At 69.6% G+C, this 46,925-nt stretch carries 42 protein-coding genes; 25 read left to right on the forward strand and 17 right to left on the reverse strand.

Annotated features, from left to right (window positions below; genetic code table 11):
* The 3 genes from ACYVL2_RS18050 to ACYVL2_RS18060 form a co-directional block, all read left to right on the forward strand.
* A partial coding sequence (locus tag ACYVL2_RS18050) for an RNA-guided endonuclease InsQ/TnpB family protein (protein WP_460545904.1) occupies positions 1-356 on the forward strand: 356 nt, incomplete at its 5' end.
* Positions 357-514: 158 nt separating this feature from the next.
* Positions 515-589 (forward strand): 50S ribosomal protein bL37, encoded by a 75-nt coding sequence (locus ACYVL2_RS18055; protein ID WP_372451643.1) that lies wholly within the window; start codon positions 515-517, stop codon positions 587-589.
* 73 nt (positions 590-662) lie between these two features.
* Positions 663-1,268 (forward strand): TetR/AcrR family transcriptional regulator, encoded by a 606-nt coding sequence (locus ACYVL2_RS18060; protein WP_460545907.1) that lies wholly within the window; start codon positions 663-665, stop codon positions 1,266-1,268.
* A gap of 15 nt (positions 1,269-1,283) precedes the next feature.
* Here the strand turns inward: ACYVL2_RS18060 and rsrA are convergent, their stop codons facing one another.
* The 4 genes from rsrA to ACYVL2_RS18080 form a co-directional block, all read right to left on the reverse strand.
* Entirely contained in the window at positions 1,284-1,583 is a 300-nt protein-coding gene (gene rsrA, locus ACYVL2_RS18065) for an anti-sigma factor RshA (RefSeq protein ID WP_460545909.1), read from the reverse strand.
* On the reverse strand, positions 1,580-2,386 hold the full coding sequence (locus ACYVL2_RS18070) for a sigma-70 family RNA polymerase sigma factor (RefSeq protein ID WP_460545912.1): 807 nt from the start codon (positions 2,384-2,386) through the stop codon (positions 1,580-1,582). The genes rsrA and ACYVL2_RS18070 overlap by 4 nt, the downstream gene beginning before the upstream one ends.
* Positions 2,387-2,760: 374 nt before the next feature.
* A complete protein-coding gene (locus ACYVL2_RS18075) occupies positions 2,761-3,111 on the reverse strand; it encodes a WhiB family transcriptional regulator (protein WP_460545915.1) in 351 nt (116 codons plus the stop codon).
* A gap of 145 nt (positions 3,112-3,256) precedes the next feature.
* The gene (locus tag ACYVL2_RS18080) at positions 3,257-3,964 is read right to left on the reverse strand and encodes an SOS response-associated peptidase (protein WP_460545918.1); all 708 of its coding nucleotides are present in this window, start codon (positions 3,962-3,964) and stop codon (positions 3,257-3,259) included.
* A gap of 65 nt (positions 3,965-4,029) precedes the next feature.
* Between ACYVL2_RS18080 and aroA the strand changes: the two genes are divergently transcribed.
* From aroA to hisN, 3 genes are read left to right on the forward strand one after another with little or no spacing between them, the layout of a single operon-like run.
* A complete protein-coding gene (gene aroA, locus ACYVL2_RS18085; RefSeq protein WP_460545921.1) occupies positions 4,030-5,337 on the forward strand; it encodes a 3-phosphoshikimate 1-carboxyvinyltransferase in 1,308 nt (435 codons plus the stop codon).
* A gap of 43 nt (positions 5,338-5,380) precedes the next feature.
* Complete coding sequence (gene rsgA / locus ACYVL2_RS18090) at positions 5,381-6,373, forward strand: ribosome small subunit-dependent GTPase A (protein WP_460545924.1); 993 nt, start codon at positions 5,381-5,383, stop codon at positions 6,371-6,373.
* Positions 6,374-6,387: 14 nt separating this feature from the next.
* Positions 6,388-7,188 (forward strand): FIG domain-containing protein, encoded by an 801-nt coding sequence (hisN, locus tag ACYVL2_RS18095; RefSeq protein WP_460545927.1) that lies wholly within the window; start codon positions 6,388-6,390, stop codon positions 7,186-7,188.
* Between the two features lie 5 nt (positions 7,189-7,193).
* Here hisN and ACYVL2_RS18100 read toward each other — a convergent pair whose 3' ends face one another.
* A complete protein-coding gene (locus tag ACYVL2_RS18100; protein ID WP_460545930.1) occupies positions 7,194-8,159 on the reverse strand; it encodes an acetylxylan esterase in 966 nt (321 codons plus the stop codon).
* 380 nt (positions 8,160-8,539) lie between these two features.
* Between ACYVL2_RS18100 and ACYVL2_RS18105 the strand changes: the two genes are divergently transcribed.
* Entirely contained in the window at positions 8,540-9,955 is a 1,416-nt protein-coding gene (locus ACYVL2_RS18105) for an RICIN domain-containing protein (protein ID WP_460545933.1), read from the forward strand.
* 51 nt (positions 9,956-10,006) lie between these two features.
* Here ACYVL2_RS18105 and ACYVL2_RS18110 read toward each other — a convergent pair whose 3' ends face one another.
* The 6 genes from ACYVL2_RS18110 to gcvT all read right to left on the reverse strand — a co-directional run bounded on the left by ACYVL2_RS18110 (position 10,007) and on the right by gcvT (position 17,701).
* Positions 10,007-11,122, reverse strand: coding sequence for a Gfo/Idh/MocA family protein (locus ACYVL2_RS18110; protein ID WP_460545936.1), 1,116 nt, complete (start codon positions 11,120-11,122; stop codon positions 10,007-10,009).
* Positions 11,122-12,495, reverse strand: coding sequence for a mannitol dehydrogenase family protein (locus ACYVL2_RS18115; RefSeq protein ID WP_460545939.1), 1,374 nt, complete (start codon positions 12,493-12,495; stop codon positions 11,122-11,124). Before ACYVL2_RS18115 ends, ACYVL2_RS18110 begins: the two co-directional genes overlap by 1 nt.
* Positions 12,480-13,778, reverse strand: a complete 1,299-nt coding sequence (locus ACYVL2_RS18120) for an enolase-like domain-containing protein (RefSeq protein ID WP_460545942.1) — start codon at positions 13,776-13,778, stop codon at positions 12,480-12,482. Before ACYVL2_RS18120 ends, ACYVL2_RS18115 begins: the two co-directional genes overlap by 16 nt.
* Positions 13,779-15,212 carry a glucuronate isomerase gene (gene uxaC, locus ACYVL2_RS18125; RefSeq protein WP_460545945.1) on the reverse strand — a complete coding sequence of 478 codons (1,434 nt, stop codon included), beginning with the start codon at positions 15,210-15,212 and terminating at the stop codon, positions 13,779-13,781. It lies immediately after the preceding gene.
* 8 nt (positions 15,213-15,220) lie between these two features.
* Positions 15,221-16,531 carry a Gfo/Idh/MocA family oxidoreductase gene (locus ACYVL2_RS18130; protein ID WP_460545948.1) on the reverse strand — a complete coding sequence of 437 codons (1,311 nt, stop codon included), beginning with the start codon at positions 16,529-16,531 and terminating at the stop codon, positions 15,221-15,223.
* A gap of 78 nt (positions 16,532-16,609) precedes the next feature.
* Positions 16,610-17,701 (reverse strand): glycine cleavage system aminomethyltransferase GcvT, encoded by a 1,092-nt coding sequence (gcvT, locus tag ACYVL2_RS18135; protein ID WP_460545951.1) that lies wholly within the window; start codon positions 17,699-17,701, stop codon positions 16,610-16,612.
* Positions 17,702-17,775: 74 nt separating this feature from the next.
* On the opposite strand from gcvT, the gene ACYVL2_RS18140 reads away from it, so the two are divergent.
* Complete coding sequence (locus tag ACYVL2_RS18140) at positions 17,776-19,230, forward strand: leucyl aminopeptidase family protein (RefSeq protein WP_460545953.1); 1,455 nt, start codon at positions 17,776-17,778, stop codon at positions 19,228-19,230.
* Between the two features lie 75 nt (positions 19,231-19,305).
* Here ACYVL2_RS18140 and ACYVL2_RS18145 read toward each other — a convergent pair whose 3' ends face one another.
* Positions 19,306-19,638 (reverse strand): oxidoreductase, encoded by a 333-nt coding sequence (locus ACYVL2_RS18145; RefSeq protein ID WP_460545955.1) that lies wholly within the window; start codon positions 19,636-19,638, stop codon positions 19,306-19,308.
* A 221-nt stretch (positions 19,639-19,859) separates the two neighbouring features.
* Between ACYVL2_RS18145 and lpdA the strand changes: the two genes are divergently transcribed.
* From lpdA to ACYVL2_RS18195, 10 genes are all read left to right on the forward strand, one after another.
* The gene (gene lpdA / locus ACYVL2_RS18150; protein WP_460545958.1) at positions 19,860-21,248 is read left to right on the forward strand and encodes a dihydrolipoyl dehydrogenase; all 1,389 of its coding nucleotides are present in this window, start codon (positions 19,860-19,862) and stop codon (positions 21,246-21,248) included.
* Between the two features lie 36 nt (positions 21,249-21,284).
* Entirely contained in the window at positions 21,285-23,030 is a 1,746-nt protein-coding gene (gene sucB, locus ACYVL2_RS18155; protein ID WP_460545960.1) for a 2-oxo acid dehydrogenase subunit E2, read from the forward strand.
* 170 nt (positions 23,031-23,200) lie between these two features.
* On the forward strand, positions 23,201-23,632 hold the full coding sequence (locus ACYVL2_RS18160; RefSeq protein ID WP_460545962.1) for a hypothetical protein: 432 nt from the start codon (positions 23,201-23,203) through the stop codon (positions 23,630-23,632).
* Positions 23,633-23,726: 94 nt separating this feature from the next.
* Positions 23,727-24,701 carry a phosphotransferase gene (locus tag ACYVL2_RS18165; RefSeq protein ID WP_460545964.1) on the forward strand — a complete coding sequence of 325 codons (975 nt, stop codon included), beginning with the start codon at positions 23,727-23,729 and terminating at the stop codon, positions 24,699-24,701.
* Positions 24,702-24,745: 44 nt separating this feature from the next.
* Positions 24,746-25,561 carry a methyltransferase domain-containing protein gene (locus ACYVL2_RS18170; RefSeq protein ID WP_460545966.1) on the forward strand — a complete coding sequence of 272 codons (816 nt, stop codon included), beginning with the start codon at positions 24,746-24,748 and terminating at the stop codon, positions 25,559-25,561.
* 63 nt (positions 25,562-25,624) lie between these two features.
* Positions 25,625-25,864 carry a hypothetical protein gene (locus ACYVL2_RS18175; RefSeq protein ID WP_460545968.1) on the forward strand — a complete coding sequence of 80 codons (240 nt, stop codon included), beginning with the start codon at positions 25,625-25,627 and terminating at the stop codon, positions 25,862-25,864.
* 306 nt (positions 25,865-26,170) lie between these two features.
* Positions 26,171-26,890, forward strand: a complete 720-nt coding sequence (locus ACYVL2_RS18180) for a hypothetical protein (protein ID WP_460545970.1) — start codon at positions 26,171-26,173, stop codon at positions 26,888-26,890.
* A 113-nt stretch (positions 26,891-27,003) separates the two neighbouring features.
* Positions 27,004-27,375, forward strand: a complete 372-nt coding sequence (locus ACYVL2_RS18185; RefSeq protein ID WP_460545972.1) for a nuclear transport factor 2 family protein — start codon at positions 27,004-27,006, stop codon at positions 27,373-27,375.
* A 98-nt stretch (positions 27,376-27,473) separates the two neighbouring features.
* A complete protein-coding gene (locus ACYVL2_RS18190) occupies positions 27,474-29,120 on the forward strand; it encodes an FAD-binding dehydrogenase (protein WP_460545974.1) in 1,647 nt (548 codons plus the stop codon).
* Positions 29,121-29,370: 250 nt separating this feature from the next.
* Positions 29,371-32,010, forward strand: a complete 2,640-nt coding sequence (locus ACYVL2_RS18195; RefSeq protein ID WP_460545976.1) for a transglycosylase domain-containing protein — start codon at positions 29,371-29,373, stop codon at positions 32,008-32,010.
* Positions 32,011-32,016: 6 nt separating this feature from the next.
* Here the strand turns inward: ACYVL2_RS18195 and ACYVL2_RS18200 are convergent, their stop codons facing one another.
* Complete coding sequence (locus ACYVL2_RS18200; protein WP_460545978.1) at positions 32,017-33,219, reverse strand: amino acid deaminase/aldolase; 1,203 nt, start codon at positions 33,217-33,219, stop codon at positions 32,017-32,019.
* Positions 33,220-33,293: 74 nt separating this feature from the next.
* Here ACYVL2_RS18200 and ACYVL2_RS18205 point away from each other — a divergent pair, with 74 nt between their 5' ends.
* The gene (locus tag ACYVL2_RS18205; protein ID WP_460545980.1) at positions 33,294-34,601 is read left to right on the forward strand and encodes an FAD-binding oxidoreductase; all 1,308 of its coding nucleotides are present in this window, start codon (positions 33,294-33,296) and stop codon (positions 34,599-34,601) included.
* 10 nt (positions 34,602-34,611) lie between these two features.
* Here the strand turns inward: ACYVL2_RS18205 and ACYVL2_RS18210 are convergent, their stop codons facing one another.
* Complete coding sequence (locus ACYVL2_RS18210) at positions 34,612-35,763, reverse strand: MalY/PatB family protein (RefSeq protein WP_460545982.1); 1,152 nt, start codon at positions 35,761-35,763, stop codon at positions 34,612-34,614.
* A gap of 115 nt (positions 35,764-35,878) precedes the next feature.
* Between ACYVL2_RS18210 and ACYVL2_RS18215 the strand changes: the two genes are divergently transcribed.
* The 6 genes from ACYVL2_RS18215 to ACYVL2_RS18240 all read left to right on the forward strand — a co-directional run bounded on the left by ACYVL2_RS18215 (position 35,879) and on the right by ACYVL2_RS18240 (position 44,165).
* Complete coding sequence (locus ACYVL2_RS18215; protein ID WP_460545984.1) at positions 35,879-36,619, forward strand: pyrimidine reductase family protein; 741 nt, start codon at positions 35,879-35,881, stop codon at positions 36,617-36,619.
* The gene (locus ACYVL2_RS18220; RefSeq protein ID WP_460545986.1) at positions 36,616-38,325 is read left to right on the forward strand and encodes an ATP-binding protein; all 1,710 of its coding nucleotides are present in this window, start codon (positions 36,616-36,618) and stop codon (positions 38,323-38,325) included. Before ACYVL2_RS18215 ends, ACYVL2_RS18220 begins: the two co-directional genes overlap by 4 nt.
* A 9-nt stretch (positions 38,326-38,334) precedes the next feature.
* Positions 38,335-39,492, forward strand: a complete 1,158-nt coding sequence (locus ACYVL2_RS18225; protein ID WP_460545988.1) for an exonuclease SbcCD subunit D — start codon at positions 38,335-38,337, stop codon at positions 39,490-39,492.
* A complete protein-coding gene (locus ACYVL2_RS18230) occupies positions 39,492-41,930 on the forward strand; it encodes a sbcc family protein (protein ID WP_460545990.1) in 2,439 nt (812 codons plus the stop codon). Before ACYVL2_RS18225 ends, ACYVL2_RS18230 begins: the two co-directional genes overlap by 1 nt.
* A gap of 55 nt (positions 41,931-41,985) precedes the next feature.
* Positions 41,986-42,912, forward strand: a complete 927-nt coding sequence (locus tag ACYVL2_RS18235) for a hypothetical protein (protein WP_460545992.1) — start codon at positions 41,986-41,988, stop codon at positions 42,910-42,912.
* A 173-nt stretch (positions 42,913-43,085) separates the two neighbouring features.
* Positions 43,086-44,165: a GH12 family glycosyl hydrolase domain-containing protein gene (locus ACYVL2_RS18240; RefSeq protein ID WP_460545994.1), complete on the forward strand. Its 1,080-nt coding sequence runs from the start codon at positions 43,086-43,088 to the stop codon at positions 44,163-44,165.
* A 72-nt stretch (positions 44,166-44,237) separates the two neighbouring features.
* Here ACYVL2_RS18240 and ACYVL2_RS18245 read toward each other — a convergent pair whose 3' ends face one another.
* The 3 genes from ACYVL2_RS18245 to ACYVL2_RS18255 all read right to left on the reverse strand — a co-directional run bounded on the left by ACYVL2_RS18245 (position 44,238) and on the right by ACYVL2_RS18255 (position 46,632).
* Positions 44,238-44,972 (reverse strand): aggregation-promoting factor C-terminal-like domain-containing protein, encoded by a 735-nt coding sequence (locus tag ACYVL2_RS18245; RefSeq protein WP_460545996.1) that lies wholly within the window; start codon positions 44,970-44,972, stop codon positions 44,238-44,240.
* A 305-nt stretch (positions 44,973-45,277) separates the two neighbouring features.
* Positions 45,278-46,285 (reverse strand): DUF1700 domain-containing protein, encoded by a 1,008-nt coding sequence (locus tag ACYVL2_RS18250; protein WP_460545999.1) that lies wholly within the window; start codon positions 46,283-46,285, stop codon positions 45,278-45,280.
* A complete protein-coding gene (locus tag ACYVL2_RS18255; protein WP_460546000.1) occupies positions 46,282-46,632 on the reverse strand; it encodes a PadR family transcriptional regulator in 351 nt (116 codons plus the stop codon). The genes ACYVL2_RS18250 and ACYVL2_RS18255 overlap by 4 nt, the downstream gene beginning before the upstream one ends.
* Between the last annotated feature and the right edge of the window lie 293 nt (positions 46,633-46,925).

The following is a 46,925-nucleotide window of genomic DNA, read 5'->3' on the forward strand; positions in this document are numbered from 1 at the left end:
CCCGGCTGGTCAACGAGAACCAAGTGATCGCCGTGGAGGACCTGCACGTGCGCGGGATGCTCGCAGGTCACCGCCTGTCCCGCGCGATCGCGGACGCGGCCTGGACCGAGTTCCGCCGCATGCTCCAATACAAAGCCGAATGGGCAGGCCGGAGCGTGGTCGCGGTCGACCGGTTCCTGCCATCGTCCAAGACCTGCTCGGCGTGCGGGGCCATGAAAGACACGATGCCGCTGTCGCAGCGGGTCTTCGAGTGCGCCGCGTGCGGGCACACCGAGGACCGCGATGTGAACGCGGCCAAGAACATTCTGGCGGCCGGGCTGGCCGTCGCAGCCTGCCGAGACGGTGTAAGACACTGACACCCCCGGGTGTTGGCGCGACTGTCGACGAAACAGGAAACCCAGTCGGTGACGACTGGAATCCCCTCCCTTCAGGGAGGGGACGAAGTCAAAGTGACTCCCACGATGCGGGTACGGGTATGGTGGGTCCCTGCAAACCGACCGACCAAGGAGAAGCCATGGCCAAAGCCGCTCGCAAGCGCAAGGCGCGCAAAAAGAAGTCCGCGAACCACGGGAAGCGCCCGAACAGCTAGCGTCTTGCGGGGCGGGAACCGCCGCCCCGCGAACGCCGCTGGCCGGACCAGGTTGCGAACGAGACTTGCCCCTATGACCGAAGTGCCGCGCGAGTCGCGCGACAAGAACCAGCCGAGCACCCGCGAGCGGATCCAGCAGACCGCGATCGCACTGTTCAGCGAGCTCGGATACGAGCGCACGTCCCTGAGGGAGATCGCCGAGCGGCTCGGCGTCACCAAGGCCGCTCTCTACTACCACTTCAAGACCAAGGAAGACATCGCGGCCAGCTTCTTCGATTCGTACGCCGACGACGTCGACCGCATCTGCGAGTGGGGCGAGGCCCAGCCCCGGGGGATCGAGACCCGCCGCGAGCTCCTGCGCCGCTACGCCGAGGTGATCCGCGCCCATGTCCCGGTGCTGCGGTTCCAGCAGTACAACCAGGCCGCGCTGACGCGCCTGGACCGCGGCTCGATCTTCCGCCAGCGGCTCCTGCGGCTGCACGCGCTGCTGGCCGACGACGAGGACGAGCTGCTCCACCGGATGAGGGCCTGGGACGCGATCACCACGCTCTACAGCAACTGGATCACGTTCCCGAGAACCGTCGATTCGGACCAGGAGCTGCGGGACGCGTCGCTGACGATCTCGATCCGGCTCCTGGAGGCCAACGAGCGGGAGAAGAGCGAGCGGGCCGGCGGCTGAGGATCGCGGGCGCGCTCAGCGCTCGCGCTCGGCCACCTCGGTGAAGACGTCGCGGACCTGCTCGATGGCGCTCAGCTTGGCGCGCAGGCGCTCTTTGACCTCGTCCGGGGCCTTCTCCCGGCTGCAGCAGCGGTGGACGATGGTCCGCACCTCCTGCTCGATGCCGTACTCGGCCAGGCACGGCGAGCACTCGTCGAGGTGGCTCTTGATCACCGACCGGCGCACCTCGGAGCACTCGTTGTCGATGTAGAGGTACACCTCTTCGAGGACCTCGCGACAGTCGAGGTCCGGCTTGTCGAATTCCGAGCTGGTCACCGCTGTCCCTCCCGTGCGGTCGAAAGGCCACGGTCGGCCGCGTAGGCGCTGAGCATCTCGCGCAGCTGGCGGCGCCCCCGGTGGAGCCGCGACATGACCGTTCCGATCGGGGTCCCCATGATGTCGGCGATCTCCTTGTAGGAGAAGCCCTCGACGTCGGCGAGGTAGACCGTGAGCCGGAAGTCCTCGCCGAGGCTCTGGAGGGCCTCCTTGATGTCGGAGTCCGGCAGGCGGTCGAGCGCTTCCGCCTCGGCCGAGCGCAGCCCGGTCGGGCTGTGGGATTCGGCGTCGGCCAGCTGCCAGTCGGTGATCTCGTCGGTCGGCGAGGTCTGCGGCTGGCGCTTCTTCTTGCGGTAGGAGTTGATGTACGTGTTGGTGAGGATCCGGTACAGCCAGGCCTTGAGGTTGGTGCCCTCGCGGAACTGGTGGAACTTCGAGTAGGCCTTGAGGTAGGTCTCCTGGACCAGGTCCTCGGCGTCGGCCGAGTTGCGCGTCATGCGCAGGGCGGCGCCGTAGAGCTGGTCGAGCAGCGGCATCGCGTCGCGCTCGAAGCGCGCGCGCCGCTCATGGGTGGTCTCCTCGCCTGGCTCGGTCACCGTCTCCCTCTCGTCGAGAATCGCCTCCGAGCCTACGACAGCGGCTCCGGGTCCGACGGGGGAAATACGTCCGGCAGTGACGTGCTCGTCCTCGTTCTCAGGGGTCCATTCGGGTCCGCGCAGCAAAGCGGCCACGCGCTCGTCCTCGCCGGCGGCGTCGCCGGCCCGGGAGCTTCGCCGAGGGTCGGTCCGAACAGTCATCATCATGCGGATGCTCTCCTTCCGGGAGACTCGAACGGCACAACGCCGCCGGGCCCCGGTTCATTCCACGATCCCCGAGGAGTGGCCGTAGCGCCCGACACACCGGACTCCACGCACCCGGTGCGGGCGAAGCCCGTTCCCAACCGTGACCTTGTGGAGTGAATCCATAACTTTCGGTCGCGACGGTCGTTATGGTGGAGGGGCCCGCGAGGGTCCTTGATCGCGACGCATAGTCGGCGCGTGAACTCCCAGTACCTGCCCCGGGCCGGCGGAACTGACACCGCCGCCGGCTCGGGGAGGTTTCCCCGACCGGACGAAGAAGGCCGCGACTCCGGCATCCGGGCATCGCGGCCTCCGTATTCCGGTTTCCTTTCGACGGTTCAAGCCCCTATGGCCAGGGGATTGATGTCCTTCCATGCCTCGATCATCGCCCGGCGCTCCCGGGGCGCGGTGGCGCCCCAGATGCCGTGGCGGTCGCGTGCCTCCAGCGCCCGCACCAGGCAGGGCGTCCTGACGGGGCACGAAGCGCAGATCGCGAGCGCCTCGTCTACGGGCTCTCGAGGCTCGGGGAACATCACGTCCGGATCAGCGTCGGCGCAGTTGCCCTGGCGCAGCCAGTGGGCCGCGCTCATCCGGTATTCACCTTTGATCTCGTTGCGGTACTCGGCGGCGTCGAGCAGCCGGGGGTCCCTCCGGGCTCGAGCTACCTCGTCGTGGCGGATCCGCCGCATATCTGCCTCCCTTTGCCGTCCGCCGTCATGCCCCTCACACGGGCGTCGGACACGCTCGGAGGGGTCCTTGCGCACTCGACGGCGGCTTGTACACGAAAGAACGACGCTCCGGGGTACAGATACCGTTCGGCTGGAGTGATTGGTATCACAATCCAGGCAGGGCAGACGGACCTTCGGCGACATCGACCGGACGCACCAGCTCCGGCCCGTCGTTGCCGGTCCGCCCCACCGATCGACCGACCTTCCGGATCTCCAACTCCTCGATCAATCCGGCGTGCGGGCCGGCCAGCAGCTCGGCCTCGTCGGCGTCCTCTTCCCCCAGCCAGGCCGCGTACCGCTCCGGCGGCAGCACGTACGGCATCCGGTCGTGGACCTCGCCGATCGCCGCGCTCGCGGCCGGACAGGTGAGCACCGTGAAGCTCAACAGGCGCTCCTCACCCTGCCGCCGGCTCTCCCAGAGCCCCGCGAACACCACTCCGCCCGGGCGAGTGAAGTAATACGGCTGCTTGCCACCGCCGGGAAGCTTGCGCCACTCGTACCAGCCGTCTGCCGGAACCAGTGCCCGCCGCGCCGCGAACGGACGTCGGTAGGCCCGAGAAGTGGACACCGTCTCGATACGGGCGTTGAACATCCGCGCCCCGATCGACGGATCCGAGGCCCATGGCGGCACCAGCCCCCACCGGGCCGGCTCCGCCACGCGGTCGTCCCGGCTCGCAGAGCGCCGCACCATCGGGGCCGACGCCGTCGGCGCGATGTTCCAACTCGGCGTCCAAGCACCCGCGATGAGGTCGTCGGCGTCGAACAAGGCGGCCATATCGCCGCCGGACTTGCTGTTGGCGTACCTTCCGCACATGACTTCACGCTAGCGCCCGGCACCGACAGCCCGGACCGGAGCGAACGGAGCACTAGAATGGCGGCGTGACTGGAACCGCCGCACCGAAGCAACGCCGATGGACACCGCCTTACGCCGAGGCCGAACTCGACGCCGTGGTCCGCGTGCCCGGCTCGAAGTCGATGACCGCCCGGGCGCTGGTCCTCGCGAGCCTCGCCGGCGGGCCCTCCACGATCCGGCGTCCCCTCCGCTCGCGCGACACCCTCCTCATGGTCGACGCCCTGCGCTCACTCGGAGCCCGGATCGACACCGACGACCCCGAACGCTGGACCGTCGAACCCGGCCGGCCGCGCGGCGGCGCCGAGATCGACTGCGGCCTCGCCGGCACCGTCATGCGGTTCCTGCCGCCCGTCGCGGCGCTCGCCGACGGCCCGGTCGCCTTCGACGGCGACCCGCACGCCCGCAAACGCCCCAACGACGGCGTCATCAAAGCCCTGCGCGACCTCGGCGTCGAAGTCGACGACGGCGGTCGCGCCGCCCTGCCGTTCACCGTCGCCGCAGGCGGCCGCGTCGAAGGCGGCGAACTGACCGTCGACGCCTCCAAGACCTCACAGCTCGTCAGCGCCCTGCTCATGGCCGCGCCCCGGTTCGAGAACGGCCTGGACCTGCGCCACGTCGGCGACCGCCCCGTCCCCAGCCGCCCCTACCTCGACATGGTCGTCCAGATGCTCCGCCAGGCCGGCGCCGAGGTCGACGACTCCGAGGAGAACCGCTGGCGCGTCGCCCCCGGCGAACTGGCCGGTCGCGAATGGGACATCGAACCCGACCTGCAGAACGCCGCGCCGTTCCTGTGCGCCGCGGTCGCCGTCGGCGGCCGCGTCACCGTCCTCGACTGGCCGCACGAGACCACCCAGGCCGGCGACCGCATCCGGGACATCCTCGTCGAGCTCGGCTCCCGAGTCGAATGGACCCGCGGCGGCCTCACCGTCATCGGCGCCCCCTCCACTTTGACGGTCGACCTCGACCTGTCCGACGCCTCCGAGCTCACCCCCGCGCTGGCGGCCCTGTTCGGCATCAACCGCGGGCCCTCCTCGATCCGCGGCGTCGCCCACATCAGAGGCCACGAGACCGACCGCATCGCCGCGCTGGCGAAGGAGCTGACCAAACTCGGCGCCGAAGTGGTCGAATACGAGGACGGCCTGCGGATCTCCGGGCACGACACCCGCCCGATGACGTGGGAGACCTACGCCGACCACCGGATGGCCCACGCCGGCGCCCTCGTCGGCCTGGTGACCCCCGACTTCGAGCTCTCCGACGTCGCCTGCACCTCGAAGACCTGGCCCGAGTTCGCCACCGTGTGGGAGCGGGCGATCCGCGGCGGTGCGGCGTCGTGACCGGCGAGCGGGGCGCGCTCCCGCCCGAGGAGGCGAACGGCTGATGCCGTCCCGGGAGTACGACGAAGACGACGTGCGGGTGCGAGCCTCCCGTCGGTCCCGGCCCCGGACCAAGATCCGCCCCAAGCACGAGAACGCCACCGAAGGCATCGTCACCGCCGTCGACCGCGGCCGCTACACCTGCCGAGTGGAGGACACCTACGTCACCGCCATGAAGGCGCGCGAGCTCGGCCGCCAGTCGATCGTGGTCGGCGACCGCGCCGCCCTGGTCGGCGACCTCTCCGGCCGGCCCGGCACCCTCGCCCGCATCGTCCGCCTCGCCCCCCGCCACGGCGAACTGCGCCGCTCGGCCGACGACGAGAGCGCGACCGAGCGGGTCGTGGTCGCCAACGTCGACCAGCTCCTCATCGTCGGCAGCCTCGTCGACCCGCCACTGCGCTACGGCTTCGTCGACCGCTGCCTCGTGGCCGCCTACGACGCCGGCGTCAAGCCGGTGCTGTGCCTGACCAAGACCGACCTGGCCCCGGGGATGGTCGCCGAAGTCGAGTCGTACTACTCCCAGCTCGAACTGACCACCGTCACCACCGAGCCCGACGAACCGCTCGACCACCTGCTGGAACTCCTGGCCGGCAAGGAGAACGTCTTCTTCGGCCACTCCGGGGTCGGCAAGTCGACGCTGATCAACCGGCTCGTGCCCGGCGCCGGGCGCGCGGTCGGCGAGGTGCGTTCCATCGGCAAGGGCAGCCACACCTCCACCAGCACCGTCGCATTCGAACTGCCCGGCGGCGGCTGGGTCATCGACACCCCCGGGGTGCGCTCGTTCGGCCTGGCCCACGTCACCGCCGACTCGATCCTCAAGGCCTTCCCCGAACTCGAGGCCATCGCCGCCGACTGCCCGCGCGGCTGCACCCACACTCCCGAGATCGGCGACTGCGCCCTCGACGCCGAGATCGGCGAGGACGACCCCAGGGCCGGTCGCCTCGCCTCCTTCCGCCGCGTGCTCGCCTCGCTCTCGGAGTCCGACGGCAAGTACTGAGTAGGATGAGGCACATGTCCTCCTCTTCCGGTTACAACGACGACCTGGGCCTGGCGCACCTCCTCGCCGACAGCGCCTCCGGGATCGCCGTCGAGCGCTACCGCGCCGCGGACCTGCGCGTCTCCACCAAACCCGACATGACCGAGGTCTCCGACGCCGACACCACCATCGAGGAGGTCATCCGCTCGACCCTCTCCCGCGCCCGTCCTCGCGACGGCGTCTACGGCGAGGAGTTCGGCGACAATCCCGGCGCCTCGGGCCGCAAGTGGGTCATCGACCCGATCGACGCCACCCGCAACTTCGTCCGCGGAGTACCGATCTGGGCCACGCTCATCGCCCTGTTCGACCGCGGCGAACCGGTCGTCGGCGTCGTCAGCGCCCCGTCGCTCGGCAGGCGCTGGTGGGCCATGAAGGACGCCGGGGCCTTCGCCGGGCGCGACCAGCGCTCGGGAAAGAAGATCCACGTCTCGCAGGTCCCCAAGCTCGCCGACGCCTCGGTGAGCATCTCCTCGATCACCGGCTGGACCAAGGTCGACCGCCAGGGCGCGATGCTCGGCCTGCTCCACGAGGTCTGGCGCGAACGCGGCTTCGGCGACTTCTACTCCTACTGCCTGCTCGCCGAGGGCGCGGTCGACATCGCCGCCGAGCCCGAGGTCGCCCTGTGGGACCTGGCCCCGCTGGCGCTCATCGTCGAAGAGGCCGGCGGGACCTTCACCGACTTGAAAGGCCGCCCCGGGCCGGACGGCGGCTCCGCGCTGGCGACGAACGGCCTGCTCCACGAGGAGGCGCTCGAACGTCTCCGGATCCGCTCCTGAGCGGCTTACTTGTCGGCGAGGAACTTCAGGTGCTCGCCGCGCTGGTGTACGCCGCCGCCTTCGTGCTTGTTCCAACGCCACACGGTGATGCGCTTCTCGCCCTGCCGGCGGTTGTAGGCGGCGAAGACGGTCGAGGGCGGGCAGATGTCGTCCATGAGCCCGACCGAGTAGAGCGCCGGCGAGGCGCCGCGCGCGGCGAAGTGGACGCCGTCGAAGTACGACAGGGTCTTGAAGACCTCCTCTTCCCGCATGCGCTGGCCGGCGAGGAACTCGACCAGCTCCTGGTACGGGAAGCCGTCGGTTATCTCGACGGCGCGGCGGAAGTGCGTCAGGAACGGCACGTCGACGATCGCGCCGGCCAGGTCGTCGCGCAGGCCGCCGACGGCCTGGGAGATGCCGCCGCCCTGACTGCCGCCGGCGACGACGACGCGGTCGGCGTCGATCGCCTCGTGGCCCTTGGCGACGTCGACGGCGCGGTAGGCGTCGGTGAAGACCCGCCGGTAGTAGTAGTGCTCGGGCGACTCGACGCCCTGGGTCATCCAGCCTCCGCGGGTCGGGCCGGTGCCGCCGTACGGGTCGCCGGTGTCGCCGGGCTGCCAGTTGCCGTAGCCCTGGCCGCGCGTGTCCATCACCAGGTGCGCCCAGCCGGCGGCCGGGTACATGGTGTGGGCCCACGGCACTGAGCGGCCGCCGGAGTAGCCGATGTACTCGACCACGCACGGCAGCGGCCGGGCGACGCCCTTCGGCAGGACCAGCCAGCCCTTGATGGGGTGTCCGGCGAAACCGGCGAAGGCGAGGTCGAAGACCTCCACCGTCGTCAGACCCGCGTCCACCGGCTCGAGCCGGACGTCGAGGTCGTGGGCGGCCGCTTCGCTGAGGGTCTGCTTCCAGAACTGGTCGAAGTCGGCCGGTTCGGGGACCTCGGGCCGGTACTCGCGGAGCTGTTCAAGGGGAAGGTCGAAAAGTGCCATAGCGTGTTTTTAGCACGGCTGTCATCAGAAAGCCACATCCGTAAACACTGGCAAGTGATTGCCATCGTACTGTCGTACGCATTCAGGCGCCTCGCCGCAAGGCCGGTCCCAGGAGCATGTCGCTGCCCCGCCAGTCTCGTTGCTTCATCGGTGCCACAGATTTCGGGCGAAAGGTTGCAAACGCTATCTTGTTAGCGCTACCATATTTCCTATATCGAGGTCTCTAAATATATTGATGACTTCGGTCCCCGTCCGACACGGACGGGACGCGGAAGGAGCCGACTCCGGCCCCGGCACCCCGGGAGGAATGCGCCTTTCGCTCGAAAACGGCAATCGATGCAAGCGATTGCACTCCCTCTCACCGAAAGGATCGCGACCACATGGAGAACCTCTTCAGTGGCAAGTACTCACGGCGCCGCTTCTGGAAGGTCGCCGGACTCACCGCGGCCGTACCGGCGGCGGCCTCGGCCGGCCTGCTCGTCTCCAGTCCGGCCCGGGCCTTCGAGGTCGGCACCTGGTACCTCCTCGAGTCCCGCCACTCCGGCCTGGTGCTCGACATCCTCGACCAGTCCACCGAACCCGGCGCCGAACTCGTCCAGTACAACAACGTCGGCACCCAGAACCAGCAGTTCCGCTTCGTCGACGCCGGCGGCGGCTACTACCGGGTCCAGGCCCGCCACTCCGGGCACGTCCTCGACGTCTACGACTGGAACGCCGACAACGGCGCGACCATCGCGCAGTGGAACGATCTCAACGGCACCAACCAGCAGTGGTCGATCAGCCAGGACGGCGACTACGTCTCGTTCGTCAACCGCTTCTCCGGCAAAGCCCTCGACGTCTGGGAATGGTCGACCGAACCGGCCAGCCGCATCTCGCAGTACGACCCGACCGGAGCCGTCAACCAGCAGTGGCGCCTGATCCCGGCCGGATCCGGCGACGACAACCCCGGCACCCCCGGCGGCCTGGTCGGCTGGGCGACGCAGAACGGCGGCACCACCGGCGGCGGCAACGCCTCGCCGGTCACCGTCTCCTCGGCCTCGGCCCTGGTCTCGGCGATCAGCGGCGACTCCCCCAAGGTCGTGCGGGTCAGCGGCTCGATCAACCTCTCGGGCATGAACGACGTCGGCTCCAACACCACGATCATCGGCAACTCCGGCGCCAGGATCACCGGCGGCGGCTTCGACGTCGACGGCGTGCACAACGTCATCATCCAGAACCTCACGTTCGACGACTGGGACGACGACGCCATCAACGTCCAGCAGGGCTCGACCAACGTCTGGATCGACCACAACACCTTCGGCGTCGGCTACGACGGCTCGTGCGACATCAAACGCGAGTCGGACTTCGTGACCGTCTCGTGGAACCGGTTCAACGGCAGCCAGAAGAACATGCTGCTGGGGCACTCCGACGGCCACACCGCCGACCGGGGCCACCTGCGCGTGAGCTACCACCACAACTACTTCAACGGCACCAACTCGCGCAACCCGCGGGTCCGCTTCGGCGAGCCGGTCCACGTGTTCAACAACTACTACCGGAACGTCGGATCCTACGGCGTCGCCACCACGATGGACGCCGGAGTGATCTTCGAGGGCAACTACATCGAGAACACCGACACCCCGGTGGAGATCGGCTACGGGTCCTCGGACCCCGGCCGCATCGTCTCTCGGAACAACCACCTGGTGAACTCGCCGACGCCGCCGTCGAGCGGCTCGGTCCAGGGAGTGCCCTACAGCTACTCCCTCGACACCCCGTCGCAGATCAACTCCATTGTGAGCAACGGCGCGGGCGCGAGCTAGTCGCCTCGATCGGAGACCGGGGCCGCCGGGACCACCGGCGGCCCCGGTTCCCTAAGCCCAGTCCAGGTCCAGCTCGCTGAAGAGCCGACCCTGCCTGCCGGCCGCCTCGACCGCGTCGTCGGCGCCTTCCAGAATCGTCACCGGGTCGTCCCCGACGCGCCGCAAGTGGACGTCGTCGACCAGAGGCGGCACCGGATCGTTCAAGACCCGCTCCAGCACGCCGGTGAAGGTCTTGGCGCGACGCAGCCCGCTGATGAGCCCGACGCCCCGCTGGCGGTGCAGCATCAGGTTGTCCAGCAGGCCGGTGCGACCGTACTGCTTCGGCTCGTCGTCACCGGGCAGCCTGAGCCGGTCGGTCGTGTACTCCAGCCACGCCTCGCCCTCGGTGCCCCGGACGTAGATGTCGCCTTCGAGCTTCCGCTCGCCGCACAGCGTCACCGCCACGGTGACGCTCACCCCGCCCTTGTTGGTGCCACGCCACACGGCGGTGTCGTCGACCTCGATCCCCTCGCGGCAGCGCAGCCGCTCCAGCTCGATCTCGCCATCCAGCGGCCAGTCCCCCGCGATCGCCAGCGCCTGCTGCGTGGCGTGCGCGAACGGGTTGGCCAGGGCGCCGTCGGCGACGAGGTTGCCGTTCATCTCGCGCTTGCCGGCCCAGGGCGAGCGCCGGTAGTAGGAGTCGGGCCGCTGCCAGGAGCCGGCGACGCCGACGGACTGGAGCCGCCCGAGCCGTCCGGACTCCATGGCGTCGCGCAGGGCGTTGAACGCGTGGGAGCCGAGGGCTTGAAAGCCGACTTGGACGGCTCGGCCGGTCTCGGTCATGACCTCGTAGAGGGCCCGGTACTCCTCGAGGGAGGCGACCGGGGGTTTCTCGAGGTAGACGTCGCAGCCGTGGCGCATGGCGTCGGAGGCGAACGGGAGGTGGGTCGGCGGCGGGGTGGCGATGATGACGATGTGCGGGTCGGTCGCTTCGAGCATCTGCCGGTAGTCGTCGAAGACCGGGACGTCGCCGATGGGCGCCTCGGGCAGGTCGGCGATCGTGGCGGTGTCGCAGAGTCCGACCAGTTCCACCTTGCCTTCCCTGCGCCGCGGTTCGAGGTTGCGTCGGTGGTGGATGCCGTAGCCGTTCGCGCCGATGAGGGCGATGCGCGGGATGCGAAGGTCCATTAGAGGTTCTCCAGGGTCGGGGCCACTCCGTACCGGTCCAGGTCGGCCAGCCATGCGGTGGCGGCGAGTCGCAGCTCGTGGTCGGCCGCGACCGGTTCGGGAACGATCTGCCGGATCCCGAGGATAGCGTCCACCTGTGCGGCGGGCCCGTGCCCGGCCGCGTCGAGGCTCTGCTTCAGGACGGGCGCGAGCGGATCGTCGAGGGGCAGCTCGGTGCCGTCGTCGGCGTGTCCGGCGCAGAAGCGTATCCACGCGGCCAGCGGCAGGGCGATGAGTTCCCTCGCCCGGCCGGTCTCGGCGATGTCGGCGACGGTGGCGAAGAGCCGCTGCGGCAGCTTCTGGCTGCCGTCCATGGCGATCTGGAGGCAGCGGTGCCGGATGCCGGGGTTGGCGAACCGTTCGAGGACGCTGTGGCCGTAGTCGACGACGTCCTGCCCGTCGGGGGGCGTCATGCTCGGTGCGATCTGCTCGGCGATGAGGCGTTCGGCGAAGCGCCGCGCCCCCGGCAGTGCCATCGCCTCGCTGATGGTCTCGGCTCCGGCGAGGGCGCCGAGGTAGGCGAGGGTGGAGTGGACGCCGTTGAGGGTGCGCAGTTTGAGGCGCTCCCAGCCGGCGACGTCGTCGGTGAAGGTGGCGTCCCAGTCGGGGCGCGGTCCGGCGAAGTCGTCTTCGATGACCCATTGGGTGAACGGCTCGGCCTCGACCGCGGCCCGGTCGGCGACGCCGAGGACCCGTTCGGCGCGGTCGTAGGTGTCCGGGGTCGAGGCGGGGACGATCCGGTCGACCATGGTGGACGGGAAGGTGACGTTGCCTTCGGCCCAGGCGCGGGTGTCAGGGTCCAGAAGCGGCTGGACGGCCGCTCTGGTGGTGGCGCCGTTGTCGGGCAGGTTGTCGCAGCACAGGATGGTGACCGGGCGGCCGGCTCGCCGGGCTCGGCGTGCGAGGCCGGCGGCGAGGAGGCCTGGGACGCCTTCGGGGTCCTTGTAGGCCTTCTCGGTGACGGTGAGGGTGACGAGGTCGATCTCGTCGGAGGCGATGAGGTCGAGCGCGCGCTCGGTCTCGGTGGCCAGGTGGAGGGTGTCGACGATCGATCCGACGACGCGCAGTTCGGCGCCGTCGGGTCCGAGGGTCGCCACCGAGTAGAGGCCGTCCTGTGCGGCGAGCGCGTCGATGACGCCGCGCGAATTGGGGGCCGCCACGATGATGCCCCAGTCGGTGTCGTCGGTGTAGACGGCCTGGTGGGCCCGGTGGAAGGCGCCGGCGCCGATGTGGAGTATCCGGGCCCGGTCGGGGCGGGTGCCCGGGACGCGGACGTCGCCGGGCACCAGCTTCAGGGTCTCGTCGTTCAGTGCGGGTGTCAGTTGCTCAGCCATGCGGGTCCGTCTGGGAAGCGGTATCGGGCGATCGATTCGTCCTTCAGTGTGACCGAGTATCCCGGCTGGGTCGGCAGCCGGTAGCGGCCGTCGACGACGGTCACCGGATCGGTGTAGTGCTCGTGCAGGTGGTCGACGTATTCGATCATGCGGCCTTCGAGGGTCTTGCCTACGCGAAGGTACTCGAACATGCCGAGGTGCTGCACGTACTCGCACAGGCCGACGCCGCCGGAATGGGGGCAGACTTCGACGCCGTGCTTGGCGGCCATGAGGAGGGTGGCGATCACTTCGGGGATCCCGCCGACGCGGCAGGCGTCGATCTGGCAGACGCGGATGGCGTCGGCCTGGAGGAGCTGTTTGAAGATGACGCGGTTGGCGGCGACTTCGCCGGTGGCGACGCGGATGGGGTCGACGGCGCGGGCGATCTTGGCGTGGCCGAGGATGTCGTCGGGGTGGGTGGGCTCCTCGATCCAGTACGGGTCGAAGGCCGCCAGCCGCTTCATGTTCTCGATCGCCTCGGGGACCGACCAGATTTGGTTGGCGTCCATCATCAGCAGGCGGTCGGGGCCGAGGACGTCGCGGATGATGCCGGCGCGGCGCACGTCGTCGGCGACGTCGGGGGAGCCGACCTTCATCTTGGCGGCGGTCCAGCCGTCGGCGACGGCCTGCTCGGTCAGGGCGCGGACCTTGTCGTCGGAATAGCCGAGCCAGCCGACCGAGGTGGTGTAGGCGGGGAAGCCGTCGCTCTTGAGCGTCTGGAGGCGGTCCTCGTAGCCGTCGCGGCCGGCGTCGAGGATCGCTTCGGCCTCGGCCGGGGTGAGTTCGTCGACGATGTGCCGGTAGTCGATCTGGGCGGCCAGTTCGGCGGAGTCCATCTCGGCGAGCAGCTGCCACATCGGTTTGCCCTCGAGTTTGGCGCGCAGGTCCCAGACGGCGTTGACGATGGCGCCGACGGCCATGTGGACCGCGCCCTTCTCGGGTCCGAGCCAGCGGATCTGGGGCTCTTGGACGATCGAGCGCCAGAATTCGACCGGATCGGCGAAGATCCCTTCGACGGTCTTGCCGACCACGAGGTGGGCGTAGGCCTTGACGGCGGCGGCGCAGATCTCGTTGCCGCGTCCGCCGGTGAAGGTGAAGCCGGTGCCGGTCGGGCCGCCGTCGGTGAACAGCTCGACGTAGCAGGCCGAGTAGTCGGCGCGGTTGATCGAGTCGGAGCCGTCGGCGTCCGCCGCGGTCGGGAAGCGGACGTCGTGGACTTCGAGTCGTTCGATCTTGGTCGACATTTACATTTCCAATCCGTAGATTCTGCGCGGCAGATTGTAGGCGAGGTCGACCGCGACTTCGGCCGCTTCTTCTTCGGTCATGCGATGCTCGGCGACCAGGCGGGCCAGGAACGAGGCGTCGATGCGGCGGGCCAGGTCGTGTCGGGCGGGGATGGAGCAGAACGCCCGGGTGTCGTCGACGAAGCCGGCGGTGTTGTAGAACCCGGCGGTCTCGTGGACGGCTTCGCGGAAGCGGCGCATCCCTTCGGGGGAGTCGAGGAACCACCACGGCGCGCCGATGAACACCGACGAGTAGCCGCCGGCGAGCGGGGCCAGTTCGCGGCTGAAGGAGGTCTCGTCGAGGGTGTAGACGACCATGCGGAAGCGCGGGTCGTTGCCGAAGGCGTCGAGCAGGGGCTTGAGGCCGTCGGTGTACGTGGTGTGGTTGGGGATGTCGCCGCCGACGTCGCGGCCCCAGCCTTCGTAGAGCCACTTGTTGTGGTTGCGCCGCGAGCCCGGGTGCAGCTGCATGACCAGGCCGTCGTCGACGCTCATGCGCGCGAACTCGGTGAGCATGAGCATCGGGAAGCGCAGTGTCTCGATCTCGTCCGCTTCGCCGTTGAGCGCCTTGGCGAAGATCTCGGCGGCCCGCTTCGGGTCGTCCTCGGTGCGTGGGGTCAGGTTCCCGTGGTCGGAGCAGGTGGCGCCGGCGGCGATGAAGTCCTGGCGGCGGGCGCGCAGGGCTTCGAGGAAGCCGTCGAAGGTGGCGGTGTCGATTCCGGTGATCGCGCCGAGTTTCGCGACCCGTTCCTTCCAGCCCGGCCAGTCGGGTTCGACGAGGTTGTCGGGCCTGAAGGTGGTGACGACCTTGCCGCCGGGGCCGCCCCATCGGCGGCCGTCGCCGGCGTCCATGCCTTCGAGGGCGGCGTGGGCGTCGAGGTCGTCGACCGGGGTCTCGGTGGTGGCCAGCACCTCGATGTTGAATCGGTCGAACAGGGCCCGCGGCCGGTAGGCGGGTTCGACGAGCCGGGCCGAGATGTGGTCGTAGAACTCGTCGGCGGTCTGGGCGTTCAGCGGCTGGTAGATGCCGAAGACCTCGGCGAAGGTGTAGTCGAGCCACAGCTTCGAGGGCGTGCCGCGGAAGAGGTGGTAGTTCTCGGCGAACCGCCGCCAGATGGTGCGGCCGTCGGTCTCCGAGGGCGTGCCGTCCGCCGAGGTGACGCCGAGCTGGTCGGGCGTGTAGCCCTGGCTGTAGAGCATCCGGGTCAGGTAGTGGTCGGGCACCACGAACAGGCGCGCCGGGTCCGGGAACGGCTCGTTCTCCGACATCAGGCGCGGGTCGACGTGCCCGTGCGGGCTGACCAGCGGCAGGTCGCAGGTCCGCTTGTGGATTTCGCGTGCGACGGCGCGGGTGCGCTCGTCGGCGGGGAAGAGCCGGTCGGGGTGCAGCGTCACGGGTGCTCCTATTGCTTGATGAGGTCGGCGACTGCAACCGGTTGCCCGGTTGCGATGGAAACGTTCGATGCCAGGCCGGCGGCCAGCGCGTTGACCCCGTCCCGGGCGGTGGCCGAGCGGTCGTGCGGGTCGGATGCGCCGTCGAAGAGGACCGCCAGCATGCGCTCGTCGCCGCCGCCGTGGCCTTTGCGCTGGTAGTCGCCGACGTCGATCTTGCTGGGCTTGGTCCAGAACGGGTGGAGGGTCAGTTCGTACCAGCCTTCCTCGGCGGCCTCGTGGGTGCCGTGGACGGAGGCGCCGTTCGGGCCTTTGAGGGACGGGTTGACGTGGTCGTTCTCCACTACGAGCAGTTCGAGGCGGCCTTGGGTGCCGTTGAAGTGGACCCGGTAGCCCTCCCAGGGCGAGTAGGCGGTGAGCCGGTAGGACAGCGTCACGCCCGATTCGTAGTCGACCAGGGCCATCATGTCGTCGTAGATGGTCGTGCCGGGCGCGAAGACGTTCTGGTCGCGCAGGTAGCCGTCTTCGGTCTCGGCGTCGAGGTAGAGGTCCTTGAGCTGGGGGTTCTCGTCGAGGTGGAGCGCGAAGGGGTCGTCGGACGCGCGGGCGGCGCCGGTGGCGCGGTCGTATCCGCGGTCGTGTCCGGTCCGTTGTCCGTTTTCGCCGTAAAACGCCAGCCGACCTTTGGCAAACGCTTGTATCGGCGCGGAATCGAGCCACCAGTTGACCAGGTCGAAGTGGTGGCCGGATTTGTGCACCAGCAGGCCGCCGGACTTGTCGGCGAGGCGGTGCCAGCGGCGGAAGTAGTCGGCGCCGTGGCGGGTGTCGAGCAGCCAGTCGAAGCCCACGGAGACGATCTCGCCGATGGCGCCGTCGCGGAGCAGGTCGGCGACCTTCTCGTGGAGCGGGTTGTAGCGGTAGTTGAAGGTGACGGTGACCGTGCCGCCGGACCGCTCCTCGGCCTCGAGGATCGCCGCGGCGTGCTCGGCGGTGGTGGTCAGCGGCTTCTCGCAGATGACGTCGAGGTCGCGGGCGAGGGCAGCGAGGATGTACTCGTGGTGGTAAGCGTCGACACAGGTCACGATGACCGTCTCGGGCCGGGTCTCGTCGAGCAGCTTCTCGAAGTCGGCCGCGTCGTAGCGGGCGGGCTCGGGCACGCCCGCGGCGGCGACGGCCTCGGCGTGGACACCCATGCGGTGCCGGTTGGTGTCCGCCAATGCGACCAGTCGCGCCTTGTCGGACCGCTCGGTGATGGCGTTGACGAACATCGTGGCGCGGGCCCCGGTGCCGACGAGTGCATAGCGATGCGGCGTGCCTGACATGTGACTCCTTCGTCTGCAAGGTTCTGGTAAACGCTATCGAAGAAGTCTCCCGGAGACAAGACCGGAGTCCCCTCGGCCCTATTTCGGTGCGGCTTTCACAAAGGGCGGCTTGACGACGCGCACCCCGAGCCGACGACCTCGCACGTCCAGCTGCAGCTCGGTCCCCGGCCGGTACTCCGCGTCCAACAGTCCCAGCGCCACGCCGTGCTTGAGCGACGGCCCGAAGGTCCCCGAGGTCGTCTCGCCGACCCGCCGGTCGCCGTCGAGCACGGCCATGCGGGCCCGCGGCACGCCCTTCCCGGTGGCCTCGAGGCCCCACAGGCGTCGCTTCGGCCCGGCCTCGCGCTCGGCTACGAGCGCGGTCTTGCCCCAGAAGTCGGGCTTGTCCCAGCCGACCGCCCAGTTCAAGCGCGCCTGGACCGGGGTGATGTCGCGGCCGAGGTCCTGCCCGTGGAGCGGATAGCCCATCTCCAGGCGCAGCGTGTCGCGCGCGCCGAGACCGCACGGGCGCGCCCCGGCCACCAGCATCCCGTCCCACAGGTCCCCCGCGGCCTCGGCGGGCACGACCAGCTCGAAGCCGGTCTCGCCGGTGTAGCCCGAGCGGCAGACGATGATGGCCGCGCCGTCGACGATGCGCTCTTCGAAGCTCATGAAGTCGTGCTCGTGCGGCAGCCCGAGGTACTCGAGGATCCGCGGCGACTCCGGTCCCTGGACGGCCAGGACCGCCAGCGACCGGTGGGCGTTTCGGATCTCGACGCCGGGCGGGGCCGCCTCCTCCAGGCGGCGGGCGACCTCGGCGGCGTTGGCGGCGTTGGGGATCAGCAGAATCTCATCGTCCGAGAGCCGGTAGGCGATGAGGTCGTCGACGACACCGCCGTCGGGGTCGCAGCAGAGCGTGTACTGGGCGCCGCCGGACCCGATCCGGTCGAGGTCGTTCGTCAGGCACCGGTTGACCAGCGCCGCCGCTCCGCTCCCGGCGACCCACACCTTGCCCAGGTGCGAGACGTCGAAGACCCCCACGGAGGTGCGCACCGCACCGTGCTCGGCCAGGACGCCGCCGGCGTAGTGCAGCGGCATCTCCCAGCCCGCGAACGGCGCGAACTTCGCCCCCTGCTCGAGATGGCGGGGGTGCAGCGGCGAGACCAGAGGTGACGATGCAGGCTCAGACATGGCTAAGACACTATCGCGCGAATCCCACACCGTAGGATCGGTCCGTTTGGACTCGCACCGTGTAAGGACGAAACATGACTGACCTGCTCACCGCCTCCGGCGACATCGCCGCCGCGAAGGCCGACGTCATCGTCGTCGGCGTGCACGCCGGCGAGGAGGCCGCCGCCATTCCCGCCAGTGCGGCCGGGGTCGACGCCGCGTTCGGCGGCCGCCTCGGCGAGGCCCTGGCGGCCTTCGACAACACCGGCAAGCCCGCCGCGCTGACGCGACTGCCCGCACCCGAGGGGCTCGAGGCGAAACTGGTGTTCGTCGTCGGGCTGGGACCGGCCGATGAACTCGACGACGAGAAGCTCCGCCGCGCCGCCGGCACGGCCGTCCGCTCCGCCTTCGGGCACCGGAGCCTCGCCATAGCCTTCGAAGGCGACCCCGAGGCCACCGCCACCGGCGCGGCCCTGGGCGCGTACCGGTTCGCGGACTTCAAGAGCGAGGACTCCGGCGACGCCCCGCCCGAGACCATCGCCGTCTACGGCGCGGACCGGGCCGCCGTCGAGAAGGCCGCGATCCTCGCCGAAGGCGTGGCCCTCACCAAGACCTGGGTCAACACTCCGGCGAACCTGCTGCGGCCGCCGACGTTCGCCGCCGAGATCGAGCGCGAGGCCGCCGCCGCCGGACTCGAGGTCGAGACCCTCGATGTGGACTCGCTCACCGAAGGCGGCTACGGCGGCGTCCTGGCCGTCGGCGGCGGCTCGACGGCCGAGCCGCGGCTGGTGCGCCTGTCGTACCGGCCCGAGGGCGCGGACAAGCACGTCGCGCTGGTCGGCAAAGGCATCACCTTCGACACCGGCGGCATCTCGATCAAGCCCTCGGCGGGCATGTGGAACATGAAGACCGACATGGCCGGCGCCGCGGCCGTGGTCGGGGCCACGATCGCCGCCGCCAAGCTGCGGCTGCCGGTGGCGGTCACCTGCACGGTGGCGCTGGCGGAGAACATGCCGTCGGGCTCGTCGTACCGCCCCTCCGATGTGGTCACCGCTCGCAACGGCAAGACCATCGAGGTGCTCAACACCGACGCCGAGGGCCGCATGGTCCTGGCCGACGCGCTGTCGCGGGCCGCCGAGGACGAGCCGGACGCCATCTACGACGTGGCCACGCTCACCGGCGGCCAGATCCTCGCGCTCGGCCAGCGCACCTTCGGGCTGATGGGCACCGACCAGGAGACCGAGCGGGTCGCGCGGGTCGCCGACTCGGTCGGCGAGGCCGGCTGGCCGATGCCGTTCCCCGAGGACGTGGTCGCGCTCATGGACTCCTCGATCGCCGACGTCTCGCAGTGCGCGAGCGGCTTGAAGCGGGACGCGCACATGATCCAGGGCGGGATCTTCCTGTCGAAGTTCGTGCCCGAGGAGACGCCGTGGGCCCACATCGACATCGCCGGTCCGGCCGAGAGCGACTCGGCTTACGGGTACATCGCCAAGGGCGCGACCGGCGTTCCTGTGCGGACCCTGGTGGCCCTCATCGAGGACCACGCCTGATGCGGGGCGCCGCACCGTCCTTCACGACCACGTGGCGGGACGGTGCGGCGAAATTTGTGCAACCGTTATCAAACGCTAGGAGCGGCGCTGCCGCTCCAGCTTCCGACGCTGGTCGTAATCGCGCTTGCGCTGCGGATACCCCGTCTTGGCGACCTCGTACACCGGGATGCTGTGCTTGCGTCCCAAAGCGAAGGCCCCCGCCGGTCCGTCGACCCGCCGACGCGTCCACTCCCCGTCGTGCGCGATGAGCATGACCGTCGTCTGCGTGACGTTCGTGCGGGGCTCGATGTAAGCCTCGACACCGGTCCGGGACTTGATGAAATCGACGAGATGCCGCTGGTCTGCGTTGTCGGAGGCGCGGTCCAACGTGCCTTCGCTCTTCTTCTTCCTGCGTCCAAACCAGCCCACGGCAGCTCCTTCCGCACCATTGAGGTGTCGACTATCAAGCGTACACACGCCCGGAACGAGCTGTGTTCCGCCGCACATGGCCGGGACTTCCTGGAGGAGGCACCAGGGGGTCTAATGGTGTTGCACACTCCAATCCATCGGGTCTAGTCGACCACGGGCCGCGTCCGGTGGAAGGATGGAGCGCGTACTCAAACCATCGTTTAGTGGGAGAGCGGAGACCAATGAGCGACCCGAACGCAGGATACGACGTAGTGATCCTGGGTGGCGGCAGCGGCGGCTACGCCAGCGCATTCCGCGCGGCGGAGCTGGGCCTGTCCGTGGCCCTGATCGAGAAGGACAAGGTCGGGGGTACCTGCCTGCATCGCGGTTGCATCCCCACGAAGGCTCTGCTCCACGCCGGCGAGGTCGCCGACACCGCCCGCGACGCCGGGCAGTTCGGCGTCCTGGCCGAGCTCAAGGGCGTCGACATCGCGGCGGTCAACAAGTACAAGGACGGCGTCGTCGCCAAGATGTACAAGGGCCTCCAGGGCCTGTTCAAAGCCAACAAGATCGAGCTCATCGAAGGCACCGGCAAGCTCGTCGCCCCTGGCACCGTCGAGGTCGACGGCGGCAAGCGCGTCACCGGCAAGAACATCGTCCTGGCGACCGGCTCCTACTCCAAGACCCTCCCGGGCCTGGAGATCGACGGCGAGCGGATCATCACCTCCGAGCACGCCCTCGAGCTGACCGAACTGCCGAACAAGGCCATCGTCATCGGCGGCGGCGTCATCGGCGCCGAGTTCGCCTCCGCCTGGAAGTCCCTGGGCGTCGAAGTCGAGATCGTCGAAGGCCTGCCCCGACTCATCGCCGCCGAGGACGCCGACTCCTCCAAGATGCTCGAGCGGGCCTTCCGCAAGCGCGGCATCAAGTTCCACACCGGCAAGTTCTTCGAGAAGGTCGAGCGGACCGACTCGGGCGTCCAGGTCACCATCCAGGGCGGCACCGTCATCGACGGCGACCTCGTGCTCGTGGCCGTCGGCCGCGGCCCGGTCACCGAAGGCTGCGGCTACGACGAGCAGGGCGTGCAGATGGAGCGCGGCTTCGTGCTCACCAACGAGCACCTCCAGACCAACGTCCCCGGGATCTACGCCGTCGGCGACATCGTCCCCGGCGTCCAGCTCGCCCACCGCGGTTTCCTGCAGGGCATCTTCGTCGCCGAGCACATCGCCGGCCTCGACCCGACCCCGATCGACGAGACCGGCATCCCGCGCGTCACCTTCACCGAGCCCGAGGTCGCCTCCATGGGCCTCAACGAGGACGTCGCGAAAGAGCGGTACGGGGCCGACAAGATCAAGACGATCAACTACAACCTGGGCGGCAACGGCAAGTCCAACATTCTCAAGACCCAGGGCTTCATCAAGCTCGTGGCCGTCGAGGACGGCCCGATCGTCGGCATCCACATGGTCGGCACCCGCATCTCCGAGCAGATCGGCGAGGCCGAGCTGATCTACAACTGGGAGGGCTACGCCTCGGACGTCGCGCAGCTCATCCACATGCACCCGACGCAGAACGAGGCGATCGGCGAAGCGGCCATGGCGCTGGCCGGCAAGCCGCTGCACGTCCACGACTAGGTCTCACGACAGCCAAGACAGGAGCTGAACAGAACGATGTCGACATCGGTAACGATGCCCGCCCTCGGTGAGTCGGTCACCGAGGGAACCGTGACACAGTGGCTGAAGAAGGAAGGCGACACCGTCGAGGTCGACGAGCCCCTTCTGGAGGTCTCGACCGACAAGGTGGACACCGAGGTGCCCTCGCCGGTCGCCGGCGTGGTGCTCAAGATCGTGGCCCCGGAGGACTCCGAGGTCGAGATCGGCGGCGAGCTGGCCATCATCGGCGACCCGTCCGAGACCAGCGAGACTCCCGCCGAGCCGACTCCGGCCCCGGCGGCCGAGCCCGCCGAGGAGCCCGCCTCCGAACCGGAGCGGCCGGCGGCCGAACCGCCGGCCGCCGAGCAGTCCGCCCCGGCGCAGCAGCCCTCCGACGCTTCGGCCGGCTCCAGCGAAGGCACCGAAGTGGTCCTCCCCGAGCTCGGCGAGTCGGTGACCGAGGGGACGGTCACCGCCTGGCTGAAGTCCGTCGGCGACAACGTCGAGGTCGACGAGCCGCTGCTGGAGATCTCGACCGACAAGGTCGACACCGAGATCCCCTCGCCGGCCGCCGGCACGCTGCTGGACATCAAGATCGGTGAGGACGAGACCGCCGAGGTCGGTTCGGTGCTGGCGATCATCGGCAGCGGCACCGCCGCACCGGCGGCCACGCCGAAGCCGAAGCCGTCCGCGGAACCGCGCGCCGAGGAGACCCCGGCCGAGGCCGCCGAGAAGCCGACGCCCGAGCCCGAGGCGCCGGCGAGCGCCCCACCGCAGGTCGCGCCGCAGGCGACGCCGACGCCGACCCCCTCCGAAGCGCCGACCAAGCCCGGCAGCTCGTACGTGACGCCGCTGGTGCGCAAACTCGCCTCGGAGAACGACGTCAACCTCGACGAGGTCACCGGCACCGGCGTCGGCGGCCGCATCCGCAAGCAGGACGTGCAGAACGTCATCGAGCAGCGGATGGCCTCCAAGCCCACCGCCGCTCCCGAAGCCGAGGCCGCACCGGCAGCACCGGCAGCTCCGGTCGAGGTCAGCCCGCTGCGCGGCCGCACCGAGAAGCTGAGCCGCCTGCGCCAGACCGCGGCCAAGGCCCTGCACGAGTCGATGACCACGATGGCCCAGCTCACCACGGTGCGCGAGGTCGACGTGACCAAGGTGGCCAAGCTGCGCGCGGCCAAGAAGGACGAGTTCCTCGACCGCCACGGCGTGAAGCTCTCCTTCCTGCCGTTCTTCTCGGTCGCCGCCATCGAGGCCCTCCAGCAGTACCCGATCATCAACGCCTCCATGAACCTGGAGGAGAAGACGGTCACCTACCCGGCCGCCGAGAACGTCGCGTTCGCGGTGGACACGCCGAAGGGCCTGCTCACTCCGGTCGTCAAGAACGCCGGCGACCTGAACCTCCCGGGTCTGGCCAAGCGGATCGCCGAGGTCGCCGACAAGGCGCGCAACGGCGGCCTCTCGCCCGACGACCTGTACGGCGGGACGTTCACCATCACCAACACCGGCTCGGTGGGCGCGCTGTTCGACACGCCGATCGTGCCGCTGGGCCAGTCGGCGATCCTCGGCACCGCCGCGATCGTCAAGCGCCCGCGCGTGGTCAACGACCCGGACCTCGGCGAGGTCGTCGCGGTGCGTTCGGTCATGCACCTGACGCTGAGCTACGACCACCGCCTCATCGACGGCGCCGACGCCGCCCGCTACCTGGCGGCGGTGACCAAGCGCATCGAAGAGGGCAACTTCGAGCACCAGCTGGGCCTGTAGGCCGAAGCGAGCGTTCACGCGGGCGCGGCGGGCGATGCCCGCCGCGCCCCGCCGTCGTACCCGGACCACGGCTCCCCGACCGCGTCCACCTTCCCGTAACCTTGATCCACTTGTCCTCGTTGTACCTGCAACCCACCTTTTGTGACCCCACGCGGAAGTTAGGAACTCGAATGGCAATCGAGTACAACGAGATTCTCGCGATGCTGATGGAAATCCGCCCCGAACTCGCCACCGACCTCTACAACTGGAGCGACGGCCCCGACTTGCCCGCCTACGACGAGATCACCGTGGGCCGCCACTGCCTGAGCCCACCGGAGGGCTCCGAATCGCTAAGAGTCTGCGCGCTCGCGACCTACTCCAAGGGCGACGAGCGCGTCTTCGCGATCCTCTTCGACGCCGTGGTGGACCCCGACCCTGACCAGGCCGAGGCCTGGCTGCGGTTCATCACCGACGCGAACCGGGCCCTGAGCTGCATGGTGGCCTTCGTGGTCCTGTGCCGCGACACGCGGACGGCCCGGTGGGCGCTGGCGCGCAGCACGATCGGAGACATTGGAAATTATGTTCTGCCCGTGGTGATTCCATCTTTGCTCGCGAGCGCCTAGAATAGATCCGGCCCCGCCGCCGACCCCACCACGGCGGCGAGGGCCGCTTTTTTATCGCATTGCCTCGCCTCGGCCCGGCGGCGACACTGGGCCCATGTCCCGATTCGGTCCCCCGGTCCCGTACGACGCCACCGCGATTCGCCCCGACTACACGTCCCTGCCGGCGCCGGTGCGTGAACGCATCGCGGCCGAAATCGGCGGGGATCCGGTCGAGATCCGGCCGGCCGGAGGGGGGTTCACCGGCGGCTTCGCCGCCCGGCTCCGCTCGGAAGCGGGGATCGAGCGTTTCGTCAAGGCCGCCGGACCCGATCTGCCGTTCGTGGTGGACGCGTACCGGCGCGAGGCGCGCTTCAACGGCGCACTGCCCGCCGAGGTGCCAACACCGGAGCTGCGCTTCGTCGCCACAGTGGAGGACTGGACCGTCCTCGGCAGCGAGGCGGTGCCCGGCAGGGCCGTGAAGTTGCCGCTCGCGCCCGCGGAACTGGACCGGCTCCTCAACGCGTGGGCTGAGGCCTCCGAGGTCCTGTCTCCCGTTCCGGACGCGCTGCGAGAGCACCTCGAGCCGATGCCGGTGGACTTCCTGCGCAACTTCACCGCTGTCGCGGGCGGGCAGGCCGACCCGTTTCCGGTGCCGGAGAGTCTGCACGGCCGCTTGGACGATCTCGTGGAGCTCGAGTCGCTGCTGGAGGCGGCTCTGACGGCCGATGCCGTGGCGCACGGGGACCTGCGGCCGGACAACATGATCGTCGGCTCGGACCGTGCCTGGATCTGCGACTGGGAGGGGCTGCTGGCCGCTCCGTGGTTCGACACCTTGGGATTCCTCATCGTCGCGCACGGGGACGGGCACGACGCCGAGAGCCGCTTCTGGAAGCATCCGACCGCGTCCGGCGTCGCCGACGAGCAGCTCGACTCGGCGCTGGCGGCCTTCGCGAGTTACTACCTATCGAAGTGCGTCGAGCCGCCGCCCGAGAGGGTCTCGCCGCACCTCCGGCGGCACCAGCGGTGGAACGGCCTGGCCGCCGCCGACTGGCTCGCGGCTCGGCGCGGATGGAAGCTGACCACATTATAAGAAACAACTCCCACAAAATGAGAACTGCTCGATACAGTGGCCGCATGCCGAAGGAGACAGCGACTTATACCCACGGTCACCACGAGTCGGTCCTGCGTTCGCACACATGGCGAACGGCCGAGAACTCGGCGGCCCACCTCCTGCCCGAACTGCGGGCCGAGCACTCGGTCCTCGACGTCGGATGCGGACCGGGCACGATCACGGCCGACCTCGCCGCCATCGTCACCGAAGGCCGCGTGACGGCCGTCGACCGCGCCGCCGGCATCCTCGACCAGGCCGCCGCGGTCGTCGCCGAACGGGGACTGACGAACGTCGAGTTCGCGGTCGCCGACGTCCACGACCTCCGCTTCGCGGACGCCTCCTTCGACGTGGCGCACGCCCACCAAGTGCTCCAGCACGTGGGCGACCCGGTGCGGGCACTGCGCGAGATGCGCCGCGTGACGCGGCCCGGGGGCGTGGTGGCCGTACGCGACTCGGATTACGCCGGCTTCATCTGGTACCCCGAGTCCAAGGCCCTGACCGCCTGGCTCGACCTCTACGAGCGCGTCGCCCGAGCCAACGGCGGCGAACCCGACGCGGGCCGCCGCCTCAATGCCTGGGCTCTCGAGGCCGGCTTCCCGGAGTCGGCGATCCGGGCGACCTCATCGACCTGGACGTTCTCCACCGCCGAATCGCGGGCCTGGTGGGGCGGGCTGTGGGCCGACCGCGCCCTGCACTCCTCCTTCGCCGCCCAGGCCGTCGAAGGCGGCCACGCCACCCGAGGCGACCTCGAAGCGATCGCCGAAGCCTGGCGATCGTGGTCGACCGCGCCCGAAGCCTGGCTGGCGATCCCCCACGGCGAACTCCTCTGCCGCGTCTGAGCGATATGTCGGGTGTGCTCCGTAGGCTGGTGGCTCGGGCAACTGCATCGGAGGTACCGGCCTATGGAGACTTTTGAACTCGACGAACTCAGCGACGCGGTCGTGGCGCTGGCGGGGGCCCGCGACCGGATTCCGCTCGATCAGCTGCTTCGCGAGACGGCGCTCAACATCCTGATCCTCGCCAGGATCGCCTCCGGGCGGCTCAGAGATCCCACGCGGCAAGAGGCCATCGACGCCGCATGCGGCAAGCTCATCGATCTGCTCCGGCAGGCTGCCCGCGAGCTGCCGCCTCCAGAAAGCTAAGTCTCTGGAAGGCTCGACCGGCCAGCCGACATACTCGCCACCGTCCTCGTATACGACTGACATGCCGACCGACTTGATGAGCTCCTTGAGGTCCGCTGCCGGAGCTTCAGGAAGCAGCACCGCCAGTACGGCCGGTTTGGGTTCAATGTGGCGCTGGTAGTCGAACAACTGACCGATGGCGTTACGGATTTCGTCGCGTCCTGCGACGCCTTTTGCCTCGTATAGAACGCAATCGGTGAGATCGCAGAGATCCGTGCGGAGGATGCCGCGGTCGCCTTTGACGCGAATCTCGTAGCGCTCCACTTCGTGACCTCGGTCCCGCAGGAACGCTTCAAACCGGTCCGAAAGCTGCGCTTCGCGCCGTTTCATTTGCACGGGCCCGGTGGCGCGGCGGGTGGTGGTGGTCCGAGCGTTGGTTTCAGTCGGGATTCGGTTGCCGGACGTCGCCGCGGCCGGTTCTGGAAACGCGGGCGGATGCCATTTCGCGATTGTCGTATTCGGAGCCGGCGGCAGGAAGTCATCGGCGTCGACGACGACGTCGCCTACCGGGCGCATCCGGAACACAATCACCGTCCTGCTCACTCCGTCGGCATTCGGCTCAGCGCGCGCGAAATACGGCTCGGCTTCGTCGAGTTCAAACTCGCCCAAGTACTCGAATATCTGCGGCCGCTGCGTCGACTTCCCGCGCGCCATAAAGACCCGGAGGGCGCGCCCTCTGGACCGGTGATCACGGACCGCTTTGTTGCCTCGGAGCATTTCCTGATCGCCGGTCGGCCCGTGGCCGGTGTACTCGAAGACCAGAGCGCCATCGTCGTCCGGCAGCCAACCGTCGCGGTAGCCGTGGCGCTCTCCCTGAGTGTGGTCGGAGTAGACCAGGACCGAGTCGGACTTGTTGGCAGGGGCGATACCGCCTTGCGGCGAGCCACCCCAGATCTCCATGATCTCGGCCCGCGTGAACCGAGAGCCCGGTGCGGTGTCCCTGTCCTCAGTCATGCAACTCCGCCACCTTCCCAGCCTGAGCCGTAATCACGTTCTTCGATTATGCCGCAAGGGCTCTCAACGTCGGCCCTCGCTGAAGCGCGTGAGCGGCTGGTGATCCCGGGGGACGTTGTTTCCGCTGCGTCTGGTATCGATGAGGGATGGAGCTCATCGAGGAACTTCTGGAATTGGAACGGGCCGGGTGGGACGCGCTGTGCGATGGCACCGGCTCGGAGTTCTACGGCACCGTCATGGCCGCCGACGGCATCATGGTCCTGGCGCACGGCTTCGCTCTCGACCGAGAGGCGGTCGTCGAGTCGCTGCGCGAGGCGCCGACCTGGGACGGCTACGAGATCTCGCAGGAGCGGACAGTCCAGGTCGGCGACGACGCCGCGGGCCTGATCTATACGGCCCGGGCGTGGCGCGAAGGCGACGAGGACGACTTCCGGGCCCTGATGTCGTCGGTCTACTTCCGAGCCGACGGCATCTGGAATCTCGCGCTCTACCAGCAGACGCCCGTCCCGCAGGGGTGAGCGCGCGAGGCTCTGACCTGGTTGACGGAAACCCTGCGTGCTGATATACCTCCCCTACGCGCCGGTAGGCGCCACCCCTCGAGCAGGAAGGTAGCGCGATGGACAGCGACGTCATCGTGGTCGGTGCGGGTCTGGCGGGGCTGGCGGCCACCGCGGAACTGGCCCGGGCGGGGAAATCGGTGATCCTGGTCGACCAGGAGGGCGAGCAGTCCCTCGGCGGCCAGGCGTTCTGGTCCTTCGGCGGCCTGTTCCTGGTCGACTCGCCCGAACAGCGGCGCATGGGGATCAAGGACTCCCCCGAGCTGGCCTGGCGGGACTGGCTCGGCAGCGCCGGTTTCGACCGCCAAGAGGACGCCTGGCCGCGGAAATGGGCCGAAGCCTACGTCGAGTTCGCCTCCGGACCGAAGCGGGCCTGGCTGCGCGGCCTGGGGGTGCGGTTCTTCCCGGTCGTGGGCTGGGCCGAGCGCGGTGGCTACACGGCTCAGGGGCACGGCAATTCGGTGCCTCGGTTCCACATCACCTGGGGCACCGGCCCCGGGGTCGTCGAACCGTTCGAGCGGCTGGTCCGGGAGGCCGTCGCCTCCGGCCGGGTGCGTCCGGCCTTCAGGCACCGGGTCGACGGGCTCGCCGTCTCCGGCGGGGCCGTCACCGGTGTCAGCGGGTCGGTGCTGGCCGACGACGATGCCCCGCGCGGGGTCTCGACGAGCCGCGAGGTCGTCGGAGACTTCGCCTTCAGCGCCGAGTCGGTGATCGTGACCTCCGGCGGGATCGGCGGCGACTTCGAGCTGGTCCGGCGGAACTGGCCAGAGCGCCTCGGGACGCCGCCGAAGCGGCTCCTCTCCGGCGTCCCGGCCCATGTGGACGGCCGGATGCTCGGCATCGCGGAGTCGGCCGGGGCCAGCCTCATCAACCGCGACCGCATGTGGCATTACACCGAGGGCATCGAGAACTGGGATCCGATCTGGCCCCACCACGGGATCAGGATCCTGCCGGGGCCTTCCTCGCTGTGGCTCGACGCGACCGGCCGTCGCCTGCCCTCGCCGCTGTTCCCCGGGTTCGACACGCTCGGCACGCTCGAGCACATCATGGCCACCGGGCACGACCACACGTGGTTCGTCCTGACGCAGAAGATCCTCGAGAAGGAGTTCGCGCTCTCGGGATCCGAGCAGAACCCGGACCTGACCGGGAAGGACGTCCGGCTGCTGCTGAAACGCGTCCTGCCGGGCGCGCCAGGACCGGTGGAGGCGTTCAAGGAGCACGGCGCCGACTTCGCCGTCGCCGAAGACCTGCCGCGGCTCGTGGAGGGAATGAATTCGGTCACAGGCGAGGGCCTGCTCGACTTCGAAACCGTCCGCGAGGCCGTCGAGGCCCGCGACGCCGAGATGGCGAACAAGTTCACCAAGGACCTCCAGATCACCGCCATGCGCGGGGCACGCAACTACCGCGGCGACCGGCTCATCAGGGTCGCCTCGCCGCACCGGCTCCTCGACGGCCACGCCGGCCCCCTGATCGGCGTGCGGCTCAACCTCCTCACGCGAAAGACCCTCGGCGGCCTCCAGACCGATCTGGACGGCCGCGTGCTGCGATCGGACGGTCGGCCCCTCCCCGGTCTCTACGCCGCCGGCGAGGCCGCCGGTTTCGGCGGCGGCGGGATGCACGGTTATCGATCATTGGAGGGCACATTCCTGGGCGGCTGCCTCTTCTCGGGCCGCCAGGCCGCACGGGGCGCCGCCGGACGGCACTGATAGCTTCGGCTTCAAGGACTGCGGGCCGCTTCGCCGGTGCCGGAGCGGGCGGCGTCGTCGCCTCCGTTGACACCCCCTGTCAAACTGAGGAAGTATCACGACTCCAGCGCGGTTCGGCTATCATTCCAAGCCGTCCCCGGCGGCGACTCGCTCCCGGGGAGACCCGGTGGTGCCGCGGCACCCCAGCAACGTGCGCCCGCGGTGAGGCTGCGAACCACGGACCGGCACATCTACACGTGGATGGTTGAGCATGAGCGACTATGAACGCCGCGACCAGTACCCCCCTGCAGGACCGCCGGGCGGCTCCGCGCCGGTGCCCGGCGGGGGCAACGTCGGACGCGCCTCCGTGGTCGGCGCGGCCCGAGTCCGCGACCCCGAGGAGCCCGCCCCCAAGAAGAAGCGCATGTCGATGCGCCGCCGCCGCGTCTACGCCTCGCTCATCCTGGTCGCGCTCATGCTCCTCGGCGGCGGAACCGTGGTCGGCGCCACGTTCTTCCAGAGCGTGCCGCTGCCCGACGAGCTCGAGCTGGGCGAGTCGACCTCCTTCACCTACAGCGACGGCGAGACGACCGTGGCCGGCTACGGCCTGCACACCCGCAAGCTCGTCGACACCTATGAGGAGCTGCCAGACACCGTCATCTGGTCGCTGCTGGCCCTTGAGGACAAGAACTACTTCGAGCACGAGGGCGTCGACTACAAGGGCACGCTGCGCGCGCTGGTCAACAACGTCACCGGCGGCGACACCCAGGGCGCCTCCACCATCAGCCAGCAGTACGCCGGCATGGTCGCTCAGATCCGCGACGACATCTCCTACGGCCGCAAGGCCCGCGAGGCCATCATGGCCATGAAGCTCGAGCAGGAGTACTCCAAGAAGGACATCCTGCTGCACTACCTGAACCTCAACTTCTACGGCCGCGGCTGCTACGGCATCGCCGCCGCCGCCGAGATCTGGTTCAGCAAGAAGCTCGAAGACCTCACCTGGGGCGAAGCGATGGTCCTGGTCATGCAGGTCAAGGCCGGCGACGGCTCCTTCGACCCGCGCCTGGTCGAGGAGGACGACACCGCCCCGCTCGACCGCTGGACGCACGGCATGGAGACCCTCCTGACCCTCGAGGACCTCTCCGAAGAGGAGAAGGCGAAGGTCCAGGAAGAACTCGACACCGGCATGCCCGAGACCAACGACCGGCTCGAGAACCCCGGGTCGTGGGGCCACGACACCCCGACCGGGTTCATCACCAACCCGACCGACGGCTACGTCTGGGAGGAGCTCGAGAGCCGCTGGGGCCTGACGCGGGACGACTTCTACGGCCAAGAGGGCGGCACCGGCGGCTACACCGTGGTCCTCACCATCGACAAGCAGCTGCAGAAGATCGCCGAGCAGACCTCCAGCCGCGGCGACCTGGTGCGCAAGACCAACGAGGACGGCGAATACGTCGACGCGGACGGCAACGTGGTCGAGGCGCCCGAGGCCGCCGACGAGTACGTCAACGACGACGGGTTCTTCGAGCTGGAGAACTCCAACGACAAAGCGGCCCTGTTCGACTACCACCCGTCCATGACCAGCGGTCTCGTGGCGGTCGAACCCGGGACCGGCCGCGTCCTCGGCTACTACGGCGGCAACAACGGCCTCGGCATCGACAAGGCCGGACTCGAGAACCCGCACCCGCCGTCGTCGACGTTCAAGATGATCACCGCCGCCACCGCCATCAAGAACGGCGCCTCGATCGACTCGTGGTGGAACGCCGACTCCCCCCGCGAGTTCGAGACCCTCGAAGGCATCGGCGACGGCACGATCACCAACGCCGGCAGCAACATGGACACCGACAAGACGCTCACCGACGCGGTGCGCGACTCGCTCAACACGCCGATGTACGCGATCGCCGAGAAGTACGGGGCCACCGCGATCCTCGAGACCTCGATCCAGCTCGGGCTGCGGACGATGCAGGACACCACCACCGGGAACATCTACCGGTTCTACGTGGAGGACGACGAGTCGATCACCTACTCGGTGCACAACGTGGTCGAGAAGGAGGACGGCACCTTCGAGACCGACGCGAACGGCAACCTCGACCCGCTCGCCTCGGTGAACGGCTACAACGACGACGGCACCCCGGTGCGGACCCCCCTCGACACGGGCCTGCGGAACGAGCCGTTCTTCTACCACATCGCCTTCGGTCAGTACCCGACCAGCATCCTCGACATGGCGGCCGTGTACGCCACCATCGCCGCCGACGGCGAATACCACGAGACCCACTTCGTCGAGGCCGTCTACGACCGCAACGGCGAGGAGGTGCCGCCGGCGCGCCCGCTCGAGAGCGACTCCGTGCTCGACGCCGGCATCGCCCGCGACCTCCAGTTCGTCGGCTCCGAGATCGCCGGCGAGGGCGAGCCGCTCGGCCGGCCCTACACCGGCAAGACCGGCACCTGGGAGGCGACCGACCCCGACTATCCGGACGCCAACGCGCACACCTGGTATGTCGGCGCGCTCCCGCAGCTGAGCGTCGCCGCCTGGGTCGGCAACGTGACCGCCGAGTCCGCGCCGCTTCTGAACAAGGACGGCGGGACCACCGGCGTGTTCGGTTCCAAGCTCAGCTATCCGGTGTGGCGCCAGTTCATCGACGGAGCGATCGAGAGCAAGGGCTACGAGCCCCGGAACTGGGGCGAGCCGTCGCACGTCGGCAGCCCCATCGTCGACGACATCCTCAACGCCGAGGGCAAGATCCCCGCCGACAGCCCCTACTGCGACGCCAATCCGCAGGACACGCGATGCGAGAAGAAGAACAACGGCGGCGGTAACGGGAACGGCGACTGCGACCCGCTCTCCGAGTGGATGGGCCTGTGCGAGCCGAACGGCAACGGCCGGGACCGCGACGACGACGATGACGACTGACGCCGGTCAGGCGAAGGCGAAACCCTCGCCGCGGTAGGTCGGCACCTCGTCGACGCGGCGGCCGCGTTCGACCAGGTGGAGTGTGTTGACCCGCTCGGCCAGCTCCCCGGCCTTCGCGTGCCGCATCCACACTCGCGAACCGACGGGCAGGCCGGAGGCGGCCCTGCCTCGCAGCGGCGTCTGGACTTCGCCGGCGCCTTCGGCGCGGGTGTAGGAGAGCCCTTCGGGGAAGGCCGGCTTGGGCAGGCGGTCGCGTCCGGGGACACCGGAGGCGATCCAGCCGCCGCCGAGCGCGGTGACGATGCCCTTGCGGGGCCGGCGGACCACCGGCAGGGCGAAGAACGCCGCCGGCAGCGGCCGGATGGAGCGGTAGCCGTCGAACAGCGCCGGTGCGTACAGGCCCGAACCGGCCGCGATCTCGGTGACCGAGGGATCGGCGGCGGTGAACGCGACCGAGCCGGTGCCTCCGCCGTTGACGAACTCGATGTCGGCGGCGCTCCTGACCGCGGCGACGGCCTCGGCGCGGCGCCCGGCGAGTTCGGCCTTGGAGACGCGCTGCATCAGCCGCACCAGCGGATACCGGGCCGCGGCGGCGCGGAAGGCGTCCTGGACGCCGGAGATCTGGCTTTCGTAGCCCATGATGCCGACCAGTTCGAGCCCCGGGCGCTTCTCGATCTCGTGGGCCATGGCGAGCGCCTGATCGGGTGTGCGGACCGGGGAGCGGTGGGCGCCGATGTGGACCTTGCCGCCGAAGAGCTCGAGTGACATGTCGACCTCGAGGCAGAGCCGGATCGGCGACGCCGCGTCCGGGGCGGCGGCGCGACGGATGAAGTCGAGGTGCTCGACCGAGTCGACCATGATCGTCACGCGCCGGGCCAGCGCCTCGTCGCGGGCCAGACTGCGCAGGGAGTCGATGTCGGCGGTCGGGTAGGCGACCACGATGTCGTCGAACTCGGAGGCGAGCCAGAGGGCTTCGGGGAGCGTGTAGGCGAGGATGCCGCTGAAGCCCGGCTGGGCCAGTGCGCGGCGCATCAGGGCTCGGCACCGCAGTGACTTGCTGGCCAGGCGTATCGGCTTTCCGAGCGTGCTTCGTCTGAGGATGGCGGCGTTGGTGTCGAAGGCCCCGAGCTCGACGACGGCGAACGGCGGCTGCAGATCGGAGGTCGCCCGGCCGAGCTCGTCGAACAGACTTTCGTTCCCGTCGCCCATGGTCGCCGCCTTCCGGTTGTGGTGCGCTCATATGAAAGCTACCGTTTAGTAGACCGAATGCAACCGGAGACCCTATGTCTACGTCTGTGTGGCGGAACTGGTCCGGCACCGAAGAAGTCGAACCCGCGCGTGTCGTCAGACCGGCCGGTGCGTCGCAGATCGCCGAGGCGGTGCGGGCTGCCGCCGGTGACGGGCTGCGGGTCAAGGCGGTCGGTTCGGGGCATTCCTTCAGCGGCGTCGCGGCCCCGGACGGGGTCATGATCGACATGTCCGAGATGGACGACGTGGTGCGCGTCGATGCCAAGACGAGTCAGGTGACCGTCGGGGCCGGCATGCCGCTGTGGCGTCTCAATCAGGTGTTGGACGCGCACGGGCTGGCGTTGGAGAATCTCGGCGACATCGACCGGCAGACCGTCTCGGGGGCGATCTCGACCGGCACCCACGGCACCGGCGACCGGTACCGGGGCCTGTCGTGGCAGGTCAAGGCCCTGCGCATGGTGCTGGCCGACGGGAGGACCGTGCGGTGCTCGCAGGAGCGTCGTCCTGAGCTGTTCGCCGCGGCCCGGCTCGGCCTGGGCGCGCTCGGTGTCATCACGGAGGTGACCTTGCAGTGCGTGCCGGCGTTCCAGTTGCAGGCCGTGGAGACGCCGATGCGGCTGGACGCGGTGCTGGGCGGCCTGGACCGGCTGGTGGCCGAGAACGACCATTTCGAGTTCTACTGGTTCCCGCACACCGACCGGACGCTGGTCAAGGAGAACAACCGCTTTTCGATGGAGGAGCGGAAGCGTCGCCCGAGCAGGTTGAGCTACTGGTGGAACGAGGGTTTCACCGAGAACACGCTGTGGGGGGCGAGCAACCGGATCGGGGCCCGGTTTCCGGGGGCGGTGCCGCGGCTCAACCGCGTGGCCGGGCGGGTCTGGGGCGCCCGCGATTACACCGACGTCTCGCACAAGGTCTTCACTTCGCCGAGGAGGGTGGTCTTCCGGGAGATGGAGTACGCCGTGCCGCAGGAGGCGCTCCGGCCGGTGCTGACCGATCTCAAGGCGATGGTCGAGCGGGAGGGCTTCAACGCCTCGTTCCCGGTGGAGGTCCGGTTCGCGGCGGCCGACGACGTCTGGTTGTCGACCGCGTACGGCCGCCGGACGGCCTATGTCGCGGTCCACCAGTACCACCGGCACGCGTATGAGGGGTATTTCAGGGCCGCGGCCGGGATCTTCGACGCCGTTGACGGCCGCCCGCACTGGGGCAAACTGCATTGGCTCGACGCCAAGCAGCTCGCCGAGCGATACGAGCGCTTCGAGGACTTCCGGGCCGTGCGCGACGAAGTGGACCCCGAGCGCCGCTTCGCGAACCCCTACCTCGCGAGGGTGCTGGGCGAATAGCGCAGTTCGGTCATTGAAGGGTCCTCGCCATTCGGTCGACCGCCTCGGTGAGAAGGTCGGGGCGGGTGGCGAAGTTGAGTCTCACGTGGCCGGCGCCTCCAGTGCCGAGCGGGATCCCGGAGTTCAGCGCCACTCGTCCGCGTTCGAGGAACGCCGCGGCCGGGTCGTCACCGAGTCCGAGGTCGCGGCAGTCCAGCCAGGCGAGGTAGGTGCCCGGCTGCGGCCGGTAGCGGATCGCGGGCAGCCGTTCGGCGAGCAGCTCGGACAGCAGCCTCCGATTGGCGTCGACGCCTTCCAGGAGCGCGTCGAGCCAGGGACCGCCTTCGACGAGCGCGGCCGTGTGCGCGATGACGGCCAAGTGGGAGGCGTGGCCGCTCACTTCCTGCGGCATCCGTTCCAGATCGGCGGCGGCTTCGGGGCCGGCCACGGCCAGCGCCGCTTTGAGTCCGGCGAGGTTCCAGGCCTTCGAGGCCGACATCAGCGACAGTCCGCGTTCGGCTCCGGGCACGGTCAGGTAGGGAGTGAACGCCGTCCCTGGGGCGACCAGGGGCGCGTGGACCTCGTCGGCCACCACCCGCACGCCGTGCGCTTCGGCCAGCGCGGCGACCCGGGCGAGTTCCCGCTCGGTGTGGACGGTGCCGGTGGGGTTGTGCGGGTGGCACAGCACGAAGGCCTTGGCTCGGGGTCTCGCGAATGCCGCTTCGAGGGCGGCCGGGTCGATCCGGTCGTCGGCGAGCGGGGCTTCGATCGCCCGGCGGTCGGCGAGGTCGATGAAGCGGTAGAACGGCGCGTAGACCGGGGAGTTGACCACGACCTCGTCTCCGGGTTCGGTGATGAGCTTCAGCACCTCCACCAGGCCGGTGGTGATGTCGGGTACGGTCCTGATCCGGTCGGTCGCGAGGCCGTGCCAGTTCCACCGTCCGGCCGCGAACCGGCAGAGCGCTTCGGCGTAGGCGTCGCCGGCGGGGTAGCCGGTGTCACCGGCGGCGACCGCGTCGATCACGGCGGCGGCGACCGGTTGGGCCAGGGGCACGTCCATTTCGGCGACCCACAGCGGCAGCACGTCCGCCGGGTGGTGGCGCCATTTGGCGCTGGTGCGCCGGCGCAGTTGTTCGAGGCTGAGCTGCTGCAGGGGGTTGCCCTGCGGGTCGGAGCCGTCCATGCACCCCACTGTAAGGAGTTTCCGGCGACGAGGGGGCGCCCGCGGAGCCGGAATTCGCGCAGCTGTTCGCGAGCCGAAGCCCGTCGCTGTCGGGCCGGTGGGTTAGGTTGAGGCCGTGCCTGATGTGTTGTACCGGCGGCTGAGCGATCTCAGCGACGCCGAGGTGTACGAGGCGTACGAGCCGCCCGAGGCCGACTGGCTCCGGGTGAACTTCGTGTCCAGCGTCGACGGCGCGGCCGCGCTCGGGGGGCTGTCGGGGCCGTTGTCCGGCGCGGCCGACAAGCGCGTGTTCAAGGTGCTGCGGGCCCGCTGCGACGTGCTCGTGGCCGGCTCGGGCACGGTCCTGGCCGAGGGCTACGGGCCGCTCGAGTTGAGCCGCGAGCGGGTCCGGTGGCGGTCCGGGCGGGGCCTGCCGGAGGTGCCGGTGATGGCCGTGGTCTCGCGTTCGGCCCGGCTCGATCCCGGTGCGCCGCTGTTCACCGACGCGCCGCGCAAGCCGATCGTCATCTGCGCGGCGAACGCGTCGGTCGATCAGATGGCGTCGCTCAGCGAGGTCGCGGACGTCATCGCGGTCGGCACCGGCGCGGTCGACTTCCATGCGGCGGTGAAGGCGCTGCGCGAGCGCGGCCTGCGGCAGATCCTGTGCGAGGGAGGGCCGACCGTGTTCGGTGACCTCATCGCCGCGGACCTGGTCGACGAGCTGGATTTGACGGTGTCGCCGCTGCTGGTCGGCGGCGGTTCGATCCGCGTCTCGGAGGGCTCGACGTCGGAGGCGGCCAGGCGGCTGCGGCTGCGACACGTCTTGGAAGCCGAGGGCAACCTCATACTGCGGTATCTGCGAGGATCGAACGCATGACAAATTCGGTCGGCCGCGTGCTCGGCACTGAGGACGCCACTCCCCTGTCGTTCTGGGTCGGCGTCGGTCCCGAGGCGTACGCCCAGCTCGACGATGTGCTCTCCACCGAACGCAACGTGCCCGGGGTGGGGACGGTGCGGGTCTCGGGCGTGGTGACCGCGGTTCGTTCCCGCCATGAAGGGGCGCAGTTCGACTCGGACGTGTTCGACATCGCCGGCGGGCTGCTGCCGGCGCAGGTCCAGGAGGCCGCCGAGGTCACCGTCACCCGCGTGGAGCCGGAGGTGTTCGTGCCGCCGATGCCGGGCGCCGAGGTCCAGCGCGCCACCGGCGACGAGCGGGACCGGGCGCTGTACTTCGACGGCATGGCCCGGCAGGTGCCGCTCGGGTTCTCCCGCGACGGCCAGCCGGTGTTCCTCAACGCGGACTTCCTCGACGGCACGCGCGGCGCGCACGTGTCGATCTCGGGCATCAGCGGTGTGGCCACCAAGACCTCGTTCGCGACGTGGCTGCTGTACTCGCTGCTGCATTCGGGCGCGATCGGCGCCGAGGCGGCGAACACGAAGGCGTTGATCTTCAACGTCAAGGGCGAGGACCTGCTGCTGCTCGACCACGACAACACCAGACTCGACGATGAGATCCGCGAGTCGTACCGGCGTCTGGGCATGGCGCCGGGCGCGTTCAAGTCCGTGGAGGTCCTGGCCCCGCCGCGTGAGGGCGACGGCCACGGCGTCCCCGACGTGGCGTGCCGGTCGACCGGTGTCGACGCGTTCTACTGGACGCTCGCGGAGTTCTGCCGCGACGGGCTGCTGCCGTTCGTGTTCGCCGACGCCGACGACGACCGCCAGCAGTACACGATGGTGGTCCACCAGGTGACGGCGCGGCTGCGCAAGGAGGCCCGGCCGAAGGACAACGGCGCGGTCGCCGTCGAGGGCAGGCTCATGACGACCTACCGCGACCTGGTCGACCTGATCTGCGAGCGGCTCTCCGACGACGAGACGCGCACCGACTGGGCCGGGTCGGCCATCGGCCTGGGCACGGTCAACGCGTTCATCCGCCGTCTCATCGCCTCCGGGCGCGACATCGGGCGCCTGGTGCGCGGGGACCTGCCCTCGCGCGGCTCGGCGATCGCGACCGAGGCGCAGGTGACCGTCGTGGACCTCCACAACCTGCCCGACCGGGCGCAGCGGTTCGTGGTCGGCGTGGTCCTGCGCACCGAGTTCGAACGCAAGGAGAAGGCCGGCACGGCCCGCCCCCTGCAGTTCGTGGTCCTCGACGAGCTCAACAAGTACGCGCCGCGAGAGGGCACCAGTCCGATCAAGGACATCCTGCTCGACATCGCCGAGCGAGGCCGGTCGTTGGGGGTCATCCTCATCGGCGCGCAGCAGACCGCCAGCGAGGTCGAGCGGCGCATCGCCTCGAACTCGGCGATCCGCGTCGTCGGCCGCCTCGACGCGGCCGAGGCCGGCAGGCCCGAGTACGGATTCCTGACGCAGGCGCAGCGCCAGCGGGTGCTCATGGCCAAGCCCGGAACCATGTTCGTCGGGCAGCCGGAGCTGCCGGTGCCGCTGGTGGTGAACTTCCCGTTCCCGGCGTGGGCGACGCGACCGGCCGAAGCCGGGTCCGCGCCGGCGTCGTCGGCCAGGTCGGTCACGGCCAAGGTCGACCCGTTCGAACTGGCCGACGACGATGACGACATCCCGTTCTAGGAGTTGACCTTGCGGATTCTGCACACCTCCGACTGGCACGTCGGCGTCACGTTGAAGGGCCGCCCGCGGCTCGACGAGCAGCGCGCGGTGTTCGGGCAGATCGTCGACCTCTGCCGCTCCGAGCGGCCCGATCTGGTGATCGTGGCCGGCGACCTCTACGACACGGCCTCGCCGTCGAGCACGGCGCAGAAGGTCCTGTATTCGACGCTGTCGGCGCTGCGGGCCACCGGCTCTGAAGTGGTCGCGATCGCCGGCAACCACGACAACGGGCCGGGGCTGGAGGCGCTGCGGGAGTGGGCCGCGGCCGCCGGCGTCCATCTGCGCGGCCGCATCGGCAGGGCCCGCGACCACCTGGTCACCGGCGAGACGGAGGGCGGTGAGCGCTGGCGGCTCGCGGCGCTGCCGTTCGTGAGCCAGCGGTACGCGATCCGCGCGGCCGAGCTGTTCGAACTGAGCGCGGCCGACGCGGAGTCGGCGTACGCCGACCACCTGCGGCGCATGGTCGCGGCGCTGTCGCAGAGCTTCAGCGCCGAGGAGGTGAACCTGTTCTGCGGGCATCTGACCGTGGTCGGCGGGAAGGTCGGCGGCGGCGAGCGGGAGGTGCACACGGTCGCCGACTACGCGGTGCCGGCGGCGATCTTCCCGGCCTCGACGAACTACGTGGCGCTGGGGCACCTGCACAAGGCCCAGAAGATCGAGGGGCCGTGCACGATCCGGTATTCCGGTGGTCCCCTGGCGGTGGACTTCGGCGAGGAGGACCACACGCCGAGCGTCACGCTGGTCGACGTCACCGCCGACACGCCGGCCCGGGTCCGCCAGGTGCCGTTGACCGAGGCGGTGCCGCTGCGGACGGTGCGCGGCACGCTCGAGGAGCTGCGGAAGGCCGAAGTGGACGAGCGGGCGTGGCTGCGGGTGTTCGTGACCGAGCCGGCCAGGGCGGGGCTGCGCGGCGAGGTCGCCGAGCTGTTCCCGCGCGCGGTCCAGATCCACATCGACCCGGTGATGCGCGCCGACGCTCCGAAGCCGCGGCAGCGGCGGGCCGGGCGCAGCCCCGGGGAATTGTTCAACTCGTACCTGGCCGAGGCCGGGCACGACGACCCGGCCGTGGCCGGGCTCTTCGCGGAACTGTACGAGCAGACCCAGACCGTCGCGGCCGAGGAGTCCTGATGCGGCCAGTTCGTCTCGACATGCACGGCTTCGGTTCCTACTCCGAGGCCTCGACACTCGACTTCACCGACGTCGACTTCTTCGCGCTGACCGGTGCGACCGGAGCGGGCAAGTCGACGGTGCTGGACGCGATGTGCTTCGCGCTGTACGGCAAGACGCCGCGGTGGACGCGTTCGACGCAGCACTTCATCGCCCCTTCGGCCGTCGAGGGCCGGGTGCGGCTGGTGTTCGCCGCCGCCGGGGAGCACTACGTGGCGACGCGGGTGCTGCGCCGCCAGGGCAACGGGAACGTCACCACGGCGCAGGCGGCGTTGGAGATGCTGCCGAAGGGCGTCGATCCGGCCGACGACGCGGCGCTGCTCGAAGGGCTCGGCAGAGGCCTGGAGACCGGCGCGGCCGGGGTGACGCGGATGGTCGAGCGGGTCATCGGCCTGCCGTTCGAGCAGTTCACCAAGTGCGTGCTGCTGCCGCAGGGCGAGTTCGCGGAGTTCCTGCACGCTTCGGCGGCCGACCGCCGCAAGATCCTGGAGAACCTGCTGGGGCACAGCGTCTACCGGCGCGTCCAGCAGCTCGCCGGATCGCGGCGGGACACGGCGGCGACCGCGCAGCAGACCCTCGAAGCGCAGCTGGCGAAGGTCCCGCAGGTGACCGACGAGGAGCTGGCCGCGGCCACCGAGCGGGTCGAGCGGTTGGAGAAGCTCACCGAGCCGGTGCGCGACAAGGCCGGTGCACTCGACGGCCTCGACAGCGCCGTGGAGACCGCGCGCCGGCGCCTGGACGAAGCCGAGTCGAGCCTCGGCTCGCTGACGTACATCAAGCGTCCCGGAGGCGTCGACGACATCGCCGCGCAAGTCGCCGAGGCCGCCGCGAAGGTCGCCGAGAAGGCCGCCGAGGTGGAGACGACCGAAGCCGAGGACGAGCGGCTCCGAGCCGAGGTCGACGGCCTCGACTTGGCGCTGATCGAACGGCAGCTCAAAGCCTGGGAGGAGCTGACCGAGACCGAGACGAGCCTGCGCACCGGCCGCGAACTGACCGAGGAGCTTCGCCTCCAGTACGACGAGGCGAAAGAGCTCGAAGGCGCGGCCGCCGAGGAAGTCGAGATCCAGCACGCCGCCGTCCACAAGGCCCGGATGGCCGACCTGGCCGGCACGCTGCGGGCCGAGCTCGAGCCGGGCGGCGACTGCCCGGTGTGCGACCGCCCGGTCGCGGACCTGCCCGAGCGGGACCTGTCGGCGGCCTTGGAGGAGGCGCAGAAGGCCTCGTCCACGGCCACGGCCGAGTACAAGGACGCGCAGAGCGCCGTCGCCGCGCTTCAGGCCAAACTGGACAGTTACGAGGAGCGGCTGACCGATCTCGAGCTGACGCGGCGGCGCCTGGTCAAGAAGCTCGAAGGCGTCCCCGAGCCCGAAGCGCTCGAAGCGAAGCGCGAAGCCGCCGCCGAAGCGAAGCGGCAGCTCGGCGGCACCGCCGCGGCCCTCAAAGCGGCCCGCAGGGCCCTGCGGGAGGCCGAGAAGCGCCGCACCGCCGCCGAAGAGCGGCAGCAGCGGGCCTGGCGCGAGTTCGCGCACGCCCGCGACCAGGTCGCGGTGCTCGGCCCGCCTCCGGCCGGCGACGACCTCGCCGACAGCTGGCAGCGCCTGACCGACTGGGCCGCCGAGGCGCTCGAGCGGGTGACCGCCGAACGCGAGGAGGCCCGGGCCGAGCTCCAGCGCCTGGACGGGCGCGCCGCCACGTTGCGGGCGGAACTGCTCGCGGCGCTGGCCGAGTTCGACGTCGCCGTGCCGCGGACCGGCACGGGAGGCGACTACGTCGCCGCGCACGCCGCCGCCGTCGAATCGGCCCGGGCGGGCGCGGCGAACCTGCGCGACGCCCGCGGCCGCCGAGTGGAACTCGAAGCCGAGGCCCGCAAGTTCGCGCACGAAGCCGAGGTCGCCAAGGAACTGGCGAAGCACTTGGAGGCCAGGCGGTTCATGGAGTGGCTGCTGAGCGAGGCGCTCGACGAGCTGGTGGCCGGAGCGACCGTCATGCTCAACCGCATCACCGGCGGCCAATACGACCTGATCTACCGCGACCAGGACTTCTGGGTGGTCGACCACCACGACGCCGACATGGCCCGCCCGGCGCGGAGCCTGTCGGGCGGCGAGACGTTCGCCGCGTCGCTGTCGCTGGCGCTGGCCCTGTCGGACCAGCTGGCGAGCCTGGCACGGCACGGCGCCTGCCTGGAGTCGATCATCCTCGACGAGGGCTTCGGCACCCTCGACCCCGAGACCCTCGACGCCGTCGCCACCACCCTGGAGGCCCTCACCGTCTCCTCCCAGCGCACCGTCGGCCTGGTCACCCACGTCCCCGACCTCGCCGAACGCGTCCCGGTCAGGTTCCGGATCACCAAGGACGCCAAAGGATCCCACGTCGAGAAAACCGTGGAGTTACGGCAGTGACCCTCCAACGGCCGGACTAGGCTGAGAGTCGACCCGCCCGGAAAGCAGGTGCACCTTGCAGATCACCGTCGACGCCTGGGACCCGTCCTTCGCCGACAACCCCGAGTCGCCGACCCGGTCGGGCTCCGCCGAGGTGAAGACCGGCATCGAGGTACCGGCCGAACGGTGGGGCCCGATCGACGCGCCCGCATCCGGACCCACCAGGCTGCTCGTGGTCGACGGCGTCCGCCGGATCGACGCCAGGGTCGAACTGCTCGACGGCGGCGAACGCTGGCCGGGCATGTGCGTCTCCTGGGCCGCCGGAGCGGTCGCCTGCGACCTCGAAGGCCGCGTGTCGGCGGTGACCGAGGCGGCGGTCGAGCGCGGCCTGTTCGCCGGGACCGACCCCGAGGCCGACTTCGGCCGCTATCCGTTCCGAATGGTCGAGTCGACCGAACCGTCCGACCTCATCGCCGCGGCCCAAGTCGAGATGGCCCGCCTCGAAGCCAAGGTCGCCTCGCAGGTGGTCATGGACTCCGAGCTGGCGATCCTCGACGGACCGCTGCGCGGACGCACGCAGCTGCCGAACTCGGTCGGGTACATCAAGAGCCACAGCCGCGCCTACCTGCCGGCGAAACTCAACGAGGTCATCGAACGCCTGGCGCCCGGCCAGCGCACCCCGGTGTTCCACCTGATGTCGGGCTGGCCGCGGTACTCGTGGTACCTGCGGCTGCCGGGGGCCGGCTCCCGCGGCTGGGCCGGCGTGGCGCGGATCGAGGCGGCCGACAACCTCGCCGAAGACGCAGTGGTCGCGCTGGCCGACGCCACGGCGGCGGCGCTGCCGCCGCTGGGGTCGTCGGCGCACAAGGACACGCGCGCACCGCAGAACCTCACGCCGATCGCCGGACTCGAACGCCGGTTGAAGCGAATGCTCGGCGACGCGCGGCTGCTGCTGCGCTCGGTCCGGGCCGCCTCGCGGGCGAGCGAAGCGACGTCGGAATAGGCCGTCACGGTCCGTGACGGGGCGGCCCGCTCTTCCAATTAATATTGGCGTATGTCAATATTATGTTCGAGACGCAGGTCACCACGACCGCGTCGCATCGAGTCCGACGGCGGCAGCGACGGTACTCAGCACCCGGCATCCGCCCGCTCCCGCCCCGACCACAAGGGCACACCATGAAACTGAAGCAACGATGGAGGATCGCCATCGTCGGAGCCGCAGCGGCACTGACGGTCGGCATTTCCGCCGGCCCGCTCGGCGTCACCGCGCTGGCCGACCACGCCTCCCCCAACTGGCAGTCCAGCGACCAATGGGGCAACACGCAGTTCGGCGACTACACCGTCTACAACAACATCTGGGGCTCCGGCGCCGGCTCGCAGACGATCTCGGCGGTCGACCAGTCCCACTGGTGGGTCGACGCCGACCACCCGAACACCGGCGGCATCAAGAGCTACCCGAACGTCTCCTACACGCTCGGGCAGCAGGTCAGCCAGATGCCCGAAGTCACCAGCAGCGTCAGCTGGGAAGGCCCCGGCGAAGGCAACGGCGTCGCTTACAACGCCGCCTACGACGTATGGGGCAACGGCCACGATCACGAGATCATGATCTGGCTCGGCGCCGTCGGACCGGTCGGCCCGCTCGGCGGCTACGACACCACGGTGAACGTCGGCGGCCACAACTTCGACTACTACCGGGGCAACAACGGCTCCAACGAGGTCTACACCTTCATCCGGACCTCGAACACCAACTCGGCCACCGTGGACATCACCGAGATCGCCCAGTGGCTCTACAGCACCGGCCGCATGCCCGACGTGCGGATCGACCAGATCCAGTTCGGCTACGAGATCACCTCGTCGGCCGGAGGGCACCGGTTCAGCACCGAGAGCTACTCGCTCGACATCGGGGACGGCCCGACCGACCCGCCCACCGACGACCCGACCGAACCGACCGATCCGCCGAGCGAGCCCGGCGGCGACTGCCTCGGCACCGTCGAAGTCGTCAACGACTGGGGCTCGGGCTGGCAGGGCCGCGTGGTCCTCCACCCGGAGCAGACCATCGACGGCTGGGACCTGTCGTGGACCTGGCCGGGAGGCCAGCAGATCGGCAGCGCCTGGAACGTCGACTGGTCGCAGTCGGGCGCGAACGTGACCGCCTCGGACGTCGGCTGGAACGCCCGCGTCGAAGGCGGAACCAGCCAGGAGGTCTTCGGATTCACCGCCTCCGGGCCGGCGGTGAATATCGACGTCGGCTGCTGAGTCGCGAAAAGCAGAAGGCGGGCACCGGGAGACCCGGTGCCCGCCTGGCGCTTGCGGTGGCCCCGCGAGTGCCTAGTACCAGCCGTTCGATTCAGAGTGCGACCAGGCACCGCAAGGGGTGCCGTAGCGGCCGCTGATGTAGTCGAGCCCCCAGGCGATCTGAGTGGCCGGGTTGGTCCGCCAGTCGTCGCCGTGGGAGGCCATCTTGTCCCCCGGCAGGGACTGCGGGATGCCGTACGCGCCGGAGCTGGGGTTCTGCGCCGTCTCGTTCCAGTTCGACTCGCGGTCCCACAGGGATTCGAGGCAGGAGAACTGGTCGAGGCCCCAACCTCGGTCGAGGGTCATGGTGCAGCCGATGGCCTTGTTGCCCGAGTAGCTCGAGCAGTCGGCGGCGATGTTCATCGATGAGGACTCGGAGGACGAAGCGGCTTCGGAAGAGCCCGAGGACGAGGAGGTGGTCTCCTCGACCGGCTCGACCTCCGGCTCCTCCGGGATCGCGTCGGCCTCGGACTTGGACACCACGTTCTGCGAGCCCGCCTCCTTGACCGGCAGGATGCTCTCCATTGTGGCTACTTTGTCCCATTGGGGATCTGCCTCGATCGCCTGGTCGACGATCTCGGCGGCGAGGATCTCTTCCTCGCTGCGGTCGTCCGTCTCCGTGATCGCGGCCCCGGCGGTCGTCGCCGCGAAGGCGCCGACAGCGAGAGCAGCGAGTGAGGCGAACACCCTGTTGCGGATGACGCGGCCGTTCCGGCGGAGGAAACCGGGCGCCGCGTGCTTGGACTGGGTCAGCTTAGTCGTAAGCACCCGCGCCACGTTAGAGCCGTTACATAACGGCGACCTACCCCTGAGTAATCGTGAGAATACGGCACACTCGCGTTTGAGAGGCGACATATCACTCGGCCGTCTCGCCCGATACTGTCGCTATCGCACTTGCCGCGCTCAATGCCCGGGAATCCGGCGGTTCACATCGGCCGTTCGGCCGATCCCGGCCTCGCGCTCGGACAGAATCTGCTCTACCAAGGTCTACCGAGAGCAATCTCATAATGCGGTGAAACGGGATTTCGGGGCATTACCCTCCGTTTTCACTACGTCACTTAATGATCGATCGCTCACTCGGAAGTGGGCTCCGCGGAACCTGGCTCCGGGTCCTCCGGTCCGGCCGATTCCACCGGCGACGGCGACTCCTGCGGGCCGACGGTGGGGTCCTCACCCGGCATGCAGAGCGGGTACTGGTAGCCGTACCGACCAGGATCGACGGTCGTGTACCCCTCGCCGACCGGGGTCTCGGGCTCTTCGAACGGATTCGAGGAGGCCTCATCGAAGCAGGCTCCAGGATCGCCCAGCCGGAGCGGCTCCCCGTTCTGATCGAACAGGTAGACGCCGGTCAGGAGTTCGCCGTCCTCCGAATACACATGAACGTCCTCCACATAGGGATATGTTTCATTCGCGTGGTACTGCACCGCCGGCGAGAACAGGATCGTGTCGGCGACAGCGATGAGGGCCAGCATGGCGACACCGAGCAGCGCCGCGCCCCCGCCGGCGACCATCAGGCGATTGCCGCGGCTCCACCGCTCCGATCGAACGCCGAGTCGGAGGGAGAGCCATACGAAGAGGAGCGCCAGCGCACCGCAGAGCGCCAGGCTGAGGAGCCCGAACGTGCGGAACGCCTGGAGCATCCCTTCGTCCGTGGCCATCACGAAATACGACACCAGCGCTGCCGCGATGAGCCCCCGCAGGACCCACCAGCCCGGTTTGAGCGCCTTGCGGAAGGAGGCGGCCTCGCCGACGCCCGCGCTGGTCGTGAATCGGTCTGCGGCGCCGTGGAGCCCACTGAAGGTCGGATCCATTATTCTCCACAGGCCTCGGACGAAGCGCTCGCTGGCTGGGAGCCTCTCGACTCCCGCGGTCTCGCGGAGCTCCCGGGCGTAGACCTCGGGAGTGCCAAGCAGGTCGGCGAGGGTCATGCCCGGCTCCATGTCCGCGGCCACTTCGGTGAGGTGCTCCTCCAGGTCGCTGAGGAGGTCCTCGCGGATCGGTGCGGGCAGGTCGGAGAGGTGGCGCTCGACCGCGAGCCGGTAGTCCGCGATCTCGGAGGTCCCACGGGGAGTGTCGGTCATGGTTGGCCCTTCTCGGCTGTGCTTGTCGGAGGAGCATCGAACAGCGCCTGCATCTTGGCGCTCACGTCCTGCCAGGCGTCGCGCATCTGCGCCAAGTACTTCCGACCCGGTTCGGTGATCGCGTAGTACTTGCGGTGCGGTCCGGATTCGCTGGGCTGGACGTAGGTGGACAGGTAGCCGGATCGGTAGAGCCTGCGGAGCGTCCCGTAGACCGAGGCGTCGCCGAGTTCGTCGAAGCCGGCCGAGCGCAGACGCCGCAAGATCTCGTAGCCGTAGCCGTCCTGGGTCTCCAAGACGCGCAGCACGATGATGTCGAGCAGGCCCTTGAGCAGTTGCGATCTGTCCACGCTTAGCACGGTACCATGCTATGCACAGTAGTGGTCAAGCCGCCATTAAATCTCGAGACCCGAGAATTGGTTCCCAGATCTCCAGGATGACCGTGGGGTGCAGTCACAGTGCGTTGTGACCATCCAGCTGGGGGTGTAGGGAGCCCGGGTCGTTTCTCAGCGACGACAGGGTAAGGGTGTGGCCCCGCTCCTGTCTTCGGCTCTCGGGCAGTGCGTGGCGCGGGTTTCTTGGCGGCGACAAAGAGGCGGCGGGGCCTTTGAGGCCGTGTCCTCGTGGCCGGGTCCGGTGCCGG

It is taken from the genome of Glycomyces halotolerans (assembly GCF_054779575.1).

Bases quoted from the DNA above. Each gene is read 5' to 3' on its own strand.
- ACYVL2_RS18060 (WP_460545907.1), top strand. From the start codon at position 663: ATGACCGAAGTGCCGCGCGAGTCGCGCGACAAGAACCAGCCGAGCACC.
- ACYVL2_RS18070 (WP_460545912.1), bottom strand. From the start codon at position 2,386: ATGATGATGACTGTTCGGACCGACCCTCGGCGAAGCTCCCGGGCCGGC.
- ACYVL2_RS18075 (WP_460545915.1), bottom strand. From the start codon at position 3,111: ATGCGGCGGATCCGCCACGACGAGGTAGCTCGAGCCCGGAGGGACCCC.
- ACYVL2_RS18080 (WP_460545918.1), bottom strand. From the start codon at position 3,964: ATGTGCGGAAGGTACGCCAACAGCAAGTCCGGCGGCGATATGGCCGCC.
- rsgA (WP_460545924.1), top strand. From the start codon at position 5,381: ATGCCGTCCCGGGAGTACGACGAAGACGACGTGCGGGTGCGAGCCTCC.
- hisN (WP_460545927.1), top strand. From the start codon at position 6,388: ATGTCCTCCTCTTCCGGTTACAACGACGACCTGGGCCTGGCGCACCTC.
- ACYVL2_RS18100 (WP_460545930.1), bottom strand. From the start codon at position 8,159: ATGGCACTTTTCGACCTTCCCCTTGAACAGCTCCGCGAGTACCGGCCC.
- ACYVL2_RS18105 (WP_460545933.1), top strand. From the start codon at position 8,540: ATGGAGAACCTCTTCAGTGGCAAGTACTCACGGCGCCGCTTCTGGAAG.
- ACYVL2_RS18110 (WP_460545936.1), bottom strand. From the start codon at position 11,122: ATGGACCTTCGCATCCCGCGCATCGCCCTCATCGGCGCGAACGGCTAC.
- ACYVL2_RS18115 (WP_460545939.1), bottom strand. From the start codon at position 12,495: ATGGCTGAGCAACTGACACCCGCACTGAACGACGAGACCCTGAAGCTG.
- ACYVL2_RS18120 (WP_460545942.1), bottom strand. From the start codon at position 13,778: ATGTCGACCAAGATCGAACGACTCGAAGTCCACGACGTCCGCTTCCCG.
- ACYVL2_RS18130 (WP_460545948.1), bottom strand. From the start codon at position 16,531: ATGTCAGGCACGCCGCATCGCTATGCACTCGTCGGCACCGGGGCCCGC.
- gcvT (WP_460545951.1), bottom strand. From the start codon at position 17,701: ATGTCTGAGCCTGCATCGTCACCTCTGGTCTCGCCGCTGCACCCCCGC.
- ACYVL2_RS18140 (WP_460545953.1), top strand. From the start codon at position 17,776: ATGACTGACCTGCTCACCGCCTCCGGCGACATCGCCGCCGCGAAGGCC.
- lpdA (WP_460545958.1), top strand. From the start codon at position 19,860: ATGAGCGACCCGAACGCAGGATACGACGTAGTGATCCTGGGTGGCGGC.
- sucB (WP_460545960.1), top strand. From the start codon at position 21,285: ATGTCGACATCGGTAACGATGCCCGCCCTCGGTGAGTCGGTCACCGAG.
- ACYVL2_RS18160 (WP_460545962.1), top strand. From the start codon at position 23,201: ATGGCAATCGAGTACAACGAGATTCTCGCGATGCTGATGGAAATCCGC.
- ACYVL2_RS18165 (WP_460545964.1), top strand. From the start codon at position 23,727: ATGTCCCGATTCGGTCCCCCGGTCCCGTACGACGCCACCGCGATTCGC.
- ACYVL2_RS18170 (WP_460545966.1), top strand. From the start codon at position 24,746: ATGCCGAAGGAGACAGCGACTTATACCCACGGTCACCACGAGTCGGTC.
- ACYVL2_RS18175 (WP_460545968.1), top strand. From the start codon at position 25,625: ATGGAGACTTTTGAACTCGACGAACTCAGCGACGCGGTCGTGGCGCTG.
- ACYVL2_RS18185 (WP_460545972.1), top strand. From the start codon at position 27,004: ATGGAGCTCATCGAGGAACTTCTGGAATTGGAACGGGCCGGGTGGGAC.
- ACYVL2_RS18190 (WP_460545974.1), top strand. From the start codon at position 27,474: ATGGACAGCGACGTCATCGTGGTCGGTGCGGGTCTGGCGGGGCTGGCG.
- ACYVL2_RS18195 (WP_460545976.1), top strand. From the start codon at position 29,371: ATGAGCGACTATGAACGCCGCGACCAGTACCCCCCTGCAGGACCGCCG.
- ACYVL2_RS18200 (WP_460545978.1), bottom strand. From the start codon at position 33,219: ATGGGCGACGGGAACGAAAGTCTGTTCGACGAGCTCGGCCGGGCGACC.
- ACYVL2_RS18205 (WP_460545980.1), top strand. From the start codon at position 33,294: ATGTCTACGTCTGTGTGGCGGAACTGGTCCGGCACCGAAGAAGTCGAA.
- ACYVL2_RS18210 (WP_460545982.1), bottom strand. From the start codon at position 35,763: ATGGACGGCTCCGACCCGCAGGGCAACCCCCTGCAGCAGCTCAGCCTC.
- ACYVL2_RS18220 (WP_460545986.1), top strand. From the start codon at position 36,616: ATGACAAATTCGGTCGGCCGCGTGCTCGGCACTGAGGACGCCACTCCC.
- ACYVL2_RS18230 (WP_460545990.1), top strand. From the start codon at position 39,492: ATGCGGCCAGTTCGTCTCGACATGCACGGCTTCGGTTCCTACTCCGAG.
- ACYVL2_RS18240 (WP_460545994.1), top strand. From the start codon at position 43,086: ATGAAACTGAAGCAACGATGGAGGATCGCCATCGTCGGAGCCGCAGCG.
- ACYVL2_RS18250 (WP_460545999.1), bottom strand. From the start codon at position 46,285: ATGACCGACACTCCCCGTGGGACCTCCGAGATCGCGGACTACCGGCTC.